This window comes from Sphingomonas sp. MM-1 (genome assembly GCF_000347675.2).
In the GTDB taxonomy this organism is placed as follows: domain Bacteria; phylum Pseudomonadota; class Alphaproteobacteria; order Sphingomonadales; family Sphingomonadaceae; genus Sphingomonas_E; species Sphingomonas_E fennica.
On sequence record NC_020561.1, the window covers coordinates 1,743,213 to 1,790,000 of the forward strand.

General features: G+C 62.2%; 39 protein-coding genes, 1 tRNA gene, 2 rRNA genes and 3 pseudogenes (2 of these 45 running past the window's edge). 33 read left to right on the forward strand and 12 right to left on the reverse strand.

The genetic code is table 11. The annotated features are described in order from the left end of the window. The 4 genes from G432_RS08520 to G432_RS08530 form a co-directional block, all read right to left on the reverse strand. Positions 1-117, reverse strand: the 5' portion of a protein-coding gene (locus G432_RS08520; protein WP_015458417.1) for a hypothetical protein. The gene continues 210 nt to the left of window position 1, outside the view; 117 of the gene's 327 nt are visible here — the first part of the coding sequence; the start codon lies at positions 115-117; its stop codon lies beyond the left edge, outside the window. Beyond that, positions 114-299, reverse strand: coding sequence for a hypothetical protein (locus G432_RS23210; RefSeq protein WP_015458418.1), 186 nt, complete (start codon positions 297-299; stop codon positions 114-116). The genes G432_RS08520 and G432_RS23210 overlap by 4 nt, the downstream gene beginning before the upstream one ends. Continuing rightward, a complete protein-coding gene (locus G432_RS08525; protein ID WP_015458419.1) occupies positions 296-511 on the reverse strand; it encodes a hypothetical protein in 216 nt (71 codons plus the stop codon). Before G432_RS08525 ends, G432_RS23210 begins: the two co-directional genes overlap by 4 nt. 539 nt (positions 512-1,050) lie before the next feature. Next, positions 1,051-1,566 (reverse strand): tyrosine-type recombinase/integrase, encoded by a 516-nt coding sequence (locus tag G432_RS08530; RefSeq protein WP_015458420.1) that lies wholly within the window; start codon positions 1,564-1,566, stop codon positions 1,051-1,053. Between G432_RS08530 and G432_RS08535 the strand changes: the two are divergent. The 11 genes and pseudogenes from G432_RS08535 to G432_RS08585 form a co-directional block, all read left to right on the forward strand. Next, positions 1,541-1,936 (forward strand): annotated as a pseudogene (locus tag G432_RS08535) (TrbI/VirB10 family protein); the annotation flags it as partial. The gene G432_RS08530 and the pseudogene G432_RS08535 overlap by 26 nt on opposite strands. 35 nt (positions 1,937-1,971) lie before the next feature. After that, positions 1,972-2,610, forward strand: a complete 639-nt coding sequence (locus tag G432_RS08540) for a TraV family lipoprotein (protein WP_015458422.1) — start codon at positions 1,972-1,974, stop codon at positions 2,608-2,610. Further along, a pseudogene (locus G432_RS08545) lies at positions 2,607-3,689 on the forward strand (conjugal transfer protein TraC); the annotation flags it as partial. The gene G432_RS08540 and the pseudogene G432_RS08545, both read left to right, overlap by 4 nt. Positions 3,690-4,086: 397 nt before the next feature. Next, complete coding sequence (locus G432_RS08550) at positions 4,087-5,256, forward strand: STY4528 family pathogenicity island replication protein (RefSeq protein ID WP_041865270.1); 1,170 nt, start codon at positions 4,087-4,089, stop codon at positions 5,254-5,256. Between the two features lie 586 nt (positions 5,257-5,842). After that, positions 5,843-6,706: a phage integrase N-terminal domain-containing protein gene (locus tag G432_RS08555; RefSeq protein WP_041865271.1), complete on the forward strand. Its 864-nt coding sequence runs from the start codon at positions 5,843-5,845 to the stop codon at positions 6,704-6,706. Between the two features lie 136 nt (positions 6,707-6,842). Then, on the forward strand, positions 6,843-7,139 hold the full coding sequence (locus G432_RS08560) for a helix-turn-helix transcriptional regulator (protein WP_015458426.1): 297 nt from the start codon (positions 6,843-6,845) through the stop codon (positions 7,137-7,139). 62 nt (positions 7,140-7,201) lie between these two features. Beyond that, a complete protein-coding gene (locus G432_RS08565) occupies positions 7,202-8,794 on the forward strand; it encodes a class I SAM-dependent DNA methyltransferase (protein ID WP_015458427.1) in 1,593 nt (530 codons plus the stop codon). Beyond that, entirely contained in the window at positions 8,784-9,917 is a 1,134-nt protein-coding gene (locus G432_RS08570; protein ID WP_015458428.1) for a restriction endonuclease subunit S, read from the forward strand. Before G432_RS08565 ends, G432_RS08570 begins: the two co-directional genes overlap by 11 nt. Further along, the gene (locus G432_RS08575) at positions 9,914-10,660 is read left to right on the forward strand and encodes an abortive infection family protein (protein WP_015458429.1); all 747 of its coding nucleotides are present in this window, start codon (positions 9,914-9,916) and stop codon (positions 10,658-10,660) included. Before G432_RS08570 ends, G432_RS08575 begins: the two co-directional genes overlap by 4 nt. After that, on the forward strand, positions 10,660-13,842 hold the full coding sequence (locus G432_RS08580; RefSeq protein ID WP_015458430.1) for a type I restriction endonuclease subunit R: 3,183 nt from the start codon (positions 10,660-10,662) through the stop codon (positions 13,840-13,842). The genes G432_RS08575 and G432_RS08580 overlap by 1 nt, the downstream gene beginning before the upstream one ends. Before the next feature lie 58 nt (positions 13,843-13,900). Then, the gene (locus tag G432_RS08585) at positions 13,901-14,953 is read left to right on the forward strand and encodes a virulence RhuM family protein (protein ID WP_015458431.1); all 1,053 of its coding nucleotides are present in this window, start codon (positions 13,901-13,903) and stop codon (positions 14,951-14,953) included. A gap of 116 nt (positions 14,954-15,069) precedes the next feature. On the opposite strand, the gene G432_RS08590 is transcribed toward G432_RS08585, so the two are convergent. Continuing rightward, a complete protein-coding gene (locus tag G432_RS08590; RefSeq protein WP_015458432.1) occupies positions 15,070-16,269 on the reverse strand; it encodes a tyrosine-type recombinase/integrase in 1,200 nt (399 codons plus the stop codon). 185 nt (positions 16,270-16,454) lie between these two features. Between G432_RS08590 and G432_RS08595 the strand changes: the two are divergent. From G432_RS08595 to G432_RS08655, 13 genes and pseudogenes are all read left to right on the forward strand, one after another. Next, positions 16,455-17,906: pseudogene (locus G432_RS08595) on the forward strand (TraG/VirB4 family ATPase); the annotation flags it as partial. 5 nt (positions 17,907-17,911) lie between these two features. After that, positions 17,912-18,238, forward strand: a complete 327-nt coding sequence (locus G432_RS08600; RefSeq protein WP_015458434.1) for a hypothetical protein — start codon at positions 17,912-17,914, stop codon at positions 18,236-18,238. Then, the gene (locus tag G432_RS08605; RefSeq protein WP_015458435.1) at positions 18,235-18,468 is read left to right on the forward strand and encodes a hypothetical protein; all 234 of its coding nucleotides are present in this window, start codon (positions 18,235-18,237) and stop codon (positions 18,466-18,468) included. The genes G432_RS08600 and G432_RS08605 overlap by 4 nt, the downstream gene beginning before the upstream one ends. Further along, complete coding sequence (locus tag G432_RS08610) at positions 18,458-19,150, forward strand: hypothetical protein (protein ID WP_015458436.1); 693 nt, start codon at positions 18,458-18,460, stop codon at positions 19,148-19,150. The genes G432_RS08605 and G432_RS08610 overlap by 11 nt, the downstream gene beginning before the upstream one ends. Next, complete coding sequence (locus tag G432_RS08615; RefSeq protein WP_015458437.1) at positions 19,147-20,163, forward strand: TraU family protein; 1,017 nt, start codon at positions 19,147-19,149, stop codon at positions 20,161-20,163. Before G432_RS08610 ends, G432_RS08615 begins: the two co-directional genes overlap by 4 nt. Before the next feature lie 251 nt (positions 20,164-20,414). Continuing rightward, positions 20,415-22,271 carry a hypothetical protein gene (locus G432_RS08620; protein WP_015458438.1) on the forward strand — a complete coding sequence of 619 codons (1,857 nt, stop codon included), beginning with the start codon at positions 20,415-20,417 and terminating at the stop codon, positions 22,269-22,271. Beyond that, positions 22,268-23,392 carry a conjugal transfer protein TraN gene (traN, locus tag G432_RS08625; RefSeq protein WP_015458439.1) on the forward strand — a complete coding sequence of 375 codons (1,125 nt, stop codon included), beginning with the start codon at positions 22,268-22,270 and terminating at the stop codon, positions 23,390-23,392. Before G432_RS08620 ends, traN begins: the two co-directional genes overlap by 4 nt. Then, the gene (locus tag G432_RS08630) at positions 23,364-24,221 is read left to right on the forward strand and encodes a type-F conjugative transfer system pilin assembly protein TrbC (RefSeq protein WP_015458440.1); all 858 of its coding nucleotides are present in this window, start codon (positions 23,364-23,366) and stop codon (positions 24,219-24,221) included. Before traN ends, G432_RS08630 begins: the two co-directional genes overlap by 29 nt. Next, entirely contained in the window at positions 24,193-24,798 is a 606-nt protein-coding gene (locus G432_RS08635) for a S26 family signal peptidase (protein WP_015458441.1), read from the forward strand. Before G432_RS08630 ends, G432_RS08635 begins: the two co-directional genes overlap by 29 nt. After that, positions 24,795-25,685 carry a conjugal transfer protein TraF gene (locus G432_RS08640; protein ID WP_015458442.1) on the forward strand — a complete coding sequence of 297 codons (891 nt, stop codon included), beginning with the start codon at positions 24,795-24,797 and terminating at the stop codon, positions 25,683-25,685. The genes G432_RS08635 and G432_RS08640 overlap by 4 nt, the downstream gene beginning before the upstream one ends. Then, positions 25,685-26,260, forward strand: coding sequence for a hypothetical protein (locus tag G432_RS08645; protein WP_015458443.1), 576 nt, complete (start codon positions 25,685-25,687; stop codon positions 26,258-26,260). The genes G432_RS08640 and G432_RS08645 overlap by 1 nt, the downstream gene beginning before the upstream one ends. Positions 26,261-26,313: 53 nt before the next feature. Next, a complete protein-coding gene (locus tag G432_RS08650; RefSeq protein ID WP_015458444.1) occupies positions 26,314-27,738 on the forward strand; it encodes a conjugal transfer protein TraH in 1,425 nt (474 codons plus the stop codon). Between the two features lie 12 nt (positions 27,739-27,750). Next, entirely contained in the window at positions 27,751-31,518 is a 3,768-nt protein-coding gene (locus G432_RS08655) for a conjugal transfer protein TraG N-terminal domain-containing protein (protein ID WP_015458445.1), read from the forward strand. Here the strand turns inward: G432_RS08655 and G432_RS08660 are convergent. Beyond that, positions 31,515-31,988, reverse strand: a complete 474-nt coding sequence (locus G432_RS08660; RefSeq protein WP_015458446.1) for a hypothetical protein — start codon at positions 31,986-31,988, stop codon at positions 31,515-31,517. The two genes, G432_RS08655 and G432_RS08660, sit on opposite strands and share 4 nt — an antisense overlap. Before the next feature lie 117 nt (positions 31,989-32,105). Here G432_RS08660 and G432_RS08665 point away from each other — a divergent pair, with 117 nt between their 5' ends. The 7 genes from G432_RS08665 to G432_RS08695 all read left to right on the forward strand — a co-directional run bounded on the left by G432_RS08665 (position 32,106) and on the right by G432_RS08695 (position 37,777). Then, positions 32,106-32,741: a hypothetical protein gene (locus tag G432_RS08665; RefSeq protein ID WP_015458447.1), complete on the forward strand. Its 636-nt coding sequence runs from the start codon at positions 32,106-32,108 to the stop codon at positions 32,739-32,741. 6 nt (positions 32,742-32,747) lie between these two features. Continuing rightward, the gene (locus tag G432_RS08670; protein WP_015458448.1) at positions 32,748-33,308 is read left to right on the forward strand and encodes an RES family NAD+ phosphorylase; all 561 of its coding nucleotides are present in this window, start codon (positions 32,748-32,750) and stop codon (positions 33,306-33,308) included. 96 nt (positions 33,309-33,404) lie between these two features. Further along, positions 33,405-33,701 (forward strand): type II toxin-antitoxin system Phd/YefM family antitoxin, encoded by a 297-nt coding sequence (locus tag G432_RS08675; protein ID WP_015458449.1) that lies wholly within the window; start codon positions 33,405-33,407, stop codon positions 33,699-33,701. Then, positions 33,698-34,150 (forward strand): type II toxin-antitoxin system VapC family toxin, encoded by a 453-nt coding sequence (locus G432_RS08680; RefSeq protein ID WP_015458450.1) that lies wholly within the window; start codon positions 33,698-33,700, stop codon positions 34,148-34,150. The genes G432_RS08675 and G432_RS08680 overlap by 4 nt, the downstream gene beginning before the upstream one ends. A gap of 17 nt (positions 34,151-34,167) precedes the next feature. After that, positions 34,168-35,082: a HEPN domain-containing protein gene (locus G432_RS08685; protein ID WP_015458451.1), complete on the forward strand. Its 915-nt coding sequence runs from the start codon at positions 34,168-34,170 to the stop codon at positions 35,080-35,082. An 836-nt stretch (positions 35,083-35,918) separates the two neighbouring features. Then, positions 35,919-37,274, forward strand: a complete 1,356-nt coding sequence (locus tag G432_RS08690) for an ImmA/IrrE family metallo-endopeptidase (RefSeq protein ID WP_041864851.1) — start codon at positions 35,919-35,921, stop codon at positions 37,272-37,274. Between the two features lie 119 nt (positions 37,275-37,393). Next, on the forward strand, positions 37,394-37,777 hold the full coding sequence (locus G432_RS08695; RefSeq protein WP_015458453.1) for a hypothetical protein: 384 nt from the start codon (positions 37,394-37,396) through the stop codon (positions 37,775-37,777). 312 nt (positions 37,778-38,089) lie between these two features. On the opposite strand, the gene G432_RS08700 is transcribed toward G432_RS08695, so the two are convergent. Next, entirely contained in the window at positions 38,090-38,386 is a 297-nt protein-coding gene (locus G432_RS08700; RefSeq protein ID WP_144062013.1) for a helix-turn-helix domain-containing protein, read from the reverse strand. A 944-nt stretch (positions 38,387-39,330) separates the two neighbouring features. Next, positions 39,331-40,398, reverse strand: a complete 1,068-nt coding sequence (locus G432_RS08705) for an aldo/keto reductase (protein ID WP_015458455.1) — start codon at positions 40,396-40,398, stop codon at positions 39,331-39,333. A gap of 100 nt (positions 40,399-40,498) precedes the next feature. Between G432_RS08705 and G432_RS08710 the strand changes: the two genes are divergently transcribed. Next, complete coding sequence (locus G432_RS08710) at positions 40,499-41,470, forward strand: AraC family transcriptional regulator (RefSeq protein ID WP_015458456.1); 972 nt, start codon at positions 40,499-40,501, stop codon at positions 41,468-41,470. A 109-nt stretch (positions 41,471-41,579) separates the two neighbouring features. Here the strand turns inward: G432_RS08710 and G432_RS08715 are convergent, their stop codons facing one another. Continuing rightward, positions 41,580-42,695: a VIT1/CCC1 transporter family protein gene (locus G432_RS08715; RefSeq protein WP_015458457.1), complete on the reverse strand. Its 1,116-nt coding sequence runs from the start codon at positions 42,693-42,695 to the stop codon at positions 41,580-41,582. 232 nt (positions 42,696-42,927) lie between these two features. On the opposite strand from G432_RS08715, the gene G432_RS08720 reads away from it, so the two are divergent. Then, positions 42,928-44,259: a ferredoxin reductase family protein gene (locus tag G432_RS08720; protein ID WP_015458458.1), complete on the forward strand. Its 1,332-nt coding sequence runs from the start codon at positions 42,928-42,930 to the stop codon at positions 44,257-44,259. Positions 44,260-44,659: 400 nt separating this feature from the next. Here G432_RS08720 and G432_RS08725 read toward each other — a convergent pair. The 3 genes from G432_RS08725 to G432_RS08735 all read right to left on the reverse strand — a co-directional run. Next, positions 44,660-44,736, reverse strand: a tRNA-Met gene (locus G432_RS08725). A gap of 152 nt (positions 44,737-44,888) precedes the next feature. Further along, a 5S ribosomal RNA gene (gene rrf / locus G432_RS08730) occupies positions 44,889-45,003 on the reverse strand. A 117-nt stretch (positions 45,004-45,120) separates the two neighbouring features. Beyond that, a 23S ribosomal RNA gene (locus G432_RS08735) occupies positions 45,121-46,788 on the reverse strand (it continues 1,124 nt past the right edge of the window).

The following is a 46,788-nucleotide window of genomic DNA, read 5'->3' on the forward strand; positions in this document are numbered from 1 at the left end:
GTCGAGGCCGTAATCGTCGGCAAGGCTGGGCCAGCGCGGTTCGTAGCTGATGGAAATGGTCACGCCGTTCCAGACGGTTTCGTGATGCTCCGTATAGCGTTTGCAGAGGCGGCTCATGCTGCACCTCCCTCTGCGATGGGAAGTTGGGCGGCTTCGTCCTGAGCCGCGCCGACGATGTAGAGTACCTCTTGGAGGTCGCGGCGTGCGTCGCCGGTGATGCTATCGTAGTTGTCGAGCATAAAGCTGACGTGGTCAAAGATGCTGTTAAGCCCACTGGAGAGGCGCTGGCTGCGGGTCATGCTGCACCGCCTTCCGCCGCTTCGTCGGCTTTCGGGGGGAGCAGAACAATGCGACCGTCTAGCGGATAGAGGTCGAGTTGCAGGGTATGGCCGTCGCCGTTCTGGTGGGGCCAAGCGGCCCCGATGCGCGTCCAGAAGGATTTGCCGCCTTTGGCTTCTCTGACGTGCCACGCAATCAGCGCGGGCACTTTGGTTTCGGATTTGTTCGTCATGTCTTTTCTCCTTGGTTTGCATTTCCCTTTCGGGCGTGCCCACGGAGAGCCAGGCGCGATGGCGCGGCGTCACACAGGAAAATTGGGGGGACCGGACGCCTGCGGACGGGGGAGCCGAGGCTTCCTGTTGACGCCATGAGCGCCCGCGCATGGCAGGGGGCATGACGCTGCCCGATGGGGATGCAAATAAGACAAGGGGAATTCAGGACGGAGCCGAGAACAAAGCCCACGCCTGCAAAGGGTGCAGTGACAGTTCAAAAGGTCGGCGGCATATCCTGAGATATGGCGATTTTGGGGTAAGAGTGGCCTGCATGAGGGCAGGCTCCGCTATCCAATGCCTCTGGTTCGCCAGCGGCTGAGGCAACGGCTTCGCGGAAAGACGCGATCACAGGGGCGCTTGAAGCTCGGCGCGCCTTTTTCCCGTGCCCGCTTGGCCGGACTCCACGACCGAGGAGCGCCAGCGGCGCGTCGTGACCTCCGGCAGAAACGCATAGCTCTGTTGCATCGGCCATCGAACTCGATGGCTGGTACGATGCGCGCTAGCGTTTGGGGCGGTTCGGCTTGTCCGTCTGCTTGGCTTTGATGGACTGCACCTCTTTGGCCTTGGCTTCCAGCTCGTCGATTTCGGCGTTCATTTCGGCATGCATCGCATCCCATCCGCCGATGCCCATAAGCACGCGGTCGGCATGTTTGATGGTGTTCACATGCCCATAGTGCTGCTCGATCATTTTGACGGAGGTGCCCATTTGCTGGGCGAGGATATAGACATCCACCCCGGCGGAAAGCCGGAGCGTGGCGTAGGTATGGCGGAAGCAATAGGTGGTGCGGGGAATGCCGCTCGGACCCTCGCGAAGGTCGGTGTATTTCAATAACTCTTCGACGGTGTCCCGATAGAGCCATTTTGCCGGTTTGCCGTTGATAATCGTAAAGACATGATCGTCAGGCTTGGTTGCCTTGGAAAGCTCGCGGATGCGGTCGAGGTATTTCCCGACACTGATCGGAGCAATCAGCTTGCGGGTTTTGCCCTTGCATGCGGTGGTGGACCAGGCGATCAAAGGCTTCTTCGTCGATGCCGACGGCAAGAAAGGTCTGTCCGGCAAGGTCGTGACACGAGCCGGCGCGACGCTTGCGCGGTCGTTCATTGCCGGGACGATCGCCGGTATCTCGCAATCGGTCGAAGGATCGTTCGGGAGCCTCTCGACCTCGGCGCTCGGCAGCGTGCGCAGTCTCGACGCGGGCGATGCCGCCAAGTCGGGCATTGCCGGCGGCCTCTCCAAATCATCGGACAAGCTCACCGATTTCTACCTCGACCTCGCCCGTCAGGCGGGCCCGGTCGTCGAAGTCGGCGCAGCCAAGGATGTCGTGGTCGTCATTCAGGAAGGTCTCGCGCTCGAGATCAAGCCATCGGTCGGAAGCAAGTTCTGATGCGACGCCTTCCCCAATCCACAGGAGGTTCCGCCATGTGCGTGCTGGCCTACAAATCTCTCCATCGAACCTTGCTCTCGTTCAGCCTGCTCGCAGCCCTGGGCGGCTGCGCGACGGTGGGCGCGATGATGTCGCCCTATTCGGAGAAGTTCGACTGCAAGAACAGCGACCACGGCCAGTGCATTCATCCCGATCGGGCCTATGAGGACGCGGTCGCGGGCGTCGCTTCGAAGTCCGACCCGAAGGTGACCAACGACCGCGCCATGCTGCGCGGCCAGGACACCGCCCGCAGGAGCGCGCGATCGCGGAACGAGGCCGCGGGCAACGCCTATGGCAACTATCGCGACAGCGTCTACCGCGAATTGAAAGACCTGGTCGAAGCGCCGGTCACGCCGATGCTCAAGCCCGCACGGACCGTGCGCACGCTGATCCTGCCCTATGCCGATCGCCAGCGCCCGGATCGCCTCTATATGCCTCGGTACGTCTACTCGGTGGTCGACAAGCCCGTCTGGGTCGTGGGCGGCGCACTCGTCGGCGCGCCCGATCGCGCATCGCAAGCGCCTATCCTCGGGCAGGTCCGTGAACCTGCCGCGCCGGATGGCGAACCTGCGTCGAGCGAGACCACCTCGCCCGCGCCGGCGATCGTCGCTCCGGCACCGGAGCCAAAGCCGTGAGCCCGCCGGCATCGAGCAGCGGCCTCTCCTACGCCCGCCTTCGCAACGCCGTCCGGCGCGACAGCTTCTCGGACTATCTGCCGCTCGTCGCCTGGGATGACGAGACAGAGGCCTTTCTCTGCATCGACGATACCTGGGGCCATGCCTGGGAGCTGGTTCCGACCGCCTATATGTTCGGCCATGTCCAGAGCGCCTTGCAGGGTCTCCTCAATATCCACTTCCCGGACGGGACGGTCCTCCAGCTCCACACCTTCGCCGATCCGCTGATCGACGATGCACTCGATGCCTTCCTCGACCTCAAGACCCGCGATGATCCGCTGATCCAGGCCTCGGCGCGGCGCGCCCATGCCTATCTGAGCGAGGGTCGTCATGGCCTGAAGGCGCTGCATGGCATCCCGGTGCGCAACTTCCGCACGCTGCTCTCGATCAAGACGCGGCGGCCGCTCGGCGAGGATCTGCGGCGGCAGGTCGAGGAGCAGCTCTCAAAGCTCGGAATTCGCCGCCTGCCTCCGCAGGAGATGGTCGCCTTCTATCGACGCATCTTCAACGGCGTCGCCGATCCGGCGCCGGGTGTGTTCGCCGACGGATCGACCACCGGCGCACCGCCGATCGCCAAGCAGATCATCGATGCGGGCCCCGATCTCGTGTTCGAGGGCGCGGAGGTGTTCCTTGGCAACCAGGTCGCGCGCTGCCTGACGCCCAAGGCGCCGGCGCGCAGAATCACCGCCGAACGCGCCAATCGCCTGATGGGCGGCATGCGCGGCGCGTCCGAGGACAGCGACCAGATTGGCGGGCCGTTCCTCTACACGCTCAACATCCTGTTCGATCATTCGCAGTTCGAGATCCACAAACGCGCACAAATCCTCTCGGCGCAGAAGGCGGCGGGCAGCTTCGCGGTCGAGGTCGGCAAGCAGATCGAGGAGATCGGCTGGATCCTCGACGAGGCGGGCAACAGCAAGTTCGTCCGGGTGATCCCGACCATCTGGGTGTTCGGCCGCGACCGTGCCCATGCCCGCGATCTCGCAGCGCGCGCCAAGCGGCTGTGGGAGGGCGAGCCGCAGCCCTTCTCGATGCAGAAGCGGCATTTATGGCGCATGCCGTTGATTTTCAAGGTAGTCATGACGGTCCCGCAATGCGCTTGGACCTATTCTTGGACCCAAATACCAAGCGTGTCCCTTGGTAGCGGTGGATGGCCTGTCTTGGACGCTCCTCGCTCTCTTGTTGCCGGTGCAATGTGTCAGCGGGCAACCTGATCAGAGGCCGCGAACCCGTCCATCGGCGTTCAGCAACGTCCAATGCGCTGCAGCGTGCTCATTTTCCCACCTCCTGATCCGGAACACCAAGGATGTTGCGCCCCCGCTTCAGCCCGAAAAAACGGGAGGAGCGCAGTTCGGATTGTTGGCTGCGGCAGCGGTGATGCCGGGGTGAGATGACGGCTCCTTTGGCCAGTTGGCCGATACCGATAGGAGCCTCACCATGTCACACCAAGCTTCAGACATCGTCACTCCGAAAGCCCTGTTGCTCGATGAGCGGCTGACGCCGCTGGAGCGCAACGCCTGGCTGACGTTCCGTTCGCTGGCCAGCAGTGACGGCACCGTGGTCCTCAGCTACGACGCGCTGCGCAAGTACCTGCCCAGCGCACCGGGCAGCAAGCGGGCTGCCCTTGAAACCGTGTCCAGGGCCGTGCTGTGCCTGCGGCTGTCCACGTGGATTGCGTTGGTCGAGTACCGCCGCAATCCGATGACCGGCTTCTCGATGGCCAGCCGCTACGCGGTGCGGAATCAGCCCCTTGCGTTCAACGACGCGTGCCTGGAGGATGAAGACTACCTGCCGCTGTTGGAACGGGCGCTTGGCCACGCCAGCGCGACGATCCGCCAACTGGCACAGTCCATTCTCGAAGGGGCCATGCGCCATCCAGACAGGTTGGGAAAGCTGCCCGCAGCAATGCAAGAACGGATCAGGCGCTTGCAGCACCAGGGCGACGACCATGATCCGGACAGTCCTGGCGGTTCAACTCCGCGCAATGACCTCGTGCCCGAAGCCAGCGGCGGCATTCCGAAACCCGTTCCGGCATCTGCGACAGCAGTACGTACTGTAGAAAAAGAAGTATTAAAAGAAGTACGTACGTACCGCTCACCACACGAAGTGCAGGTATCGGGGCCAGATGTGCCAGCCCGCTTCCGGCAACTGCCACAGGATCAGCAGCGGGTTCTCACCGCGCGTCTCAGGGGCTTGCCTCCGGAGCAACGCCTGGCGGTGCTGGCTGAATGGGACGTACGCTGCGAATCAGGTGGCGTGCACAACGCCATCGCCTACCTCTACGGATTGATCAAGAAGGCCGTGGAAGGCGTCTTCAAGCTCTGGGCGGCACGCAAATCCACTCCGCAGCAGACACCCATGCAGGCCATCAACAACAGCCAGCATGGCTCGCCGCCGGCTCCTTCGCCATCGTCCAGCAGCCAAGCCGCAAAGCCTGCGTCGCGCGAGGTGGCGCAACGGCATCTGGATCAGATCAGGCGCATGCTGAAGACGCCATCGCTGCCCATCGGGCAGATCATTGGGTGCATGGCTGACAGCGGAATGCTGCCAACAGCCCCGGGAAACACGCCTGCTGCTGCAAGGCTGGGATTCCTGGGCTCGGCGTGAGACAAATGGGGCCGTCACTGCCCGCCGCAGTGACGGCCCGGCGAACTGCAGCAGGAATGCGGGTTGGCGCAGCATCGCATTGATGGCGGCGCACATGACGATGCCCCGGCACACTGGCCCAGCAACAACCTGCCGGTGGGTATGAACACCGGAACCCTGGCGCAGGTTCCTGCAAGCGCCGCCCCGGTTCACCGGGCGGAACCATCCCAGGCACACCCAGGCTCGTTCGGTGTGCCGCCCTACCCACGGGCAGAGCCTTCCTCATCTTCGGCGTGGTTCGTCCCGCCATCGTCGCGACACACGCTCGCCTTTCCAGGCTTCGTCGCTGCTCGCCCGACCTCACACGGTCTGCCGGCTCCTTTTCCACCACTGCACAACAGGAGGCACCCATCCCCGCACATCGCGTTGTTGTCCCTTGCAACTCTTCCGCCCGGCCTTCCCACAGGAAGCAAGGCGGACGCCTCATTCGAGGCCACAGGTGAACTGAGCACCTGGCCCTTGCCCTTCGGGGATCTCGCCTTGGCGAGTTGGCAAAAACACTGACCGTTTGCTTCTCAGCCCCGACAACCGATGGAACAACGCCGCGATGGACGACCTGACCTATACCTTGCGCCAGCTCTGCCTGCGCAACCGCGACGGCAGTCACGCCACCCAGGCTGACCGGCAACGGTCGCTGAGTCTGGCCGCACGCCAACTGCGCGAGGCGGGCTTCCGCCAGATGCGCGCCATCTCGCTCAAGGGCAAGCATGTCGAAGCCCTGTTGCAGCGCTGGCAAGCCGAAGGCCTGTCGGCTGGCACGATCAAGAACCGCATGGCCCACCTGCGCTGGTGGGCAGAGAAGGTCGGCAAGGCAGGCATCCTGCCAACGGACAACGCCAAGCTGGGCATCCCAGACCGCCGCTATGTGACCAACGAGAGCAGGGCCAAGGAAGTGGGCGATGGGCTGAACAGAATCACCGATCCACACGTTCGCATGAGCCTGCGCCTGCAAGCCGCCTTCGGCTTGCGGCGGGAGGAATCCATCAAGTTCCAGCCCCGCCATGCCGACCGTGGCGACCACATCGCCATCAAGGGGTCATGGGCCAAGGGCGGGCGCGACCGGACGGTGCCGATCACGACGCCGGAGCAGCGGGCGGTGCTGGACGAAGCGCACCGGTTAGCAGGGCTGAGCTCGCTGATCCCCGCGGACAAGACCTACATCCAGCAGCGGCACGTTTACGACGGGCAATGCAAGGCAGCGGGCCTGAGCAACATGCACGGTCTGCGGCATGGCTATGCCCAAGCCCGCTATCTGGTGCTGACAGGCTGGACGGCTCCTGCGGCAGGCGGTCCTTCGACACAGCAACTGACACCCGCACAACACGGCCAGGACCAGGTTGCGCGACAGACGGTCAGCCGTGAATTGGGACATGAGCGACTGCAAATCACGACGGTGTACCTGGGTCGATGAATTGATTCTCTTGACGCCAGCCTTGCTGGCTGGAGCGCGAGCCATTGGCTCGGATGCCTCCGATAAAAAATGCTCTATAAGCATTAAATTTGATATATGATGCTTACCAAGCATACTTACGCCCCCCAGATACCCTATGGTCAACAGCGTCGCTGATCTCATTCGGGCCGCCCGCAATGGGCGAACCCAGGCGGAGTTCGCCACTGTTCTGGGCGTTTCGCAGTCCCAATTGAGCCGGTATGAGCGGGGGGAGTACGACCCGCCCGCCAAGGTGATCAATGCCTGTATGCGGGAGGCGCATATCGGCAATGGGGTATCGGCGCCATCGGCTGACGACTTGGCCCACAGGGTGCGCACGATGTTGGCCAGTCCAGATAAGGAGCAGGCACGCTCCGCCATCGCCGGCCTGTTAGCGGTGCTTGCTCATGAATAGCGATGGCGAAAAATTTCTGGTCGTACTGAACGATCCGGCCCGCATATAGAGGACAAGAAACAATGGCACAGAACGACAACAATGGCGGCAACCTCGGCTTCGAGGCAGAACTGTTCAAAGCCGCCGACAAGCTGCGCGGCAACATGGAGCCCAGTGACTACAAGCACGTTGCGCTGGGCCTGATCTTTCTCAAATACATCTCCGATGCCTTCGAGGCCCGCCATGCCGAACTGCTGGCCGAAGATGCCGCTGCCGCCGAGGACAAAGACGAGTATCTGCAAGACAACATCTTCTGGGTGCCCAAAGAGGCACGCTGGTCGCATCTGCAAGCCAACGCCAAGCAGAGCAGCATCGGCACGCTGATTGATGACGCCATGCGCACCATTGAGAAGGACAACGAATCGCTCAAAGGCGTGCTGCCTAAGGACTATGCTCGCCCCGCGCTCAATAAGGTGATGCTGGGCGAGTTGATCGACCTGATTTCCGGCATCGCCCTGCATGATGGAAGTGACAAATCCCGCGACGTGCTGGGCCGTGTCTATGAATACTTCCTTGGCCAGTTCGCGGGTGCGGAAGGCAAGCGTGGTGGCGAGTTCTACACGCCACGCTCCGTAGTGCGAACACTTGTGGAAATGCTGGAACCGTATAGCGGGCGCGTGTATGACCCTTGTTGTGGCAGTGGCGGCATGTTCGTACAGAGCGAACGGTTCGTCACCGAACATGGCGGTCGCATCGGAGATATCGCCATCTACGGACAGGAGAGCAACTACACCACTTGGCGCCTGTGCAAGATGAACTTGGCCGTGCGCGGTATTGATTCCAAGATTTTTTGGAATAACGAAGGCAGCTTCCACAAGGATGAGTTCGCCACTCAGCGCGGCAATGATGGCGCACCAATGAAGGCTGATTTCATCCTCGCCAATCCTCCGTTCAATATTTCCGACTGGGGCGGCGAGCGCTTACGCGAAGACGTGCGATGGAAATTCGGTGTGCCACCTGTGGGTAACGCCAACTATGCGTGGTTGCAGCACATCTTCCACCATCTTGCACCACATGGTGTCGCAGGCGTGGTGCTCGCCAACGGCTCCATGAGTAGCCAACAAAGTGGTGAAGGCGAGATCCGCAAGGCCATGCTTGAGGCGGCTGACGGCGCTGGCGTGGTGGATTGCATGGTCGCCATGCCCGGCCAGTTGTTTTATTCCACGCAAATTCCGGCCTGCCTGTGGATTCTTGCCAAAGGTCGAAGTAATGGCTTGGTGAAGAAGACCAAACTGCGCGATCGGCGTGGCGAAGTGCTGTTCATTGACGCCCGCAAGATGGGCGTGCTGGTGGATCGCACACGGCGCGAACTGACCAATAGTGAAATCCGCAAGATTGCCGATACCTACCACGCATGGCGTGGCGAGGCCGAAGCGGGCGAGTACTCGGACATCCCCGGTTTCTGCAAATCAGCCACTCTCGACGAGATCCGTAAGCATGGTCATGTCCTGACGCCGGGTCGCTATATCGGCGTGGAAGCGCAGGACGAGGACGACGAGGCATTCGAAGACAAGATGCAGCGGTTGACCGCGCAGCTTGGCGAACAGACGAAGCGCGGCGCGGAACTGGATGCCGTGATCCGCGAAAAACTGGGAGTCATTGGCTATGGTAGCTGAGTGGCGCAAATCCACTTGGGGCGAAGAAATTTCGCTCGAATACGGCAAGGCGATACGCGGCTACCAAGAAGCATGCGGCAAGTTTCGCGTGTTCGGCTCCAACGGTCCGGTCGGTTGGACGGATAACTCGCTTGCCGACGGCCCTGGCGTGATTCTCGGCAGAAAGGGCGCGTATCGTGGCGTGCAGTTCTCCCGTGAGCCATTCTGGGTGATCGACACGGCCTATTTCGTCGTGCCGAAAACTGAACTCGACATGCGCTGGCTGTATTACGCTATCCAGCATTACAAACTTGGCGAAATTGACGACGGCTCGCCGATTCCATCAACAACACGAGCTGCGGTCTATGTCCGAGAGTTGAGGGTTCCTTCGCCTGAAGAACAACGCGCCATCGCCGAAACCCTCGGCGTACTCGACGACCGCATCGCCAACTTGCACCAGACCAATGCCACCCTGCAAGCAATCGCCGCTGCGCTGTTCAAGTCCCGCTTCGTGGACTTCGACAGCATGGCGCCAGAGGATATGCAGGAATCGGAACTCGGCTTGATTCCGAGGGGGTGGTCGGTTCGTTCTCTCGATTCGATTGCCGACTACCTAAACGGCTTAGCGATGCAAAAGTTTCCGCCCGAAAGCGACACAGAGTTCCTGCCTGTCATCAAAATCGCGCAGTTGCGTGCGGGCAATACGAATGGCGCAGATAAGGCCAGCACGAAGCTTAAGCCCGAATATATCGTCGAGGATGGCGATGTGCTGTTCTCGTGGTCGGGGTCGCTGGAAGTCGAGGTATGGACGGGCGGGCGCGGCGCATTGAACCAGCATCTGTTCAAAATCACCTCGCGTGAAGTTCCCAAGTGGTTCTACTACTACGCCACGCGGCAGCACTTGGCCAACTTCCGTACCATCGCCGCAAGCAAGGCGACGACGATGGGCCACATCCAGCGTGGCCACCTCAACGCTGCCAAAATCGCTGTGCCACCGCCGGATGAAATGACGAGGCACGATGCCGTTATCGCCCCGTTGTTCAAGCAAACCATCAACAACGCATTGCAGGCTCGCACTCTCGCCAAGCTGCGTGATGCACTACTGCCACGCCTTCTCTCCGGCCAACTGCGGGTGAACCAATGAGCCTGGACTGGTGCCCCGGCATCCGCGAAGCCTGTGTGCATTGGCGCGATGCGCCGATGTTGCAGCAGACCTTCGAGGCATTGGAGCGTACCTTGGAGCAGGACAACGATGCGTGCATCGACTGCGCGAAATCCATTGTCGAAGTGTTCTGCCGCATCATTGTGGACGAGTTGGATTCGCCCACCCAACCCGTCAAGCCCAAGGCTACGGCCCCGGACTTCGGCGAATGGGTCGGCGCGGCAGTGCGAGTGCTGAAACTCGGCGAGAACCAGAACAACAAGTTCCTGAAGCTGGTATCGCAGCACCACAAGCTGACGACGGCCCTGGGCGATCTGCGGAATGAATCCGGGCCAGTCAGCCACGGACGGGACGGATTCCTCGCCAAGCTGTCTGTCCATCATCGGCGCTCGGCAATATTGTCTGCGGATGCGCTGGTGATGTTCCTGCACCAAGCCTATCTGGAGGCCCAGCGCGATCCCGTCAGTTCGCGTGAGCCGTGGGAGCGATTCGAGGCGTTCAACCAGCTGATTGACACGAATATCGGCTTGGAATTGGTAACGGACGATGACGGAAATTCAGTACTCCGGATTCTGCTGCCCGGAGGCGAATACCTTTCCCTCAACATTCCGGTCAGTCGTTTGCTTTACCAGCTTGATCGGGATGCCTACATCGAAGCCCTGAATGCCGCTCGCGGCGTTCCCGTCCCAGTGGCGAAACCAAACGAAGAGCAAGAGGGAGCCTGATGGCCTTTTTGTCCGAAGCCCAAGTCGAACAAACCTTGCTAGAGCAACTGCGCGGGCTGGGCTACGTGGTTGCATCTGATGAGGTCATCAGCCCTGACGGCAGCGCGCCAGAACGCGAAAGCCACGATGTCGTATTGCTGCATCAGCGGCTGGCAGATGCCGTTCTGCGGCTCAACCCGCACCTGCCGCTGGAGGCGCGGGCGGATGCCATTCGCAAGCTCACCCAATCCGTATTCCCCGGTTTGCTGGAAGAAAACCGTCGCATCCACACACTGCTGACCGAGGGCGTGGACGTGGAATACTACGGCGATGATGGGGTACTGACGGCAGGCAAGGTGGCGTTGCTGGATTTCGACTCGCCTGCGCACAACGACTGGCTGGCCGTGCAGCAGTTCGTGGTCATCCACGGCCAGGTCAAGCGCAGGCCGGACGTAGTGCTGTTCGTCAACGGTTTACCGCTTGCAGTGATCGAGCTGAAGGCGCCAGGTAGCGCAGGCGCGCATCTGGCGGGTGCATTTAACCAGTTGCAGACTTACAAGCAGCAGATTCCGGCGCTGTTTCACACCAACGCGCTGCTGGTCACTTCTGATGGCATCGCGGCGCGCGTGGGGTCGCTGTCCGCCGATCTGGAACGGTTCATGCCGTGGCGCACCACGGATGGCAGGGCTATTCTGGAAAAAGGCTCGCCGGAACTTCCGACGCTAATCGAGGGCGTATTCGAGAAGCAGCGGTTCCTCGATCTGCTGCGCCATTTCACCGTGTTCGGCGAGACCGGCAGCGGCTTGGCGAAGATCGTGGCGGGCTATCACCAGTACCACGCAGTCAACCGCGCCATCGAGTCCACGATTCGCGCTTCCGACTCATGGCACGGCGTAGCCGAGGAACCAGCGTCTTACGGGCTACCCAGCGTGGCGACGCAATCCCTGGGCGACAGACGCGCGGGGGTGATCTGGCATACGCAAGGTTCCGGCAAGAGTTTGCTGATGGCCTTCTACGCCGGGCGACTGGTGAAACACCCAGCGATGGAGAACCCGACGCTTGTCGTGCTTACCGATCGCAATGACCTAGACGATCAGTTGTTCGCCACCTTCTCGATGTGCCGTGACTTGATCCGCCAGACACCGGTGCAGGCCGAAAGCCGCGAGCATTTACAGCAATTGCTTGCCAGAGCTTCGGGTGGCGTGATCTTCACCACCTTGCAGAAATTTGGAGAGGTAAACGCGCCGCTGACTACACGCCGCAACGTAGTGGTCATTGCTGATGAAGCGCACCGTTCGCAATACGGCTTTCGTGCCAAAGTGGATGCCAAGACTGGCGAGGTCTCCTACGGATTCGCCAAATACTTGCGCGACGCGCTGCCCAATGCCTCTTTCATCGGTTTCACGGGTACGCCTATCGAGGCGACGGACGTGAACACTCCGGCCGTGTTCGGTAATTACATTGATATCTACGACATCAGCCGCGCGGTGGAGGACGGCGCGACGGTGCCGATCTACTACGAATCGCGTCTGGCGCGCATTGAACTGGACGAGGACGAGAAGCCTAAGCTCGATGCTGAGGTGGAAGCGCTGACTGAGGACGAGGCGGTTACCGAACAGGAAAAGCTGAAGGCGAAATGGGCGACAGTCGAACAACTGGTCGGTAGCGAAAAACGCGTCGCGCTGGTGGCGAAGGACTTGGTGGCGCACTTCGAGGATAGGCTATCCGCGCTGGATGGCAAGGCGATGGTGGTGTGCATGAGCCGCCGCATCTGCGTGGCGCTGTATGACGAGATCGTCAAGTTGCGCCCGGACTGGCACAGCACCGATGACAATGCCGGAGCCATCAAAATCGTGATGACGGGCGCAGCCAGCGACCCACCCGAATGGCAGCAGCATATCGGCAACAAGGCGCGACGCGACCTGCTCGCCAAGCGCGCCCGCGACGCCAAAGATCCGCTCAAGTTGGTCATCGTGCGCGATATGTGGCTGACCGGCTTCGACGCGCCGTGCATGCACACGATGTACGTGGACAAGCCGATGCAGGGACACGGGCTGATGCAGGCCATTGCCCGCGTCAACCGTGTGTTCCGCGACAAGCCTGCTGGCCTGATCGTGGACTATATCGGCATTGCTCAGAGCTTGAAGTCGGCGCTGGCGCAGTATTCGGCGCGCGACCAGGAAGCAACTGGCGTCGATGAAGCGCAGGCTGTGGCCGTGCTGTTGGAGAAGTACGAAGTGGTGCGTGACATGTACCACGGCTTCGATTACGTCACGGCATTGAACGGCACTCCGCAGCAACGACTGGCGATGATGGCCGGAGCCATCGAGTGGATTCTCGACAGGCAACAACAATGGACAGCGGCGGAGACCACCGAGGAAGGGAAGAAGAACGCTCAGCGGCGTTATCAGGACTCGGTGCTGGCCTTATCGAAGGCGTATTCGCTGGCGTCGGCCTCTGACGAGGCGCGCGGCATCCGCGAGGAAGTCGGCTTCTTCCAAGCTATTCGCGCCGCGCTGGTCAAGTCAAGCACTGGCTCCGGCGTGACCTCGCAGGAGCGCGACTTCGCCATCCAACAGATCGTCAGCCGTGCGGTGGTCAGCACCGAGATCGTGGACATCCTGAAAGCGGCAGGCATCCAGTCGCCGGACATTTCCATCCTGTCCGACGAGTTTCTTGCCGAAGTGCAGCAGATGCAGAAGAAGAACCTTGCGCTGGAAGCCCTGCGCAAGCTCATCAACGATGGCATCCGTTCGCGCAGCAAGGCCAACATCGTCGAAACGCGGACGTTCTCGGAACGGTTGGAGCAGGCCGTCGCGCGTTATCACGCTAACGCCATCACTACTGCCGAGGTGTTGCAGCAGCTCATCCAGTTGGCGAAGGACATTCGAGCGGCGCGACAGCGTGGGGAGGAGTCCGGCCTCAGTGACGAAGAAATTGCCTTTTATGACGCGCTGGCTGAAAACGAATCGGCAGTGCAAATAATTGGCGATGACAATCTCAAGGTGATCGCCCATGAATTGCTGGTCAGTCTGAAAAGCAATGTCTCGGTTGACTGGGCACATCGCGATTCGGCGCGTGCCCGGATGCGCGTGCTGGTCAAGCGTATCCTGCGCAAGTACGGCTATCCGCCTGATTTGCAGGACGCCGCCGTCCAGACAGTGTTGCAGCAGGCGGAAGCACTGTCAGCCGGGTGGGCTTAAGGGGCAGGTGGATGAGGGATCTTCCTGCTCTCCTGCAAATTTCGCACGGGTATTGCTTATGACCGATCAACTTCAGCCGCTGCCCGGCGAATTCCTGCTCTACGAGACCGAAGATGGACGTACCCGCGTCGAATGCCGCTTCGTGGCCGATACACTGTGGCTGCCGCAGGCGGGCATGGCCGAGCTGTTCCAGACCAGCAAGCAGAACGTTGCCAAACACCTGAAGGCGATCTTTGCCGAGGAGGAACTGCGGCCCGAGGCAGTTGTCAACCAATGGTTGACAACTGCCTCTGACGGTAAGAACTACCGGGTGGCTTACTACAGCCTGGAGGCGATTCTGGCGGTCGGCTACCGGGTGCGCTCGGTACGGGGCACACAATTCCGCCGCTGGGCCACGGAGCGCCTGTCGGAGTACCTGGTCAAGGGCTTCACGCTGGACGACGAACGCCTGAAGAATCCACCCGTCGCCGGCTCCGCTGTTCCCGACCGTTTCGACGAGTTGCTCGAACGTATCCGCGACATCCGGGCCAGCGAACGCCGGATGTACCTGCGAGTGCGCGAGATATTTTCGATGGCGGCGGACTATTCGCCCACGCTGCCGGAAACTACCCAGTTCTTCCGCTTTATCCAGAACAAGCTGCACTTCGCCGTCACTGGCAAGACCGCCGCCGAACTGATTGCCGAGCGTGCAGACAGCCGCCAGACCAACATGGGTCTGACGACCTGGAAATCTGGCAGCGTACAGAAGGCCGATGTGACCGTTGCCAAGAACTACCTGCGGGAATCGGAAATCAGCGAACTCAACCGTATCGTCACGATGTGGCTGGACTTCGCCGAGGATCAGGCCCGCCGGCGCAAAGAAGTGTTCCTGAAGGACTGGGCAGAGCGGCTCGATGCCTTCCTAACCTTCAACGAACGTGATGTGCTCACCGGCGCAGGCCGCATCTCCAAGAAGCAGGCCGACGCCCATGCTGAGAACCAATATGAGCAGTTCTCCGTCCAGCGGCGGGCCTTGTTGGAGGCCGAAGGTGCAGATGCCAATGTACGAGCCTTGGAGGACGCCGCCAAGGCACTGCCCAAGCCGGGCAAAAGCAGCAGGAAGAGAAAATGAATTGCCAGGCTTGGCCCGGCCAAAGGGAAGATGAAAAGGCAATAAGGGAATGGTGGCCAAGGGACAACAGCCTTACCCGGAAAAGGAAAAGGAAAAGGAAAAGGCCACCGTCACGTCTAACCGGCACCGATCACCAGATTCCCCGACGGCGCCAGCCTGTCGATGTAGTCCGACCACGCCTGCAACATCTCCCGCCGCTGTTCGGCGTATTCCGCCCGGTTGTAGACACCACGCACGCCGCCGATGGTGTGGTTCAGCGCCTTCTCCACGACATCCGAAGACCAGCCCTGTTCGTGCAGCAGCGTCGATGCGGTGCGCCGCAGGTCGTGGATGGTGAAGGCGGGGATCTCCTGCCCCTGCAATGACACCTTCAGCGCTTGGTTCAGCGCATTGTTGGCGAAGGGCTTGGCCAGGGTGCCACGGCCCGGCAACACCCAGACGCTGCTGCTGGCCAGCGGCTTGAGTTCCTTGAACAGCGTCTGCGCCTGGGTGGACAGGTAGACGATGTGCGGCTTGCCGGTCTTGGAGTTCTCGACCGGGATGTGCCATTCGCCTTCGTCCAGATGCACGTCCTTCCACTGCGCCAGCATCAGCTCGGACTTGCGCACCAGGGTCATCAGGATCAACTGGAAGGCGATCTTGAACTGGCGGCGGATGTTGGAGGTCTGCATGGCGCGCAGGAACTGCCGGATTTCGTCCGGCGTCAGCGCCCGGTCGCGGGCGGCGGCGCGGTAGACGTGCCGCATCGGCAGGGCCATGACCGGGTTGGCCTGGATCAGGCCGCAGGTCAGCGCGTAGTCGAACATGCGCTTGAGCAGGCCGCGCACCTGGCCGGCAGCGGCATCGAAGCCTTGTTCCTTCTTGCGCCAGATGACGCTGCGTACGTCCTCGGCGGTGATGTCCCGGATCGGCTTGCTGCCGATATGCGGCAGGATGTCCTTTTCCAGGTAGCGGCGGGGCATGGTCACGTTCTTGCGGTCGCGTGACTGGATGTCCTTGAAGAAGCGTTCGGCGAAGTCGGCCACGGTGGCGTCTTCCGCGCCGGCCACCTTGGCTTGTTGCTTCTTCTTTGCCGGCGATTCGCCCATTGCTACTTGCTGGGCCGCCTCATCCCGTTTCAGGCGAGCGTTTTTCAGCGTCAGCGCGGGATACTTGCCCAGCGTCAGCTTCTCGTACTTGCCATTCAGCCGGTAGCGGTAACGCCAGACGATGCCCCCGGTCGGGAACACTTCCACGTGAAGCCCCCGGTTGTCGGTGACCGTGTAGGTCTTGTCCCTAGGCTTGAGCGCCTTGAGTGTGTTGTCGGTCAGTGCCATCTCATCCTCCGTATGTCCAAGCAGAGGGATGGAGAGCAAATTTCCCGCTACTTGGCGCCAAACTTGGACATATCAGTGAGTGGCTTCGACTGTATCACCGAATTCGTTGGTGGAGGAAAATTCCTTTATTTACGCCAACTTAAATTCATTCTAAAGACGTTGGTGGACGTCCTTGGACCCCACATCACTTCCCGATGCAGGAGGAGAGCTATCTCAATCCGACGCTGCTTGTGATGAGTCTGCCCTTTGGGCTCTATCCCGACCGCACGACGTTGCGCCTGCTCGAGCGGGACTTCCGGATGCCGGTGAAGGCGGCGGTGCTGATGGCGCCGATCCAGACCGACTTTCGTGGCGGCGGGCGTCCGGCGTTGCTCTATACCGGCCGCAAGGGCCAGCTCGTCACGCTCGATCTGTTCGATCCGAGGATCAACAACTACAATTTCATTGTCTCGGCCGAGAGCGGGGCGGGCAAGAGCTTCCTACTCAACAACCTCTGCCAGCAATATTATGCTTGCGGCGCGCTCATTCGCATCATCGACATCGGCGGGAGCTACCGGAAGCTCTGCACGCTCTGCTCGGGCCGCTACATCGATATCGGTGAAGAGCATCTGGTTCTGAACCCCTTCGACATGGGGCTCGCGCTCGATGGCGACGACAAGCAGTCGGCGATTACCATGGCCGTGGCGATCGTCGCCGAAATGGCGAATGCATCGACCCGCAAGGGCGTCACGACCTCCGAGTGGAACCTGCTCAAGTCCGCTGTCCAATGGACCATCGACACGGGGCGGGCCGATCATGGCATCGACGCGGTGCGCGAATGGCTCGGAACCTATCCCTCGCTGGTAGAGACCGATCTCGACCGCGTCGACCATCTCGTGCCGACAGCGCGTGAGCTCGCCTTCAACCTGCGCGATTTCGGCTCGGGCGGCGCCTATGGCCATTATTTCAACGGCCCTTCGACCCTCGACATCCGCAACGATGAATTCGTGGTGCTCGAGCTCGAGCGCCTCAAGGCAATGCCTGACCTGTTCAACGTCATCGTCATGGTCGTGGTCAACGCGGTCACCCAGGAACTCTATCTCTCCGCGCGCGATCGCCCGCGCTTCGTACTGTGCGAGGAAGCCGCCCAGTTCATCACGCCCACTGCGGGGCAGGATCTCAGTCGTCTGGCCGAAGCGATCAGCCAGGGCTATCGACGCGCGCGTAAGTATCGCGGCAGCTTCGGCGTCGTCCTGCAGAGCATGAACGACCTCATGCTGTTCGGCGGAACCGGCCAAGTCATCCTCGAAAACGCCGCGACCCGGTTCCTCCTGCAGGGATCGACCTACGATCGCGCGGTCGACAACAAGATTCTCGATTATTCGGGCTTCGTCCTCGACCTGCTGAAGTCGGTGCGCAATTCAAAGCCCCACTATTCCGAGGTGTTCATCGACTCTCCGCTTGGCCTCGGCATTGCGCGGCTTGTCGTCGATCCCTTCTCTTATTGGATCAATACCTCCGCGCCGGATGAGGTCGCCGCGTTCGAGGCGCTGATGCGCCAGGGCCTTTCGCCGCTCGAGGCGGTGTGCCGGCTGGCCGGTGTCGAGCCCTCGCAAATCCTCGGCGCGCCCGGCGCGCCGGCCTTCGCGGGAGCATGACGGCCATGACACGCCATCGTCCGCACCCCGATCAGTTGCCGCTCAACTGGTCCGACAACGAAGCCATCGAAGTGATCGTCGAGCGGCGTCTTGCTGAGCGGTTCGAAGCGGAGTCCTTCCAGTGGCGGTTCCGGCTCGTGGCGATCGAGACGGTGATGATCGGCCTGCTGGTGCTCGTCGCCGGGCTCCTTCTTAAGCAGCCGACGATGATGGTGCTGCGCGCCTCGCTCCTCGTTGCTGCTTCTTGCTTCGCGACCGGCCTCCTGCTGCTGAGCCTTTCGGCGGGTACAGCGAAGCTGATGAGCCGCCTGCGTCGGAGAAGAGGCAAATGAACGGCCTCATCTCTTCCGCGCCGTCGCAATCGGCGATCCGGCTCACGGTCAGCGGCTTCCTGCTCATGCTGGTGCAGAGCACGCTGTTGCTCATGTCGCCGGCGCTCGGCGCTGGGGCAGGCGTTCTGATCTGGACCCTAACCCCTCTCGCCTCCTGCGCGTTCATCGCCGCCCTTATCGGCATTCCCGAGCCGCCCGAACAGGATTGGAGGCGCCGTCATGGCCGCTGATCTGCTGCGCCGGGTCCGCCGCGGGCCCATCGTCCTCGTGCTCCTGACGGGCAATGCGCTGGCTGTGGCTGCCACGCTCGCCGCCGCTGGGCCGGTCGCCGGCAGCGCCCCATCGCGCAGCACGATCGGCCGGACCTGGCCGATCGCGGAGCCCGACGCGCTTGCCGAGATCGAGACCAAGGTCGCGACGCTGCCCAGCGACATGAGCAAGGCGTTCGGCCCGCGCGACAAATGGAGCGCGCTCAAGGCCGCGCCGCTCGGGGTCGCCGGCGCTGATCGGGTGCGCAGCGTCGTCCCCTTCTACACGCTCGACTTCGACATCACGCTGCCGGGCGGCAAGACGCTCTACCCGAAAGGCTTCACGTTCAACCCGTTGACCTATGTGAAGCTGCCACAGCGCCTCGTCGTCGTGCATCCTCGAGATCTCGGCTGGGCGCTTCGCAACGCCCGCGCGAGCGATTTCATCCTGCTCTCGGCGCTTGGGACTCAGAATGGCGACGCGATCGACCTGAGTGAGAAGACCGGTCGTCCGATCTACATCCTTGAGGAGCGGGTCAAGCAGCGCCTGGGACTCACCGTGGCGCCGGTCATCGTCGAGCAGTCCGGCACGCGCCTCATCCTCACCGAATATGGGCCGAAGAGCCGGGCCACCGTGGCCGTGGCGAAAGGAGTGACGCGATGATCGGGCGTCTCCCCGTCTTTGTTACGGGTCTTATCATCGGGCTGCTGATGACGCTCGCTTGGCCGAGCCAGGCCCACGCCTCCAAATGCGAGGCGGGCACCGTCTTCAATCCGATCACCAAGGTGCGCTGGACCTGCATCTTTCCGATCACGGTCGGCGGCATTCGGGTGGGGAGCTTCGACAAGCTCGACAAGGCGCTCGACGCGCAATCCTCGTCCAAGCCTCTGTGCGCCTGCCGCAAAGGCATCCAGTTCTGGTTCGGGGTCAAGGTCTCCTACTGGTCGCCGAACCGGATGGTCGACGTCGTGACCGAACCGGGCTGCATGATGGCGCTGGGCGCCGACCTGCTGCCGACCGGAGGCAAGCTGCAGGGCAGCCAATCGTCGATTTCCGACGGGACGAACACGCGCAAGATGTTCGCCCAGATGCACTATTACATCTCGCCGGTCTGGGCGATGCTCGACATGTTCACGGACCTGCCGTGCCTCGAGAATGACGGCTTCGATGTCGCCATGATCACCGAGGTTCTGCCGACCTGGCAGTCGGGGACGCTCGGCGCGATCATCCAGCCTGAGGGCATATTGTTCGGCAACCCCGCTGCCGGCCTCGCCTGCATGGGCGACAGCGCCGCAGCCGCGGCGGGCAAGGTGATCGACCCCCTGTTCTGGTGCATGGGGAGCTGGGGCGCGACCTATCCGATCGCCGGCGATATTCATTTCGATGACTCGGTCGAAGCTTGGGCAGGGCTCGCGGCCCGCGGCGTCTTCATGATGGGGCGGCTGGGCGCGCTTACCGTCAGTTCGGCGGACGGCTGCTCGTTCGTGCCCCAGCCCGTCTGGACCAAGTCCCGTTACAAGCTCCAGATCATGGAGCCGGTGAAGGGCGGCAAGTGCGTCAACATTGGCCGCCCAGGCGCGCTTTGGTCCTCGGCCAAGCATGCGCCGGGGAAGGACAACGCCCAGTTCATGCTTTTCGAAAAGGTGATCTGCTGCGCCGGGATACCGGTGCCGTGAGCGGGTCCCTTCCTCCCTGTTCCGCGCGAGACAGCCGTCCACTCCGGAGGTCTGTTCGCCAAGGCCCCTACGGCCGATGGCTTCCGCGCGGGACCGGAGCGGCGCTGCTATGCCCCCCTGGCGGCGTCGCTCCACCCCCGGCCAGCGCGGCCGCGATACACCCCCGATGGGATCGGCGCTTCCTCTCCGCCTGTTCCATCGTCGCGACCGCGCTGGCCCTTCCTCTTGCTTCGCCCGCATCGGCGCAGACGATGGAAGAGCGCGCCCGCGCCGCCGCCGAGGCGTCGCGTGCAAAGACCAGCGACAGCGACGCGCTTCAGCAGAATTATGTGACGCCAGGCCTCGCCGGTCAGCAGATTTCGACTGTCGACAACAGCCGGACCTTCGCGCCCAACATCGCCTGCCAGAAGACCGCGACGATGCTCGAAGTGCTCGTGCAGCCGGCAGGGACCGGCGACCTCGGCAAGGTCACGATCGCCCGCGACACCGATCTCGACGGATCGGTCGACAGCACGGTGAACCTTCCCGTGCCGGTGTCGGGAATTTGCGCGAACGGAGTCATCTCCTGCCAGCCCGGAACCTGGAACGGTTGCAGCTTCTTCCGTTGGGATGTCGACGCGGCGAAGGTGCTCAAGCTGACCTCGGTCGACATGCCCAAGCTCGCGGGATGCTATTGCCTCAACAATAGCTGCGGCACCAACCTCGCCTGGGGCAACATGGCCTCGGTGCTGCGCGACCTTGGTGGCGGGATGATCGGGGCGCTCACCACGGCCGACCCGCGCTATGGCGTTGCCGAGGCCGTCATCGACGGGCCCTCTATCCGCTATGTCGGCGCGCAATCGACCGCCTGCTCCGCCAACCCCGACCTCCCGCAGACCGCTTATCGCGCCAATCCCGCGACCATCGCATCGGATGCGTATGCCGCATCGACGGGCAATTCGGTGTTCCAGGCGCTCAAGGGGTCAGCGATCGGCAGCGGCACGGCGGTCCAATATCGCCATTGCTCGATCGAACGGCGAGTGACCGTATTGAAACCCGGCGCCGAGGATATCATCAGCCGAACGTCGGGCGGTTATTCGACGATCGAGAACGGCACCTCGTTCGACTTCCTGATGGGCTCACCGGCGGATAACAGCCTGGCCGGTGGAAGCTGCACGCTCATCGACTTCCGTATGGTGCTGCATGTAAACGATCCCGACCGGATCGTTGACGCACGGCTTGTTCAGTTCTTCGCCGACGATTGGGCGCAGGTGCGGATCGACGGGATTTTGGTGGGCTCTGGCCCCTCGCCCTGGACCACGCTCGGACTTCCGCCGGGCAAGTGCGAGCTGAAGAAGACCTTCTACTCCTACCCCAATCTCGACCTGCGTCCCTATCTCACGGCCGGCGACCACGAGATCTGGCTTCGCGTTGCGGTTGCGGAGGGAGGCGAAGGTTTTGCGCAGGTCCATGTCGATGTCGACAATAGCTGCAAGACGCTGGAGCAGGTTGTCGACGGTTGCGGAGCGATCGTGTCCGACCCGCAATGCAAGCTCGACAGCGAGCTGGCCGATGGTGTCCAGACATGGATCAACGGCGTCGCGACCGGCCTGAGGCCCCTGCCCCAAACCCGCATATTGGGTGGACCAAGTTGCCCGACACAACTCACCCGCGACTTCTTCCTGAAGGATCGGACCTATCGTTGCGCGGTCGACGATATCGCGAGGCCCGACACGAGCCGCGGCGCCTATATCATCGACCATTCGACGGAGACGATGCTGGCCGACCGGACGCTCCAGAGCGACGGCAGCTACGCGACATCGACGCGCGCTTTCAGCCTCCCCGACCGTGGTTCCGTGCCGGCGTGCGAGCCCGTCTGCAAGACGCGCGCGCCCAAAGCCAATAGCGAAGCCGCGCCCGATGGCGTGGTGGGCGCGAAACAGAATGTGCCGACGGGCTACGACAGCTTCTTCCACGCCTGCACCTCGGACAATCGATGCCCGGCAGGGCCCGGCGAGGAAATTGTCTCCGCCTGCGGATGCCTCGACGATTTCCCGGAAGCGGTGGTGATGATGCAGACGGTGCGCCTCGCCGGGGCCGACATGGTCTGCACGGGGAACGTGCCATGACGGGTCTTGCGACAACGCGATACTGGTATCTCGACCCGCGCGGCGCCGCGCTCGCGCTGGTGCTCGGAGCGAGCGTTGCGATTGGCTGTCCGAGCGCCGCCCGCGCGCAGAATATCTGCGCGGCTGACCTCAACAACAATGGCGATGCGGCCGATGAGGGCGAGCAGGCAAGCTGCCGTTCGACGACCAGCGGCGCGTGGCTTTGCCCGATCCAGGAGGTCGACTGCGTCGCGGACGCGATGGGGCAATATAGCTGCCCAGTCGGCCCGCAATATGCTTGCCTGGTGAAGACCGAGGGCGGCCCGCCGGCTTGCTCGCCCAACCAATGCGCCGATCTCGCGACCAATCCCATCGTGGATGAGCCGCCGATGGACGATCCTGGCACGGAGCCGGATGGCGGCATCGATGCAGACGGCAATTGCCTCGGGAATATCGAGATATTCTCGGGCCGCGGGGTGCGGTGCCGGCCCGCCGGGCTTTCGACCACCTTTGCGAACTGCTGCAAGGACAAGGGAAAGATCGTGAAGGACGGGATGGGGTCCTCCATCTCGTCGATCGGTACCAAGATCGCGGTCGCCAAGGGCGTGTTCACGGGCATGAAAGCCGCCTATGTGGCCTTCAAGGCCGGAGCGACCGCGAGCCAGGCCGCAAGCGCCGGTGCCAATGCCCTGATCGTCGGTCTCGACCCGACATCGCTCGCGGTCAGCCTCGCGATCAACTTCATGATCGATTTCCTGTTCTCCGGCTGTGACCAGCAGGACATGGAGACGGCAATGCTCCGCTCGTCGGGCATGTGCCACGAGATCGGCAGTTACTGCACCTCGAGCTTCCTTGGCATCTGTCTGCAGAAGGCGCGCGGCCATTGCTGCTTCAATACGAAGCTCGGGAGGCTGATCCAAGAGCAGGGCCGCCCGCAGCTCAAGGCTTTCAACGGCAACCTTTGGGGCACGGCGAAGAAGCCGATGTGCAGGGGCTTCACGCCCGAGGAGTTCCAGGCGCTCGATTTCAGCAAGATGGATCTCTCCGAATATTATGCGGACATCGAGGCCCGCGCCCAATCCGACATCCAGATAGACATGGGGGAGCGCATCGATGCGTATCTCAAAGCGGTCAATCCATAGCGCCACCCTCCTCGCGCTGCTGGGCGCGGCGACCGCCGCGCTCGCGCAGGACAGCGCGCGCCAGTCAGCGGCAGATCAGGGCCAAGACAGCATGAACCGGCTCGAGAGCGCGGTCTCGCGCGGCAAGGCCGATGCGGCCCAGCTTCCCGATCCCCAGCTTCCACGCACCGACAACCCAGCGGACCGACGGCGCGCATTCGACGGCCTGCACAAGCGACTTCCGGCGCCGGACATGGAGGCACGCGCTCGCGCCGCGCAGGCTCGCGGCGAGGCGAGCCTCGCGGCCGAGCGCGAACGGCAGGCCAAGACACTGCGCCAGGCGCTGGGGCTTGAGCCTGCGGAGGAGAAGGCGCTCGCCAAGGCGAGTCCAGCTTCCGCTGCCAAGGGTTGGGTCCCGGTCCTGTTCGTGTCCTCTTCCATGCCGATCTCGACTCTGCGCAACTATGCGATCCAACTCGAGAAGGTCCGCGGCGTCATGGCGTTTCGCGGCGCGCCGGGGGGTCTCAGGAAAATGGCCCCCATGGCGAAGCTGACAGCGCAGATCCTCCGGCTCGATCCGGGCTGCGAAGGGCCGAACTGCGCGATGCGCGACGTTCAACTCATCATCGATCCGATCGTCTTTCGCCAGCACGGGATATCCCAGGTTCCGGCGCTTGCCATGATCCCGGGCGATCCCACCCAGGCCTATTGCGAGCGCGACGATGAAAGCCCCCGTGCCGCCCACGTCGTCTTCGGGGACAGCGCGCTTTCCGGGATGTTCGAAGAGTATGCCCGCCTCGGCGGAAAGGAGGAGGTAAGCCATGCTCAGGCTCTTCTGGGCGCTCGCTAGGGCTATCGCCGGCCTGTGGCCACGTCTGCGCCGATTGCCGCGCAAGGCGGCGATTGCGCTCGGGGCGCCGGGGCCGGATCAGCCGGCACGGCCTGAGCGGCTCGCACGCGCCATGCTCGTCGTGCTGCCGATCGCTGCGATCGCGGCGTTCATCGTGCCGCAGGTCGCGCTGGTCATGTCGCCGTCGATCGATGCTTTCGCGGTGCGCAAGAGCCCAGGGCCGATAGCGCGCGGCGACTATGTCATGTTCACGCTTCATCACCCGATCGCTGGGCCGGATCGGGTATCCGTCACCAAGCATGCGCTCTGCATGGCGGGCGATCGGCTGACGATGTTCGAGACCCCATCGCCTCTCCTCCCGCGCAGCCGGGACGGTCATTATTTTTGCAACGGCGTGCTCCTGGGCGTGAGCCTTCCGCAAGCGCATAACGGCATGAAGCTCGATCATATGCGGTGGAGTGGGATCATTCCCCCCGGGATGGTCTATGTCGGCTCGACGCATCCGCGTGGATTCGACAGCCGTTATTTCGGGCTCCTGCCGATTGTGCGTCTCACTCGGATGGAGCGCATCCTGTGAGCGCGCGAAGGTTCATAGTTGCAGGCGTCTGCTTCCTTCTCACGCCCGCGCTGGCGGCCGCGCAGACGGCCGGCCAGGCCTCCGGGTCGCGTCAAGGCTATTGGTGGTATGAAGCGCCGAAGCCCAAGGCAGAGGAGAAACAGCAGCCCGACGCACTTGTGAAGCCGATGATCCCGCCGATGGCGGAGTTGGCGACGTGGACACCGCCAAGGATCCGTAAGCTCATCGAGGAGCAGCGAGACTATGCAGCGACGGTGCTGACGGTCGATGCCGTCGCGGATTTCTGGAGGCTTCAGGATTTCGCGCGGCGTAAGGCGCGGGCCTTCGCCGGCGTCACCCAGATCGCGATGCTGCAATATCCCGAACTCAACTCGAAGTCCGCGAACCCGATGGTCGGAGACGCCCGTTCGGAGCTGACCGCCGAGAAGGATGCCATCCGGCGGTCCTACCTGCGCGCCCATGCCGGCGAGTTCGCTCTCGTGATGTTCTCACGTCCGACCTGCGGCTATTGCCGTGTGCAGTGGCCGATCATCCAGCGCTTCCAAGAGGAGATGGGCTGGCAGGTCACGCTCATGGATCTCGACAGGCGACCGGAGCTCGCGGAGCGGTTCGGTGTCCAGATCACCCCGACGACGATGATCATTCGCCGAGGAAGTCAGCAGCGCATGATAATCGCCTCGGGCGTCGAGGCTTATCCCAACCTCGCGCAGATGGCTTATCAAGCGGTCCGTCTGCTGCGTGGCGACATCCGGCCGGAGCAGTTCATGACTGGTCCGGGCGAGGATGCGGGGTTCTTCGACGCGCTTGGCAACGGCCCGGTTTCGGCGACCGATCCGCGAGCGCTCGGCGGCGATCTCGTGGAATCCTCCGGTGAGCCGAGGCCGTGATGCGCGGCCTCATCCTCCTCGGTATCCCGGGCCTCGTTATTGGCATGGGATCGGCAGCCGCGCAGACCGTCAGCCGGGAGGACGCGATGCGAGCCGCGATCCACCCGGCCGGCGAAGCGAAGACCATGCAGACGTGGCTCTCGCGCGTACCCGTCACGCGTGACTTTCCCGACGACTTCACAACGACGCTTCGCGGACATGGGGCCGCCTTCATCATCGAGATGACGACAAGCCCCGGCTGCGTACCCTGCGGAGACCTGTGGACCAAGCTGACGGCGCTGGGCGCGCGCTATGGCTGGCAGGTCCACACGATCGGCAGTCAGGAGGCGATGATCCGTTCGGGACGCCTCGGTCTGCCGTGGGTCGGGCATCCGGTTGCCTGGGTGCGGCCGGTGGCCGACGATGCGCGCATCGTGCCGGTGGCGATCGGCACGGACCTTGCGCCCAATCTGGCCCGAAACCTTTATCTGGCCGCGAAGATGTTGACGGGCGTGCGCCCCGATGTCGGCGTCCGGGCCATGTCCAAGTTCACCGGCATCGTGGGGCTGCCGGCGACCCGCCCGGGAAGGCGCTGAGCGATGGCGGGCTCGGTCCTTCCTCCTTCATCCCATATCGTTCGGAGTCCGCCATGTTCGCTTGCCGTCGCGCCGCCGTCCGCGCACTGATCGTCCTCGCCCTGGCGACAGTTGTCTCTGCCGCGCCTGCCCATGCGCAGAGTTGGGCGGAGAGCTGGTTCGACAATGTCACCTACACCAGTCCGGGCAGCTTCGAGGATCAGACCCGGGGCTATGTGACGGCTGGTGGCATGTCCGGCCGGGTGGACGTCCACAATGACTATCTCATGTCGGTGAGCCTGCCGAAAGTGCGGGCCGGCTGCGGCGGCATCGACATGTTTCTGGGGGGCATGTCGTTCCTCGACCCCGACTATCTGGTTCAGAAGCTGGAGAGCATCCTGCAGGCGGCGCCGGCGGTCGCGTTCCAGTATCTGCTCGAGACGCTCGACGAAAAGATGGGCAATATCATCTCGAAGATGGAAGCGGCGACCAACTTCCTCAATTCGATCCAGGTCAACGACTGCCGCCTCGCCAACCGCATGGTCCAGATCGCCAAGGGCGACGACAACATGAGCGGCATCATCGAGGAGATGACGGGCTACCGTTCGGTCAAGCAAGGGTTCGCCAAGAGCTACCAACAGAGCCGCGAGAGGATCGAGGCCAACAACAACAATCCCACCGAGGACTTGAAGGACGCGCTCGCCAACTGCCCGGCAGAGGTGACTGACATTTTCCGCACCGGCTCGCTGCTTTCCCATGCCGCATCGCGGGTCGGCGCGGGCGACTGGGCGAGCGTGATGCGTGCCAGGGTCGGCGACGTCTATATGCGGTGGGACGATGGCGACCGCGTGCCGCTGTTCACGGCTATTCCGCAGTGCCCCGCACAAGACACGGAAAGCGCGCAAGATTTCTTGACCGGCCAGGTCCAGCGCCGCTCCCTCAATATTCCGCCGACGGGCGCCGACTGTTCGCAGGATGGCAGTGGGCGCGGTGCGCTTGTGCTCGCCCGCGAGCGCATGCAGTCGATCGCCGTCAAGATCCGGACGCGCGCCGCCTTGTCGGCGGACGAGAGACAGTTCGTCGCCAATGTCCGGACGCTTCCCGTCTATCGCATGCTCGAATGGGGGGTGCGCCAGGGCGTCGTCGATTCCGTGATCGCCGATACCGACGAGCTGGTGGCGCTTACCCTCGCCTACCAGATGCTCAACGACCTGACCCGGACCATCGACTTCACCGTCTCGAATGCCGAGCGCGGCGCGACGGTCGCGGGCTCGGGCGATGCGAACACCAAGAATGTCTGCCAAACGCGGATTCTTTCCAAGGGCATCGAGCAACTGCGCGATCTCAGGGACGAGGTGCTGCGCCAGCGCGCGCAGATGCGTCAAAGCTACATGGCGGCGCTCAATCAGGCCAATCTCTCCGCCAACTACGCAGGACTCCTGCGCGACCGCGACCGCGATGCCCGCGACGCCGCCGGCGCCGCAGCCCGCAACCAATAGGATCGGACCGTCATGCGCCGGCTTGCGAGGCTTCTGGCCGCCCTTCCCGCCCTGTTCCTCGCCTCGCCCGCACTGGCGGTCGATACGAGCTTCCACACCTATGACGGCTTCGCCGAGACGGTCGACGCCTTCCGCATGGTGTCGATGATCTTCGGCGACCCACGCTACGAGACGCTGGTGATGATCGTCGCGACGGTCGGGATCGGGCTTGGCGCGATCCTCGCGAGCGTGCGCGGCACGGGCATGGGGCTGGTCGCCTTCGGGTTCCAGATCCTGATCGGTGTCGGCCTGTTCGTCGGGCTGGTCGCCACGACCGGCACGGTCCATGTCTACGACCGGGTTCGCAACGCCTATCAGCCGGTCGGCGGCGTCCCCAACCTCCTCGTGCTCGTCGCAGGCGCGACCAACATGATCGAGCGGGCGATGGTCGAGACGATCGACGACAACACGCTCGATCCCGATGCCAAGATCGAGTTCGGCGCCGGCGGGCACAGCTTCGACCTGTTCCTGAACGCCGTCTCACCGCGCGGTCCGATGACCGACGTTTTTCTGGATGCGACGATCAAGGACTATGTCCGTCAATGCTATCCCGTCGCGCGGGTCTCGGCCGCCTACGGCGTCGACGATGACCAGCTCTTCCGGACCTCGACCGACCTCCCCGCCTCGTTTGGGGCGATGGCGGGGCCCGCCACCTTCTCGACGGTCTATACCGAAGCCGACAAGGGCGGCACGACGGTCAGTTGCACCGATGCCTGGACGCATATCTCGGATCGCTTGTCCGACCCGGTGCTGTTCGATAGCTACACCAAGCAGATCTGCGCCCGGACGGGCTACGATACGGAGAATGCCGCGCAGATGGCGCGATGCCGGGAACAGCTCGGCGAAATGGGCCAGATGATGCTGGGCCGTCCGCTGAGCGCACAAGCTTTCTTGACCCATATCCTGCTCGGCAACACGGTGGGCGATGTGCTGTTCGAGGATTCGCCGGCGAGCGCGGCGCGGGTCATGGCCAATCGGGCCGTCATCTCCAACGGGCTTGCTACCATGTCGGTGGCGAACGAATGGATGCCAACGATCCGCGCAACCGTATTCGGGATCATGCTGTTCATGATCCCGATCGCGCTGCTGTTCATCCTGACGCCGATCAATCTGCGGGTCGCCAGCTTTGCGCTCGGCATGTTCGTGTTCGTCGCGCTCTGGGGCGTGATCGACGCGGGCATCTATCAGCTCACGCTCGGGCGCGCGACGGCGACGCTGGCGGAGCTTCGCTCGAACGCACTTGCGGCCAACGCCTGGCTGCTCGCTCCTTCGGCAGCGATGAAGGCGCTCGCGATCTTCGGGAGCTTCCGCACGGCAGCGGCCGGCCTAGCCGGCGCGTTCGTGTTCACCGTGTTCCGCTTCAGCGGCAACGTGTTCACGGCCTTCACATCGGGCTCGCTCGGCGTGGCGAGCCAGGGCACGGCCGCCGCGGCACCCATGGGCACCGCCGAGGGGCAGGCCTCGGCGCTGGAGGCTCAGGCTTCGGCTTTGGGGACACGGTCCCGCGCTGCAGCCGCGTCGAGCTTTGGCGACTTCGGAGAACGCTCGACCTTCGGCACCAATCGCGTGTTCGGCGAGGCGGGTCGTATTCTCGGCGAGCGCCCCGGTATCGCCGGGGGGACAGCGATGGCGCTTGGCGGCATCGAGGGCTCTCGCCAACTCGGCAGCCTCGCCCCGGCCCTCGCAGGCCGGGATATGGCCGATCCGGCGGTGGCGCGCGCCGTTCAGGCCAATGCCGCCACCACGGCGATCCATCAGTTCGCAGAGAAGGACGCACTGAGGAACCTTGGCAATGGTTATTTTGGTCAGGGAGAAGCCGGCGAGAGGACATTCGCGGCCTTCAGCCAGAACCTCGTTCAATGGCGGGCATTCGGCGATCAGCGGGCTTATGGCATGATGATGCAGGCCGCGACGCGCCATTTCGAGCGGGCAGGATATTCGGCCAGCGATGCCCAGCTCAAGGCATCGGGCGTGATCGGAGAGGCCCAGGCCGATCCGACCTTCGCCAAGCTGATCGCCAACACATTTGACCAGGAGCAAATGCTGAGGAACGATCTCACTTCGGCGCAAGTGCAGGTGGGCGCCATGGAGGGGCGGCGTGACTATGCGGGCGATAATGTCGCGGGTGTCGAACGTGCCAACGTCGCGACCGAGCAGGGCTGGCGCAGCGGTAGCAATCAGGGTCAACGCGAGGCGGCCTCGATGCTTGGGCTATCCGTCGATGAGACCTCGCGACGCATCGGCTTCATCAATGCCCTGTCCGGCGAGGCCCGCAGCACGGCCATCACGCAGCTTTCCCGCGCCACCGGAAGGAACGAGGCCCAGGTGGAAGCCGCGCTCGAGCGATATAATGCCGCCGTGCGGGTGGGAACCGCCGATGGCGCCAGCGCCGAAGCCGCTCGGGAGGGGACTAGCATCTATGGCCGCACGCGCGAGGCGGCTGGCTATGACTTCGCGGAGCGCTCGGGCAGACTCGATGCGCAGCGAGAAGTTGGAACCGACGGCACGCGCAGCGCTGCACGGATCGGCGAGCAGCGGCGCCAATCGGAGAATTTCGGTTATGCCGAGGGTGCTGCCGCGGCGGGCGTCTCGACACGCGAGGCAGCGCGACTCGACAGCTTCATCCAGGCGCTGAGCCGGACGGCGGGCAACCAGGTCGATATGGCCGAAGGCGGCGCTGCCGGCATCGCCGACCGCGCGCGGAACGAGCGCCTGACGTCGATCGTCGACCGGGAGCGCCTGACCCGCATGCAAGGGCTGCTCGCCGAAAACGGCATCAAGCTGTCGAAGCGGCAGATCGCGATGGACCAGAATGGCGACCTCAGCCTCAACCTCACCCCGGAAACCGCGGCGGCGATGTGGAAGTCGGGCCTGATCAACGAGAGCCAACTCGGCGCGATCGCAAACGGCGGACACGCCCGCTTCAGTTTCGCGCATAATGACCTGCTCGTCTCCAGTGGGACGGACTTCAGCCGGTCGGCGCGCAGCGACACCAGCACACGGTTCGAAGCCGGCAAGCAGGCAGGGCCGGATACGATCGAGCATTTCATGGGCGGCGGCGCTGAAGGCCAGGCCCAACTCGCCAACTGGCTGCGCGGCGGGTTCGAGATGGACCGCAAGGGCGAATGGCGCCTGAAGCCGCAGGTCGCCGATACACTCCAGCGCGATGTGCAGGCGATCATGGCCCAAACCGGATGGCAGAGAACGCTGTCACGATCGGCCCAGGATCAGACAACGATGGGAACCACAGTCGGTATCGAAGCTGGGGGAACGGTATCTGCATCAGATAGTGAAGGCACGAGTACTGGCTCATCGTCGGGCGGCAAGGGACGGCAACGAGGAACCACTCAAACTGTCAGTAAAGGGAAGACCACAGTTGGTCGGTTCGGCGGTGACGTTGGCTTCCGAAGCACGGATCAGGGAGTTACGAGCGAGAATGCGCAGTCCACCATGGACGTCGTCAACTATGATGTGCGTGATTCCATTGCTGCCGCTGAACGAGCTGCGGCGCGCTCCAGCAATCCCGAAGCGACTTTTTCCCGGGAGCTGTCGAACCGCATCCTCGGTAGCGAAGGTATGCGCAATCGCTACCTCCAGGACGCAGACGATGGTCGCGCGACTTTCGACATCACAGGTCCGCTGACATCAGTGGAACAAAACTCTGTCCTCTCCAGAGGAAGCTTTTCTACTGACATCAAAGGCAGCCCTGGTGACGGCGACAGCAGCTTCAAGAAGCGTTAACGGTGCTTGCCTGTATGCGGGTCAATGTAACCCGGATTGTTAGGGTTCGCCGGGTTGCCAATCCAGAGCAGTCCCGACCGCGGGTCCAACATGTCAAACCCAGCCCGGGAGCTTTTCACCGCCCGGTCATGGTCCTCCCAGATGCGCCTTGCAGCGTCCGACACCTCTTCATCGGACAGCGGCATTCCATCGCCTGGACCCACAAATCCGTCCAGACGCTCCCGGACATAGCCGACACCCAGCACCATGAGCGCCGTCATCGGGAAAAACAGGACGTTCAGATAGCCCGCGAGTGCGCCGCCATAGAATGCGGCGAGAACGTCAACGCGCGTCGCCACCGCCATCCCCAGCCACCATATGGGAATGGCGATCCACCAGAGCTTGGCGTACCATGGCCGCCAGAGCCAGGCCGACAGCTTCTGTCGGCTGACGGCACTCTCGGCGCGGTGTTCGTCGACGGCAGATTCCACAGGGGAAATCCTTTCGGCCTTTCCCTAGCATATCGGGCGCGGACCGTCATCAGAAAATGGCGAACGCAACTTGTCTTTCCCGTCAAGCATCCTATTATCAAGACAGGAAGGACAGATATGGCCAGCAACGTCTCCATCGTCAAATCGGACCGGCGACCAACTGCTCGTCGGATCGCTTCGGGAACCGACACGCTCCGACGAAAGGCTTTGGAGAAGCTCACGCTCGCCATCGCCAAGGCAGTGGAATCCGCGAGCGACGATACTCTGGCCGACATCGTGGGCTCCCATGACCTGCGCCATGCCCTGGTCGTCGCGCCGCGAGACATCGCGCCGGAAGCGCCTGCCGATCTGGAGGCGCTCAAAGCGGCGCGTGAGCGGACCGGCCAATTCCGCGAGGATATGGCGAAGCGCGCCGGCGGGATGTTCGACCGCGCACATGTCGCGGCAATGCTCGGCGTCTCCCCGGCGGCGATCGAAAAGCAGAGGCAACGGCGTCAGATTCTCGGCGTGCCCTATGGTTCCGAAAATCGCTTCCCCGCCGCACAGTTTGTCGACGGCGAGACAGTCCCGCATCTCAAGCGGGTGCTCGAAGCGTTTGACGACACCAACCCCTGGGAACAGTTGATGCTGCTTACCACCCCGCTCGAGGGATTTAGCAGCGAGCCGGAAACCGCGCTCGAAATTCTGCGGCGCAAGCCCGACCAGGAGACGGTTCGCCAATTGGTTGCCCTCGCGACGGTTTGGACGTCCTGACCCAACATGGCGGCCACGCTACTGCGCCGGATCAATGCCGGCGCGCGCCTTCACAGGATCCATCGCAAGGGTCACGATGCAATCTTCTTCGGCCCGCTAGATGAAATTCCGGTAGGGCGTTTTGACGCGCCCGACGGAAGCTACAAGGTTTTGTATGCCGCGCGATCGCTGGAAACCGCGTTCGGTGAGACCATGGTCCGCTTACCGACAATTCCCCATATCACCTATTCTGCCGTGCAGAGTCGGCTTCGCAGCGAACTGGTGACCACCCGCGCGTTAAGGCTCTACCCGCTTCTGGACGCTGGCGTCTCGGCACATGGGCTTTCGTTCACAGACCTGCACGGCGATGTCTACGCGAAGACACGAGCGATAAGCCGGGTCATACACGAAACCACGTCGGCCGACGGCATTCTATACACGTCCCGCTTCGACAATCAGCGTTGCGTAGCGATCTTCGACCGTGCAGCCGACGCGATTTCGCTCGGGGCCCGGCATGATTTGATCATCGGAACGGGAGCGGCAGCTTTGCTGGCCGGCCATTTCGGAAAGACCATCGTCGAGCCCTGACACGGATGGCCGCAAATCGATAGATCGACTCCCGATCTGCTTGCGGAGCCAAAGCTGTCCAGCTATATCTGACTAGCTAGTCAGGAGTAATGCAAGATGGGCACCGCCACTCGAAAGGGCGATCGCGACCAATCCGTGCCGGGCGGCACTTGGAAACTCGAGGATGCAAAGGCGCGGTTCAGCGAGGTCGTCAGGCGTGCCCAGAGCGAGGGACCGCAGCGCGTCACTGTCCGGGGCCGGGAGGCGGTGGTGGTGATGAGCGTCGACGAACTCGACCGACTGATGCCCAAGGATGCGGACAAGCCTGCCTTCGTGCCGTTCCTCGAGAGCCTGGGTCTCGATGGCCTCGACCTTGAGCGCGAGATCGACCGCGGGCGGGACGTCGCTTTGTGAAAGGCTGGCTGCTGGACACCCATATCGTTTCTGCGTTGGCGAACCCGAACGGGGCGTCGAGCGTCAAGGCATGGGCGACGGCGCAACCCGAACACCGGATGTACCTGAGCGTTCTGACGCTCGCGGAATACGACAAGGGCATTCACAATCTCGAGCCTGACCATCCCGACCGGTCGCGCTATGTCGCGGCGCGCGACGCGTTGGCCGAGCGCTTCAGCAATCGGCTCCTCTCCATCGACGATGCCATCGTTTTCCGCTGGGGCGCAATTTCCGGCGAGGTCAAACGGCGGATCGGGCAGTCTCCTCCGATGATCGACGCGCTGCTCGCGGCGACTGCGATCGAGCATGACCTGTTCCTCGTGACACGAAACATCAAGGATACGCGGCACAGCGGTGCCGTAATCTTCAATCCGTGGGAAGACGAACCATCGCGCTTCCCTCTCACCTGACGAATGACGATGAGACTATGAAAACTGAGCTCGACCATCTTCCGGTAAACAAGCGGCGTGAACTCGATCGGGTCATCCAGATCATCTTCGAGGAGTTCGAGGACGCGCTTGGCCAGCCAACGGGACCGCGCAAGCTCGGTCGCATTCTCAAGATCATCCTGTACGGCTCCTATGCGACCGGACGCTGGGTGCACGAGCCGCATACCGAGAGGGGCTATCGCTCGGATTTCGACCTGCTCATCATCGTCAACCAGAAGGAACTGACCGACAGGGCTGAATATTGGGAGAAGGCGGAAGAACGCCTCGACCGGGAAACCATGATCCTCAACCGGTTGCGCACGCCGGTCAATTTCATCGTTCACACCCTGCAGGAAGTGAACGACGGTCTGGCTCACGGCCGCTATTTCTTCATGGACCTCGCGCGCGACGGCATCGCGCTGTATCAGGTCGACAACAGCGAGTTGCACGAACCCAGGCCCAAGACGCCGCAGCAAGCCTATGACATGGCGAAGGAATATTTCGACCAGTGGTTCGACCTGGCCGTTTCATCGAGGATGCTGTTTCAGTTTGCTTACGACAACAAGCAGTTCCCCGACGCGGCCTATAATCTGCAACAGGCCTGCGAGCGCCTCTATTACTGCGTTCTGCTCGTCTACACTTTTTACACGCCCTATAGCCACAACATCAAATTTCTCCGGACCCGTGCCGAGAAGATCTCGGCTCGGCTGCTCGACGCATGGCCAAGGGAGACGCGCAAGCAGGAGGCCTACTTCAACAAGCTCAAGGATGCCTATGTGAAGGCTCGGCATTCGAAGCATTTCAAGATGACGGAGGAGGAATTCGCTTTCCTCGCCGAGCGCGTCGAGGTGCTCGGCACGATCGTCAACGAGCTATGTCAGGAGAGGCTGTCGGAGCTGCGCGCGCAGCTCTAGCCAGCATCAGACACGCGGGGGCGGACAACCCAAGGCCCTTGCGCGCTATCGCCGGAGGCGACGAGAGATGCGAGCTCCGGCGGACTGCTACCCGATGCAGAATGGACCATGCTTCTGATCCGGCGGATGTCGGGCCAGACGCGCGGGGTCGCCTGAGCACGAAGGACAATGACCTCTTGCTTCGCCTCTTACGGCATGGTTCTGCCGAGAAGGCGCAGAATCTGGGAGACGAGCTTGCATGGTAGCGGATAACCACGATCGGACACGCAGTTTTGTGCGAGGCCGGCGCCCGGACGAAAGCCGCATGAGCCTTCACCTCGTCCATGCGGAACATTGCGGGTGACAGCCTCCCCCGAGGAAGCCCCCGCGCGTCGCTACGATAAGGGCGAGCGGCGCTACAAGCATGTAGGGAAGACCGCAGAACCGGAGATCCTATTCACTCCCGGCCAACCCCGGATGTGGGTAGGTAAATGTCCGAACACGCTTACCGCAGATGACCACGAACGACTGGTAAACGAAGCAATCCCAGGAAGTAATGGCGACCGGGAACTGTCATTTCCCAAAAAAATATATACCGTTCATGAAGGCGCTATCTATGAGGCCCAGACAACTGACCGGGGAAAATCCTACCATGGCTACCCGTACAAGGGTAAACTTGCCAGGGGACTGAAGGATGCCTTAAGGGAAATAGCTGTAGCGAAGGAATGCGCTGAACAATTTGATTCTTGGGTGAAACGGCACATTGAGGAGCATGGCGCTTGAGCGCGGGCGGTGATCGGCTGAAGTTTGAGTTGCGTCCTCATAGCTCTGAGCGGCGCTCCACGACGTGCGCCCTGATGATCCTCATCGACGGAGAGCCCGCCTGGCCCGTACCGGGTGAAACCGAAGCGCTGGTCGAGATCCAGATCGACGACCTTCTGGCGCATCTCACCGATTTCTGGAAACCGCTGATGTTGCGGCAGGTCTATCCGATCGATGCCGCCCCTTCCCGGCCGTCGACGCTGCGCTCGATCGCCGAGGCGGAGTGGGAGCACATGCAGCCTGAGGCCGCCGCCGCCGAGGATGAGGCGATCACCCGTTTCGAGGAAGCCCACGACCTTTCGCACGCGTTCGCCGGTCTCTATGGACTGCCGCCATTCTGGATGATGCGCTCGGGCGAGGACTATATTCTTGAATCGTCCAGAGCGTTATGGCGCCTGCCCTTCGATGATGTTCGCGCCAGTCTGAACGCGACGGGCGACTGGATTTGCGCCCGGTTGCACGAGGCAGATGCCGAGCGCTGGCAGGATGCCATCGCGGCATGGCAGGAGCGCGATGCTGGCGATGCCGCGGGACTGCTGGCCTGGTCCACGGGCCTTGATCGGGATTTGGCAACAAGCCTGCTCAAGGAAGGCGCACTGGAGCCGCCGCAAAATTTCAACGACGCCGCCAACGACAATGACGAGTTGCGCATTGCGGCGCGCATGGCCGGCGCTCTTCCGGCAGATCAGATTCGCGAGATCATAGGTCTTGCAAGACAGTTCGCAGGGCATGAAGCCGAGGCACTGAAAGCGCTTGCTGCGGACGCACAGGCTATGATCGCCGAGCGCTTTCCTCATGCGAAGCCGTTCGAGCAAGGGGAAGCGGCGGCCCGGTTTGTACGCGAACGGCTAAGCATTACGGCGGATCGGGCGGTCAAGGTCTTTGAGATGGCGACGAGCCTGGGGATTGAGCTGCGCCATAACCCGGCGGAGCCGCCCAGCCTCGACGGCCTCGCGATCTGGGGCCCGCGGCACGGACCGGGCGTATTCCTCAATGAGGCGAGTGGGAGAATATTGGGCCGCGACGACAGGGATGTCGAAGCCAGCCTCGGCGCGCGCGTCACCATGGCTCATGAACTCTGCCACCTGCTGCTGGATGGCGAGCACGCGCTATCGGCCATCGAAGTGCTCAAGGCCCGGATGCCGGCAGGCGTCGAACAACGCGCAAAATCCTTCGCTGGCGAGTTTCTGGTGCCAACCGACATCGCGGCAGAATTCTGGCATCGCGCCAAGCGCCCTGTCGATCGTGCGGGGTTGGATGCGGTCGTCCGGGAACTGATCGAGATTTATGAGGTGACCCGCAGCGTCGCGGCCTGGAAGGTCGAACATGCGGCGCGTCGTCACGCGGTCGATTTGAGTGCAACGCTCGATTCCGTTGCACCGCATAGATAGCGCAACCGCATCGATCCGGTGCTCATCCCTTCGACAAGATCGGGACAGGCTTGGGACACCGCACATGATTGACCGTTCGTCAAAGCCGCGATTGCCTGTGCGGTAGGGCGGAGGACTGAATGAGCGACGAGAAGGTGCCTGATGAGGCAATGCGCAGGATCGCCCTGGCGCTCGTCGAACATTGCGTCCGAAACACCCGGCTGGAAGACCTCCATGCCGGCACCGTTCCGGACAGTCTCATCGGCGACTATAGCGATGTGAAGGTGGTCACGCCCTATGGCGAGATTCCCTGGACCCAAGCATCCCGCATATCCGATGCGGAGATGAAGGCGTTGATGATCGACATCGTCAACAAGGTCTACACGTTCCTCACGCACCTTGAAGATGTGGTGGTTCTGCGCGATTCCGCGCGCTGGAACCGGCCTGAGCACGACCCTGCCCTGCTCGCCGTCGCCAAACGCCGCGCGGCTGCTCGGGGAGCGGATGATGAAAGGAAGGAATAGGGTGCCGGTGAAATCTAACTTTTAACACGTTGCGGGAACGCTCAGACAGCATGGGAGCGCACGCGAGGGACTCGACGCCGAAAGATGACAATATCCACAAGGACCGAACTTACACCTTGCGGTCCCTAAATATGAGGCGCTTCTCACAAGGAAGTGTAGGATCGGGCAGCGCCACCAGCGGCCAGGTCGTAGGGACGAGATAGCTGGGGATCAGATACCGACCGACGAGATATGAGGGCGCCGGGCAACCTGCACCGTTTCTTTTTCGCGTCGCAGACGCTTTGCGATTCGTGCGAATGACTCGGCACGGTCTCAGGATGTGCAGATTTGACGACGCCATTTTGCAGGCGTGATGCCGGACGCCTTGGCAAATGCCTTGGTGAAGTGGGCTTGATCGGAGAATCCGCACTCGAGCGCGACTTGCACCAGGGGCAGCGCGGTATCGGCCAAGAGGCCTTTGGCGCACACGATGCGCTGCTGCACGAACCAGGCATAGGGTGCGATCCCAACCGTGTTCGTGAAAGCTCGCACGAAGTAGCAAAGCGACAATCTGCACAGAGACGCGACTTCCGAAATCGAGATTGCGCTGCCGAGATTGTCCCGCATCATTCGCATAGCCAGGCTGACTTGCCAGGGAGCGAGCATCGGCTGGCTGCTGGTCGCTTCCACTGGGTGCCCAACGAAATGCCTTCGCTGCGCAACTGGTATTGCTTGTGCTGTAGTCTGCTCCGGTCGAACACCGGGCATCGCGCCCGCGCTCGCACTTCCAAAAGCCGCCATGGCGACCCCCAATGGGTTGCGAGGCAGATTGGTTGCGCCGGGGAACCTCAGCGCGCTGCCTCATCGGCCACCACCGGGAGATGCCACGGCAAGCCGAGGTGCGCTCGAAGGAGGAAGCCCTACTATTCCCAATGGGGGACACATTGGCGCCCCATAAGGCGCCCCACTTTTTTGCGTGCGTCAGCGCCGGGCCTCCCCACATGGACCGCCGATCAATCGTTTAAGGAAAGCGGTGCCGGTCAGACCGGCCGCTTGGGACGACGCAAGACCTTCCTGAGATATATCTCCGCCCGAGTGAGTTCCTTTTGTGGAGCGGCGTGCAAAATTGACCCCCTTAGCGGGGTGATCGGCGTCTAAAATTGACCCCCATCATTCCAGAGTGTGAGGCGTCGCGGCTTGGGCTTCCAGGCGGCGAGGACGGGGATGTTGATTGTGGAGACTATTGCCAAGATACGCAGGGAGCACAGGGACGGTAAGCCGATCAAAGAGATTGCGCGTGATTTACGGTTGTCGCGCAACATCCTGACCCGATCGGTGCCTGTTCAGTGTTCATTGCTATATCTCCGTTCTCATACTGACAGGAATAAGCGACAAGGGCAGAACTATGAATGCTATCTAGTCCATAATATATGAGCGATCGTTCGCCACTCGGCGGTTATGTCAGCGTGCGAGCATTGCCTGGCTTTCATGACATCGCCTTGGAACTCGCTTGAAACACCTCCGAATGTGCGAGTTGCCTGGGTCCATGGCAGAAGCCGTGGACCATGTTGCGATCAGGCCGAAAGGCGCGCCATGGAAGGAAGCGTGCGGCCGTCCACGGTGAGGCCGGGGAACGCGAGCATCGGCGCCAGCGTCTCGTTGTTCTCCGCCGGAAAATTCAGTTTCGGCCTGGAGATGTCATCGAGCGTCTTCATCTGCTCAGACGACAGCGTCACGTCGAGCGAATCGAGATTGGCTTTGAGCTGGTCGACGCGGCGGGCGCCGATCAGGGTGGAGCTCACGCCCGCGCGTGATCTGACCCAGGCCAGCGCGACCGACGCGGAGCTGACGCCAAGTTCGGAGGCGACGTCAGCCACCGCTTCAATGATATCGTAATCCGCCTCGCTGGGAACGCCCACCATGGCCGTGCGCCTGGTGTCGACATGGCCTGCATCGCCGCGCCTGAACTTTCCGCTCAGGAAGCCGCTCTTGAGCGGGGACCAGGGCATGACGCCCATTCCCATCCCCTGCGCCATCGGGAACAATTCCCCTTCGCTGGTCCGTTCAAGCAGCGAATATTCCAGTTGCAGCGCGATGATCGGCGCCCATCCGCGAAAATGGGCGATCGTCTGGGCTTCCGCCGTCTTCCAGGCCGGGACGTCGGAGAAGCCGACATAACGGATCTTGCCGGCGGTGACGAGATCGTCGAGGCCTCGCAACGTCTCCTCGACCGGCGCCGTCTGGTCCCAATTGTGCAGCCAATAGACGTCGATATAGTCGGTCTGGAGCCGTTTCAGCGAAGCTTCGCATTGCTGGATCAGGGCCTTGCGCCCCGCCCCGCCACCATTCGGATCGCCGGGGAACAGGCTGCAATAGAATTTGGTGCTGAGCACGATCCCGTCACGGCGAAGATCGCTCTGCCGCAGATAGTTTCCGACGATCTCCTCGGAGTGCCCGGCGGTGTAGATGTTGGCCGTATCGATGAAGTTGCCGCCCCGGTTGCGATACTCGGAGAGCATTGCGTGCGACTCCGCCTCGCTGGCGCCCCAGCCGAAGTCTTCGCCGAATGTCATGGTGCCAAGGCACAGCGGGCTCACGCGCAAGCCTGAGCGGCCGAGTGTGATGAAGTGGTCGAGAGGCATGTGGGACTCCATTTTGTTCGCGAGCGTGGGGTTGTGCTAGACCGCCCGTCCTGAATGATGAATGCTTGATCGTGCGAGATTTATGCGAGATGGTACAACCATGCGCGCAGATCCGCTCTCCGATGTCCTCGATCTCGCCGACGCTCGCTGCGTTCTCACCGGCACGCTTGTTGCCGGGGGTGGCTGGGCGCGCAAATTCAACCGTTCGGACGCAGTGAAGTTTCTCGCCGTCGTGAGAGGAACGTGCTGGCTGTCGACCGAAGCCGACACAGCAGATCCGGCGCGGTTCGAGGCGGGTGACGTCGTAATCACCAATGGAGCGCCCGCGATCATCCTGGCGAGCACTGCGGAATGGCTGGCGAACGCACCCTCCACACCGCTTGAGCGGGATGCAGAAGGCAACCTGCGCGCCGGGGAAGGCTCCGAATTCACGATGATCGGAGGCTTGCTGGAGGTTGACAAGCAGCGCTGCGGCTTTTTGCGAGAAAGTCTCCCTCCCATGGTTCACGTCAATGGTCAGAGAGGAGAAGCCGCGAAGCTGCGGTGGCTTCTTACGGAACTGGCCGAGGAAACGCAGCGCAAGCGCGCCGGTTCGACAACGGCGATCACCCATTTGGCGAAGTTGTTGTTCGTCGAAGCTCTACGGCTCCACATCGAAGCGACCAAATCGGACAGATCTGGTTGGCTTACCGCGCTCGACGACAGACGCATCTCGATCGCGCTTCGAGGAATCCACGCTGAACCATCACATGCGTGGAATCTGGAGAAACTGGCGAAGTTGTCCGGAATGTCGCGGACATCGTTCGCGGTACGCTTTCGCGATGTCGTTGGTGTCCCGCCTTTGACCTATGTGCTCAACTGGCGGATGCGCCTGGCCGAAAGGGAGTTGAGCGAGACGGACCATTCCGTCGCCGATATTGCCTGGTCGATCGGGTATGGCTCCGAAAGCGCCTTCAGCAACGCGTTCAGCCGTTCAACCGGTGTCTCACCAGGCCGTTTCCGGAAGGAGGCAATGCACACCTATTCCGAACGTCGTCGCAAGGTGGACCGCAGCGCAATTGACGTCGATTAGGCCCGAACGCAAAGCGCCGAGCCTCCGCATACGCCTCGCCAGTGGGCCGACAGGCAGGATGATACGGCTCATGGATGTCCCACGTCGCATCTAGCGAGTAACGAATAGGTCAGCCCAACGAGATACCGACGATCGCACCAGCCCCGTAAGTGACCCCGGCCGCAGCGAGGCCGATGATGAGCTGGCGCACAGCCGAGAACAAGGCGCTCCGTCCGGTGAACAGGCTGGTCCCCGCCCCGATCAGCGCCAGCGCGACGCCACTCGCGCCGAGGCTGGCTATGAGAGCGGTACGTCCAGAGAGAAACAGGAACGGCGCGACCGGAACGATGGCCCCGGCGGAGAAGAGCAGGAAGGACCATGTCGCGGCGGTCCATGCGGAGCCACCGAGCTGATCGGGATCGATCCCGAGCTCCTCGCGCGCGAGCGTGTCGAGCGCGGTTCCCTCGTTGCTCAGCAGCTTGTCCGCGAGCGCCCGGGCCTGCGATTCATCGATGCCCTTGGCTTGGTAGATGAGAACCAGTTCCTCTCGCTCCTCGTCGGGAACCTCGCGCAGTTCCTCCGCCTCGGTAGCGATCTGGCTCTGGTAGAGCTCGCGCGAGCTGGTGACCGAAAGCCATTCGCCCATCGCCATCGAGCAGGCACCGGCGACCAGGCCCGCGAGACCGGTGAGCAGCAGGGTCTGTTGGGCGGCAGCCGCGCCAGCGACGCCCATAACGAGACTCATATTCGAGACCAACCCGTCATTGGCGCCGAGCACCGCAGCGCGCAGCGTGTTGCCGCCGCCGCGATGGCGCCCTTCCAGCAGCGCCAGCGTGGGACCGGAGAGGCCACCCTTTCCGGCGGCCGCGCGCATCAGCAGTGCGTGCGAGCGCTCGTCGGCCGGCAAGCCCGCGCCCCGCGCTTCCGGCTGATTGTCATAGGCGGCGCTGTCGCGCGTCTCGTTCGCGGCCAGCGTCGGCAGCACAAATGCAGGACCGAAGCGCCGCGCCAGCCAAGCGAGGATACGCGCGCGGGTGGAGGGAGACGGTCGGAAATTCGCGCCATTGGCCTCGATCCGTTTGCGCCAGAAGTCGCCATGTGCCTGCTCGACAGCGGCGAGCCTGCGGAACACTTCGGCGAGCTTGGGATCGGCCTCGCTCTCCGCAAGCGCTGCATAGATCGCCGCGCCGTCGACCTCGCCCTGGAGATTGGAGCGATAGCGCGGAAGAGCATTGGGTTCGGCCATGGTCGATATGTCTCGAATTTTTGGTTTGGAAGTACATAAGCCTAACACAAGCGCGTAGAAGATTTCCCGTTCGAGCGACGACGGGCCACTGACATCATCTCCCCAGGCACCAGACGCTCGAATTACGTAGCAATACGGACTGCCTGACCGCCCTTGGCGCTGCATGTACCGTGAGCGTTCGATGTGCCGGGCCGGGAGTAGCAGGCGATCCTGCGCTGGAGTAAGCTGTGCGATGCGATTGACCCGGCTGAAACTTGTTCCTGTTGCCCTCACTCTGGTTCTCGTCGCGGCTTGGCTGCTCAGCCTGCGAACGGGGGCCTTGACGGGTGGTTTCTGGGCGCTTCGCCACGAACTCATCTACCTCACCGGCATTCTCGCCATCGGCTTCATGGCGGCGGGCGTGGTGCTGGCGGCACGGCCAGTGCAGATCGAAGGCGCGCTTGGTGGCCTCGACAAATTCTACCGACTCCACAAATGGTTTGGCGTTGGTGGACTGCTCCTCGCGCTGGCCCATTGGCTGCTCGAGATCATCCCGCGTTGGATGGTGGGTCAGGGCTGGCTGGTTCGCCCAAGCCGACTAAGGGCAAGCGGGCCGGCCGCTGACGCCAATCTTCTGGACAGCCTGCGCGGCGTCGCTACCGAGCTGGGAGAGATCGCGCTCTACATCCTCATCGTGCTTGTCCTGCTCGCGCTCTGGAAGAAGTTCCCATATCGCTGGTTCTTCAAGGCGCATCGCCTGATGGCGCCGATATTCCTGGTGCTCGTGTTCCACGCCGTGGTGCTGATGGACCGCTCCTACTGGACCGCGCCACTGGGTCCGCTGATGATCGTCCTGCTTGCAGCGGGCACGGTTGCCGCCACAACGGCCCTGTTCCGGCGCATCGGCTATTCGCGTCGGGCGGCCGGGGTGATCACGCGGCTCGTGACCTATCCCGGTAATGCCGTTCTCGACGTGGCGGTCGATGTTGGCACGGCCTGGCCGGGCCACCAGGCCGGGCAGTTCGTCTTCCTCAAGACCGACGATCGTGAAGGCGCCCATCCCTTCACCATCTCCTCGGCATGGCACAATGACGGCCATCTGCTCTTCAACATCAAGGGCCTGGGTGACTATACGCGCAAGCTCCCGGACCTGCTCCGGGTGGGGCAACCCGTGACGATCGAAGGTCCTTATGGACGCTTCGATTTCGGGGGCGAGTGCGCCCGGCAGGTCTGGATCGCCGGCGGCGTGGGCATCACCCCCTTCATCGCGCGCCTCCAGGCACTCGCCCAGGCACGGCAGGAAAGGGATATTGACCTCTTCTATTCGACCGGCGCGCCCGACGAGGATTTCGTCGGGCAGGTTCGCGATCTCACTGAGAAGGCGGGTATCCGCTTCAATCTGCTTGTCACGCCCCGTGACGGCTTTTTGACCCTAGATCGTCTGGCCGACCTGGTCCCCGACTGGATCGAAGCGGACATCTGGTTCTGTGGCCCGGCCGCCTTCGGCAGGAGCCTATATGTTGCAATGACCTCGCGGGGACTGCCCGGATCGCAGTTCCATCAGGAGCTTTTCGAGATGCGCTAGTCGAGCACGGTTCGACGATCGCAGGCGTCCGCCCGTGTGTCGGAAACTTGGCTTACGCCATTCCCTGTATTACTTTGCCACACTGATACGACAAGTGGGAGCGTGCGGTCATTGCACTGGCCACGCCTGCGCAAGTTCCGATTGGGCCTGAAGAAAAATCCCCGCTGTCGTCACGCGGGGTGTTCTACGGCTCTCTGGAGTAGTGGGAGCGTCCCGCAATTTCGCATGCAAGATGATACACGCTGGTTTTAGGTTGCTCCACAATCAGCCAGCGCGCCTTCTTGCACACCGAAAGGCCAAGTCGAACTGTTAAATTGGGATGGTCAGCGAGTTATATCGACGTTGGTTGCGGGGACAGGATGCCCCGTCAGTATAACAATCTTCGGAATTATGCTGACGGTGGTTGCGGGGACAGGATTTGAACCTGTGACCTTCAGGTTATGAGCCTGACGAGCTACCGGGCTGCTCCACCCCGCGACACTGATGGGCCTCAAGCGCCGGCGGCGGCGTTCCGCTGCCTTGGCTTTCCTCGCATAAGCTCGGGCGGCCGTTCGGCCTTGCGGAGCCTTTGGCTCCGGGGGCCTTTGGACATGTGAATGGGTTTTGATCTTGCTGGCGCTGGCTTCAAAGCCTGGCGACGCCCTACTCTTCCGTTGCTTAGGCAACAGTACCATCGGCGCAGTCTGGTTTCACGGCCGAGTTCGGGATGGGATCGGGTGGGTCACAGACGCTATGGCCACCAAGCTATGGAGCCAGCGCTAGCGGGATCGTTTTAGAAATCGACGTGCTTACCTTGTGCTGAGAGATTGTCCTTAATCGACAACGTCCTGATGGTCAGGGTTGTCGTTGATGGTGGGACTCATCAAGCGCGAATAGAGCAATTAGTATCGGTTAGCTCCATGGATTACTCCACTTCCACATCCGATCTATCAACGTCGTGGTCTTCGACGGCTCTATGATATCTTATCTTGAGGGAGGCTTCCCGCTTAGATGCTTTCAGCGGTTATCCCGTCCATGCATAGCTACCCTGCTGCACCGTTGGCACGATGACAGGTCCACCAGAGGCATGTTCAACCCGGTCCTCTCGTACTAGGGTCAACTCCTCTCAAATATCGACGCCCACGGCAGATAGGGACCAAACTGTCTCGCGACGTTCTGAACCCAGCTCACGTACCACTTTAATTGGCGAACAGCCAAACCCTTGGGACCTGCTCCAGCCCCAGGATGTGATGAGCCGACATCGAGGTGCCAAACAACCCCGTCGATATGAGCTCTTGGGGGTTATCAGCCTGTTATCCCCGGCGTACCTTTTATCCGTTGAGCGATGGCCCTTCCACGAGGGACCACCGGATCACTATGACCGACTTTCGTCTCTGCTCGACTTGTCAGTCTCGCAGTCAGGCTGGCTTATGCCATTGCACTCTAACAGCCGGTTTCCAACCGGCCTGAGCCAACCTTCGCGCGCCTCCGTTACTCTTTAGGAGGCGACCGCCCCAGTCAAACTACCCGCCACAGAGGGTCCCTGAACCGGTTTCACGGTCCGAGGTTAGACATCAGAAAACAACAGGGTGGTATTTCACCTATGGCTCCACTCAGGCTGGCGCCCAAGCTTCAAAGCCTCCCACCTATGCTACACAGTTCTTTCCTAATGCCACTCTGAAGCTGCAGTAAAGGTGCACGGGGTCTTTCCGTCTAACCGCGGGTACTCCGCATCTTCACGGAGAATTCAATTTCGCTGAGCATGTACTGGAGACAGTGGGGAAGTCGTTACGCCATTCGTGCAGGTCGGAACTTACCCGACAAGGAATTTCGCTACCTTAGGACCGTTATAGTTACGGCCGCCGTTTACCTGGGCTTCATTTCGGAGCTTGCACCCCTCCACTTAACCTTCAGGCACCGGGCAGGCGTCAGACCCTATACGTCGTCTTGAAGCCGACTTAGCAGAGCCCTGTGTTTTTGCTAAACAGTCGCTACCCCCTGGCCTGTGCCCCCCACAAGTGCTTGCGCATATGTGGGGCCTCCTTCTTCCGAAGGTACGGAGGCAATTTGCCGAGTTCCTTCAGTACACTTCTCTCAAGCGCCTTGGTATACTCTACCAGACCACCTGTGTCGGTTTCGGGTACGGTCTATACGGTGGGGCTATTTCCTGGAACCTCGTCGAAGCACGTCCAATCCGTTAAGGACGTACAACATAAGAGATCCGTCACACACCACCAGGCCCACGAATATTAACGTGGTTCCCATCGACTACCCCCTTCGGGCTCGTCTTAGGGGCCGGCTCACCCTGCGCGGATTAGCCTTGCGCAGGAACCCTTGGTCTTTCGGCGACAGGGCATCTCACCCTGTTTATCGCTACTCATGTCTGCATTCGCACTTCCGATACCTCCACGGCCCATTACCAGACCGCTTCACAGGCTTACGGAACGCTCCGCTACCGCGTGCACAAAGTGCACACCCTAAGCTTCGGTGCGTGTCTTGAGCCCCGTTACATCTTCGCCGCAGGAACCCTTGTTTAGACCAGTGAGCTGT

Excerpts from the sequence above, each read along its gene's own strand:
- G432_RS23210 (WP_015458418.1), bottom strand. The coding sequence starts at position 299 with ATGACCCGCAGCCAGCGCCTCTCCAGTGGGCTTAACAGCATCTTTGAC.
- G432_RS08525 (WP_015458419.1), bottom strand. The coding sequence starts at position 511 with ATGACGAACAAATCCGAAACCAAAGTGCCCGCGCTGATTGCGTGGCAC.
- G432_RS08540 (WP_015458422.1), top strand. The coding sequence starts at position 1,972 with ATGTGCGTGCTGGCCTACAAATCTCTCCATCGAACCTTGCTCTCGTTC.
- G432_RS08550 (WP_041865270.1), top strand. The coding sequence starts at position 4,087 with ATGTCACACCAAGCTTCAGACATCGTCACTCCGAAAGCCCTGTTGCTC.
- G432_RS08555 (WP_041865271.1), top strand. The coding sequence starts at position 5,843 with ATGGACGACCTGACCTATACCTTGCGCCAGCTCTGCCTGCGCAACCGC.
- G432_RS08560 (WP_015458426.1), top strand. The coding sequence starts at position 6,843 with ATGGTCAACAGCGTCGCTGATCTCATTCGGGCCGCCCGCAATGGGCGA.
- G432_RS08565 (WP_015458427.1), top strand. The coding sequence starts at position 7,202 with ATGGCACAGAACGACAACAATGGCGGCAACCTCGGCTTCGAGGCAGAA.
- G432_RS08570 (WP_015458428.1), top strand. The coding sequence starts at position 8,784 with ATGGTAGCTGAGTGGCGCAAATCCACTTGGGGCGAAGAAATTTCGCTC.
- G432_RS08575 (WP_015458429.1), top strand. The coding sequence starts at position 9,914 with ATGAGCCTGGACTGGTGCCCCGGCATCCGCGAAGCCTGTGTGCATTGG.
- G432_RS08580 (WP_015458430.1), top strand. The coding sequence starts at position 10,660 with ATGGCCTTTTTGTCCGAAGCCCAAGTCGAACAAACCTTGCTAGAGCAA.
- G432_RS08585 (WP_015458431.1), top strand. The coding sequence starts at position 13,901 with ATGACCGATCAACTTCAGCCGCTGCCCGGCGAATTCCTGCTCTACGAG.
- G432_RS08590 (WP_015458432.1), bottom strand. The coding sequence starts at position 16,269 with ATGGCACTGACCGACAACACACTCAAGGCGCTCAAGCCTAGGGACAAG.
- G432_RS08600 (WP_015458434.1), top strand. The coding sequence starts at position 17,912 with ATGACACGCCATCGTCCGCACCCCGATCAGTTGCCGCTCAACTGGTCC.
- G432_RS08605 (WP_015458435.1), top strand. The coding sequence starts at position 18,235 with ATGAACGGCCTCATCTCTTCCGCGCCGTCGCAATCGGCGATCCGGCTC.
- G432_RS08610 (WP_015458436.1), top strand. The coding sequence starts at position 18,458 with ATGGCCGCTGATCTGCTGCGCCGGGTCCGCCGCGGGCCCATCGTCCTC.
- G432_RS08615 (WP_015458437.1), top strand. The coding sequence starts at position 19,147 with ATGATCGGGCGTCTCCCCGTCTTTGTTACGGGTCTTATCATCGGGCTG.
- G432_RS08620 (WP_015458438.1), top strand. The coding sequence starts at position 20,415 with ATGGAAGAGCGCGCCCGCGCCGCCGCCGAGGCGTCGCGTGCAAAGACC.
- traN (WP_015458439.1), top strand. The coding sequence starts at position 22,268 with ATGACGGGTCTTGCGACAACGCGATACTGGTATCTCGACCCGCGCGGC.
- G432_RS08630 (WP_015458440.1), top strand. The coding sequence starts at position 23,364 with ATGCGTATCTCAAAGCGGTCAATCCATAGCGCCACCCTCCTCGCGCTG.
- G432_RS08635 (WP_015458441.1), top strand. The coding sequence starts at position 24,193 with ATGCTCAGGCTCTTCTGGGCGCTCGCTAGGGCTATCGCCGGCCTGTGG.
- G432_RS08645 (WP_015458443.1), top strand. The coding sequence starts at position 25,685 with ATGCGCGGCCTCATCCTCCTCGGTATCCCGGGCCTCGTTATTGGCATG.
- G432_RS08650 (WP_015458444.1), top strand. The coding sequence starts at position 26,314 with ATGTTCGCTTGCCGTCGCGCCGCCGTCCGCGCACTGATCGTCCTCGCC.
- G432_RS08655 (WP_015458445.1), top strand. The coding sequence starts at position 27,751 with ATGCGCCGGCTTGCGAGGCTTCTGGCCGCCCTTCCCGCCCTGTTCCTC.
- G432_RS08665 (WP_015458447.1), top strand. The coding sequence starts at position 32,106 with ATGGCCAGCAACGTCTCCATCGTCAAATCGGACCGGCGACCAACTGCT.
- G432_RS08670 (WP_015458448.1), top strand. The coding sequence starts at position 32,748 with ATGGCGGCCACGCTACTGCGCCGGATCAATGCCGGCGCGCGCCTTCAC.
- G432_RS08675 (WP_015458449.1), top strand. The coding sequence starts at position 33,405 with ATGGGCACCGCCACTCGAAAGGGCGATCGCGACCAATCCGTGCCGGGC.
- G432_RS08685 (WP_015458451.1), top strand. The coding sequence starts at position 34,168 with ATGAAAACTGAGCTCGACCATCTTCCGGTAAACAAGCGGCGTGAACTC.
- G432_RS08690 (WP_041864851.1), top strand. The coding sequence starts at position 35,919 with ATGATCCTCATCGACGGAGAGCCCGCCTGGCCCGTACCGGGTGAAACC.
- G432_RS08695 (WP_015458453.1), top strand. The coding sequence starts at position 37,394 with ATGAGCGACGAGAAGGTGCCTGATGAGGCAATGCGCAGGATCGCCCTG.
- G432_RS08700 (WP_144062013.1), bottom strand. The coding sequence starts at position 38,386 with ATGATGCGGGACAATCTCGGCAGCGCAATCTCGATTTCGGAAGTCGCG.
- G432_RS08705 (WP_015458455.1), bottom strand. The coding sequence starts at position 40,398 with ATGCCTCTCGACCACTTCATCACACTCGGCCGCTCAGGCTTGCGCGTG.
- G432_RS08710 (WP_015458456.1), top strand. The coding sequence starts at position 40,499 with ATGCGCGCAGATCCGCTCTCCGATGTCCTCGATCTCGCCGACGCTCGC.
- G432_RS08715 (WP_015458457.1), bottom strand. The coding sequence starts at position 42,695 with ATGGCCGAACCCAATGCTCTTCCGCGCTATCGCTCCAATCTCCAGGGC.
- G432_RS08720 (WP_015458458.1), top strand. The coding sequence starts at position 42,928 with ATGCGATTGACCCGGCTGAAACTTGTTCCTGTTGCCCTCACTCTGGTT.